Source organism: Pseudomonas sp. PS01300, from assembly GCF_029960155.1.
Classification (GTDB): Bacteria; Pseudomonadota; Gammaproteobacteria; order Pseudomonadales; family Pseudomonadaceae; genus Aquipseudomonas; species Aquipseudomonas palmensis.
In genome coordinates this window covers 1-52,355 of the sequence record NZ_JASCPN010000038.1, presented here as the reverse complement: position 1 = coordinate 52,355, position 52,355 = coordinate 1, and the positions used below count along the sequence as shown (strand labels likewise).

Here is a 52,355-nt window from a genome sequence, read left to right as displayed (position 1 = left end):
TGCCCATTGAGGTATGTGGGGCGCGTTTCGCCGGCAATGCCGGCTCCTACAGGGTTCGATGCAGGAGCCGGCATTGCCGGCGAAGGGCCGCTGCGGTCAACTGCGGCGTTCGACGATGTACCGCGCCAACGCGCGCAGCGGCTCGGCCTTGTCATCGAACCCAGCCAGCGCTGCCAGCGCCTGGTCGCGCAGTTCCAGCGCGTAGGCCTTGGCGGCTTCGAGCCCCAGCAATGCCGGGTAGGTCGGCTTGTCGCGGGCGATATCTGCGCCCTGGCGCTTGCCCAGGGTCGCGGTATCGCTCTCGACATCCAGGATGTCGTCCTGCACCTGGAACGCCAGGCCGATGGCCTGGGCATACTGCTGCAAGGCCGCAAGCGTCTGGGCATCGGCCCGCGCGCTGGCCAGGGCGCCGACCTTGACGCTGGTTTCGATCAGCGCGCCGGTCTTGTGCCGGTGCATGTATTCCAGCGCGGTCTGATCGAGCTTGAGCCCCACCGAGCCCAGGTCGATGGCCTGGCCACCGACCATGCCGGCGGGGCCGGCGCCCTGGGCCACGGCCTGCACCATGGCCAGGCGAATGGCATCGCCCTGCGGGCTCAGGCGCGGGTCGAGCAGGGCGCTGAAGGCCAGGCTCTGCAAGCCGTCGCCGGCCAGGATCGCGCAGGCCTCGTCGAATTTCTTGTGGGTGGTGGGCTGGCCGCGACGCAGGTCGTCGTCGTCCATTGCCGGCAGGTCGTCATGCACCAGCGAATAGGCGTGGATCAGCTCGACTGCGCAGGCGGCGCCGTCGGCATCGCTGCTGGCGCCACCCAGCGCCTCGCAGGCGGCATAGGCCAGCAGCGGGCGTACCCGCTTGCCGCCGTTCATCACGCTGTAGCGCATGGCGGCATACAGGCGCTCGAGTTCGCTCGAGGGGGCGTGGAACAGGGTTTCCAGCGCGGCATCCACCTGGGCCTGGCAACGGGCCTGGTAGGCGGCAATCATTCTGGCTGTTCCGCGTCGAACGGCTCGGCGCGCAACTCGCCGTCGCGCTCCAGCAGCACCTGGACCTTCTGCTCGGCCTGGGTCAGGGCGCTCTGGCAATCGCGGGTCAGGCCGATGCCTTGCTCGAAGGCGGTCAGCGAGTCTTCCAGCGACAGTTCGCCGTTCTCCAGGCGTTCGACCAGCGCTTGCAGGTCGGCAAGGGATTGCTCGAAGTCAATGGCAGCTTTTTTTCGGGCCATGGCGGCTGTCTCTGGTGGCGGTTTGAACGGCGCGACACTAGCAGAGCAGGGCAGGGGGAGCAAATCAGCGCCTGTGATCTTTCGTCGCATTCTGTTGCATAAATGCCGTGGGAACAGGCTTGATTTTCCTGCACCGCTTGCATTGTGGGGGCTCACTGCTGTCTGCCATAATCGCGCCCGCTCTGCGCCGCGGGTTGTATCCGGGTCAGGGTCCCCCCTTCCATGTCGCGTAATGGACTACGTTGTGAGCTTTCTTTCGATCGAGTTCGGCCTCTGCTTCACTCTGTTTTTCGCGGTCTACTGGAGCCTTTGCTGGAGCGTTCGCCTGCAGAACGTCCTGCTGCTGGCGGGCAGCTATGCGCTGGTCGCAAGCTTCAGCCTCGATTCGCTGTACATCCTGCTCGGCTACACCCTGTTGGTCTACCTGCTGGGGCTGTTCAGCGCGCGATATCCCGGACGGCGCTTCACCTACCTGATGGTGTTGCTGCTGGTGCTGGGCTGCTTCTATGTCTTCAAGTACCAGGAATTCTTCGTGGGGGGCGTGCAGGCCGCGCTGGCCGACCTGGGCCTGGACGTCTCGCTGCCGGTGCTGGAGGTGCTGCTGCCGATCGGGCTGTCGTTCTACACCTTCCATTCGGTCAGCTACCTGGTGTCGATCAACCGCGGTGAAATGGCCCCGGCCGCGCCGCTGGACCTGGCCCTGTACCTGGCCTTCTTCCCCAGCCTGGTGGCCGGTCCGGTCAACCGCGCCGCGCACATGCTGCCGCAGATTCGCCCGGCGCAGATCCGCCAGGTGCTGGAGCCGCAACGGGCGCTGGGGCTGATTGCGCTGGCGGTGGTCAAGCTGTTCTTCTTCAGTGCCTGGCTGGGCAGCGAGTGGGTCGACCCGGTGTTCGAGACCCCAAGCGGCTTCAGCGCCGAGCAACTGCTGCTGAGCGTGTACGGCTACAGCCTGCTGATCTACCTGAACTTCAGCGGCTACACCAACCTGGTGACCGGTGTGGCGCTGCTGCTGGGCTTTCGCCTGCCGGCCAACTTCAATGCGCCCTACGCGGCCCGCAACCTCAAGGAGTTCTGGGGGCGCTGGCACATCAGCCTGTCGACCTTCATTCGCGACTACGTGTACATCCCGCTGGGCGGCAACCGCCAGGGCGTATGGCGCGGCAACCTGAACATGCTGCTGGCGATGCTGGTTTCCGGGCTGTGGCACGGCGCGAGCCTCAACTTCATCATCTGGGGTGCGCTGCACGGCGTGGGGCTGGCGCTGTACAAGGCCTCAACCTATGTGCTGCCACAACCGATGCGCTGGCCGGGCGCGGATGTGCTGGCGCGCCTGCTGACCTTCCACTACGTCGCCTTCGCCTGGATCTTCTTTCGCTGCGCGAGCCTGGATGATGCGCTGGACATGCTCGGCGGCATCGCCGGCCTGAGCCTGGGCGGGCTGTTGAGCACCACCGGCCTGCTGTTGCTGGGCTGCGTGCTGTACATCGCGGTGTACCCGCAGGTGCTGGCGCTGCTGCGCCAGGGTTTTGCCGCCAGCAGCCGGCTGCCCTGGCAGCTCTACCCGATCCCGCTGGGGCTGTTCGTGTCGTTGGTCATCTTCGCTTCGCAATCGGGCGTGCCGGGGTTCATCTATGCAAGCTTCTAGTACCGGTCAGCTGTTCAAGACGCAAATGGGCGCGGCCAAGGTGCTGTACGCGATCCTGGTCACCACCTTGCTGCTGTTCTGGCTGAACCAGAACTCCATCAGCCTGTACTGCCAGCAGAAGTACCACCAGAGCTGCGAGCTGCCCTGGGTAGGGCAGAGCCAGGCGTGGCGCCTGGGCGGCAACCTGACCCAGGCCCTGGGGGATGCGCGCAGCAGCTTCATCGACAGCCTGGAGCGCCAGACCCTGCTGGCCCAGGCCGAGGGCATGCCGACGGTCGAGCTGCCGCCCAGTATGCCGGTGGTGCTGGTCGACCTGGCGCAGCCGCATGCCAAGGCGCCGGCGCCTGCCAAGGTACCGGTGGTGGCGCCGACACCTGCGGCCAGGCCCCCTGCAGTGCAGCCAGCGGCAGTGCAGCCGGTTGTGGCACAGGCGCCCGCCGCGCAACCGGTGGTGCCGGGGCAGCCGCCCAAGGCCGTGAGCCTGGCGGCTGGCGACGAAGTGTTCCTGGTGGGCGACTCGCTGATGCAGGGCGTGGCGCCGCACCTGGCCAACACCTTGCTCAAGCGCTACCAGATCAAGAGCGTCAACCTCAGCCGCCAGAGCACGGGCCTGGCGTACCCCGGTTTTTTCAACTGGCCGCAGACGGTGTCCGACACGCTGCAGAATCACCCCAACATCCGCCTGATGGTGGTGTTCCTGGGCCCGAACGACCCGTGGGACATGCCCGAGTCCAAGGGCAAGCCGTTCCTGCGCTTCAAATCGCCTGAGTGGGAGGCGCTGTACCGCAAGCGCATCGACCGGATCCTGGACGAGGCCCGCGCGCACAATGTGCAGGTGATCTGGGTCGGCCCGCCCAACATGCAAAAACCCAAGTTGTCGACGGCCATGGCCTATCTCAGCGGGCTGTATGAAAGCCAGGCGCAGCTGTACCAGCAGCATTACGTGTCGGCCAACGGCGTGCTCGGTTACCAGACCGACGAGTTCTCCTATACCCTGCAGAACAGCCAGGGCAAACGGGTCAAGACCCGTGTCGACGACGGCATCCACTTCACCACCACGGGCCAGAAGCTGATCGCCGAGCAGGTACTGTCGATGATCGCCTTCCCGGGCCTGACCGTAACGGGACACTGAGCATGCGCCGAGCGCACAACATCCTGGTGCTGGCGGCGCTTATCTGCGCGCTGCCGGGCTGCAGCCCGGTGGCGGCGCTTATCTGCGCGCTGCCGGGCTGCAGCCCGGTGGCGGCGGTCAACGCGCCGGCCGCGCGCCCCCTCGCCGTGCAGCAGAAGGCGACCGGCAGCCGTGACGGCAACCTTGCGGTGCTGGCCGGCAAGCTGCGCACCTCCAGTCGCACACCGGTCAATATCGTGCAATTCGGAGATTCGCACACTGCCGCCGACCTGTTCAGCGGCGAGATGCGTCGCCTGCTGCAGTCGCAGTACGGCGATGGCGGCATAGGCTTTGTGGCGGCGACACCGGTACCTGGCACGCGCTACGACAACCTGATCCTCAAGACGGCCAGGCGCCAGTGGGAGCTGGTGTCGGCGCGCAACCAGCAAAGCACCCAGTTCCCGCTGGGGGGCTACCTGTCGGTACCGCTGGCAGCAAACCCGAGCGTGCGCCTGGAGGCGCGCGAACCCAGTGCCCAGCGCTACCGTATCTCGGCCCTGTACCAGGCGCGGGAGAACAGCAGCCTTACCGCCCGTGGCGGGCAGAACGCGGCGCGCCGCGTGATGCTGGCCGCAAGCAACGGGCAGTGGCGCTTCAGCCCGCCGCTCAACAGCATCAGCCTGCCGGTGGACATGAGCCTGAATGCCCACCCGGGCACGGTGCTGGGTGGCTGGTACATCCAGGGCCAGAAGAACGCCGGGGTGACCTATTCGGCCCTGGGTATCAACGGTGCGCGGCTGGAGGTGCAGGACAAATGGCAGGCTGGCTGGCAGGAAAACCTCAAGGCCCTGCGCCCGGACCTGATCATTCTGGCCTATGGCACCAACGAGGCGTTCGACAACACCCTGGACATGGCCAAGTACCGTGACCAGTTGCGCCGTACCGTGGCCCAGCTCAAGCGGGTGCAGCCACGGGCAGTGATCCTGCTGGTGGGGCCTTCGGACTCGATCAAGCAGCGTGGTGCGCGCACCTGCGCGACGCGGCGCCCGCAGTCGTTGCCGCAGGTGGTGCAGATCCAGCGCCAGGTGGCACGCCAGGCCAACGTGCTGTTCTGGGACTGGCAGGCCTACATGGGCGGGGAGTGCTCGATTGCGCGGTGGCAGGCAGAGGGGCTGGCGCGAGGCGACCTGGTGCACCTGACGGCCGATGGCTATCGCAAGAGTGCGTCGGGGCTGTATGACTACCTGCGGGGGCAGTTGGGGCTGCGCTGAGGCAAAAAAAGAGGGGCTGTATCGGTGTCGGGATTGGCTTGCGGCGCCCCGGTGCATCGATAACAGCCCCCCAGCTTCGAGCCACAGGGGCGTCGAACTCAGGTGCAAGCATAGAATGGTTTTTTGGGGCCTGCTGTAGGACTTTTGGACAGATCTCGAAGGGTTCTTCGTCAGCAAGGCTGACTCCTGCCGTTTATCCCCACTCTGCAGGAGCCAGCCTTGCTGGCGAAAGCCGCGCTGTAGTCAGCCCGCCGGGGTCAGCCCCAACGCGTAATCGAGGTACCCGCGATACGCCGTTTCCCAGTCATCCTGGAAGGTGTGCCCGGCCGGGTGTTCGTGGCTTTGCACCGGGTTGCTGCCTTCGAATGCCTTCTGCGTGGTTGCGGTCAGTTCCAGGTTGCTCGAATGCTCCTTGGCGCCGTGCACGATCACGATGCGCTTGTCCTTGGCCTTCTGCACGGCGAATGGAATGCGAAAGCCGCCCGGCGACAGCAGTACCGCGCCGCTGTAATGCTGCGGGTATTCGGCGATCAGGTGCGCCGCATGTTCGGCGCCCTGGGAAAAGCCGATCAGCGCCACGTTCGAGCGGTCGATGCGGGTCTGCTTTTCCAGGGCCTTGAGCGCGGCCGCCACGGCTTTCTCGGTCGGCTCGACCGTGTGTTGCTGCCACATGAACTGGCCCTCGTCGCGCTTGAGCGTGCCGTTCACGCCCACCAGTACGGCGCGTTCGCCCACCAGTTCTTCACGCATGCGAATGCCCTTGCTGCCTTCGGTGCCGTAGCCGGACAGCCACACCACCACCGGCCAGCCGCCGGCCGGGGCCTTGCCTTCGGGGATGCTGAACGCCGCCGCACCGGCATCCTTGGCCTGTTTGGCGTAGTTGGCCTCGGCGCTCTGCAGTAGTTTCTTGTAGGCCGGTGCGTCCTTCATGCCCTCCAGCTCGTCGTCGTCACGCAGGATCACGGCCTGCCAGAAACCGCGCTCGCGGGCCTGGTCGAGCAGGTCGCCAGCCAGATCGAACTTCTCCATCGAGGCCAGGGCGGCGCCGGCCTGGTAGGACGCATAGGCGTTCTTCGGGTCCAGGCGTGCGGCCGTCAGGTAATAGGCCAGGGCGCCAGCCATGTTGTCGTGCTCGCTTTTCTCCTTGTCGCCGGCATCGATGAATTCCTGTGCGTCGGCATCGTTCAGGTAGAGGTTGGCCATGCCGGCCAGGCCCTGCCAGCGGCCCTTGGCAACGGCCTCGTCTTCGTCGGCGAAGCTGGCGGTGGCGGTAAGGCTCAGGGCGGTGAACAGGCTGAGGGTGGCAAAGTGCAGACGAGGAGATGTCATGAACGACAAGACCGAGAGTCCTTTTTCGGTGGAAGGGAAAGTGTGCCGGCCAATACGGCCGGGGCGCGGATTCTAGCATGGCAGCTCAGCTGCGCAGCTGGTTCCAGTCCAGTTCGAAGCGCGCCAGGTATTTGCGCAGGCGGTCGGCATCGTTGGGTTTTTCCTTGTCCTGGCGCGATACCGCAAACAGCTGGCGCCCTGCGTCGGACAGCGAGCGGGCATCGCGACACACCCGCAGCACGGCCTCCAGTTGCAGGCGGTCGAACAGGTCCAGCTCACGCCCTTCAAGCAACGGCTCGGTGGGCGCCGCAACCCCCCAGGCCCGTTGCAGCCGGGTGATCTCTTCGCTGACCAAGGGCTCGTCGATGCGTCCGCTGTCGGCCAGGGTCGCCATGCGCGTGATCGAGGCCGACAGCTCGCGAAAGTTGCCGGCCCAGCGTGCTTGCGGTGAATGGGCGAACGCCAGGTACTGGCGCTTGGCTTCAAGGTTGAAGCGCACGTTGCGGCCCTGTTCGCGGGCGTGGCGCTGCAGTTCGAAATCGATGTTCGGCTCGATGTCTTCGCGCCGCCCGGCCAACCCCGGCAGTTCGAAGGTCCACAGGTTGATGCGCGCATACAGGTCTTCGCGAAACAGCCCTTCGGCCACCTGCTTGCGCAGGTCACGGTGGGTGCCGGCGATCAACTGGAAGTCGCTTTGCACCTCGCTGTCTGCGCCCATCGGGAAGAAGCGCTTCTCTTCGATGGCCTTGAGCAGCATGGCCTGTTCGTCGGCGCCCAGTTCGCCGATTTCGTCGAGAAACAGCATGCCGCCGTCGGCGGCGCGCAGCAGGCCGTCGCGGGCGTTCTGTGCACCCGTGAAGGCGCCCTTGATATGCCCGAACAGGCTCGACATGGCGCCGTCGCCGCGCAGCGTGGCGCAGTTCACTTCGACGAAGCGGCCCTCCAGCTGGTGGCGCGTGCGCTTGAGTTCATGGATGCGCCGGGCCAGGAACGACTTGCCGGCACCGGTCGGCCCCACCAGCAGCATCGGGGCGGTTGAGCGCAGGGCGACGCGCTCGATCTGCTCGATGGAGTGGTTGAACGCCACGTTGCGCGTGGCGATGCCGGCCTTGAGAAACGCCAGGCTGTGCGCCTGCTCGCGCTGAAAGCGCGAAGCGATGTGGTCATAGCGCGACAGGTCGAGGTCGATCAGCGTGCTGGTGCCGGCCGGGTCACGCTCTTCTTCCTTGCCGCGCGCCGGCGAGGTCTGTACCAGTCGCGCCGGCAGGTAGCGCGCCTCGGTCAGCAGAAACCAGCAGATCTGCGCAACGTGGGTGCCGGTGGTGATGTGCACCAGGTAGTCCTCGTGCTCGGTGTCGAAGTGGTAGCTGCTGGCGAAGTCATGCAGCGCGCCGTACATCTCTTCGAAATCCCACGGGTTGTGCAGTGCCAAGCGGTGCAGGCGCACCTCGGTGTGGGGCGACACGCTGAGTACATCCTCGCGCAGGCGCTCGGCCAGGCCCAGATCACGTTCGCTCTTGCCGTGAATCAGCTCCAGGCGGTCGATCGAAAGATCAGGCTGCTGGCACAGCGCGACGGTGGGCCGCCACTTGTTCCAGCGCGCGGCACCCTTTCCGTTGCGGTCGAGGGTGGTACCGATGAAGCCGATGGCAACGCTGCGCTTGTGCATGCTGTTTATCTTTTTGGATAAATGAAGAGATAAAAGTATACATAAAAGCCCTCAAGCATTTGCCCGGTGCGCAGGTTGATTTAACGAAGATGAAAATAAAACACTTATAAATCAATTAGTTGAAAATAAATTCTAGCGCTTTTACGAAACCTGGCACGCCCCTCGCAATAACGCTTTCGACCGCATCGCCAAGCAGGCCAACGGGTCGGGGTTCACAACCCCACCGGTGCACGAGCCCACCCCTGGTGTTGGTGTCGTGCATGCCGCCGCCGCAACGACCGGTCGCTGGCGCAACCCCGGATGGGGCCGCCAACGAGCCTAGAACTCGTTACATACCCTCCACGGTAGCTGTACCCGTAACACCCGCCGGTGAGGCGAGGGCAACGCACTTGCAGCCAGGATGGCTGACTGTCGCGAAGGACGCCCCTGCCACCGCTGGTACGCCCGGCCTGCTGGCCGGGCCCGGGGCAAGGCGCAACGTCGGACCGAAGGACTCGGTCGGCAAAGGACTCTGATGTCCCGGCGCGTGCACCTCCCCCCGGGCCCCACCTGCAGCGCTCGGCGTACCGGCAGCACCGGCACCACGGAATTCATTGAAAGGGAAATACAGAATGAAACTGCTCAAGCGCTTCATCGTGAAAAAGAACGAACGCGGCCTGCTGTTCTGCGAGGGCGACTTCGTGTCGATCCTGGAACCGGGCGTGCATCAGCGCTTTGACCTGCATAACCGGCTGACGGTGGAAACCTTCAGTCTCAACACCCCGCGCTTCGAGCACCGCCTGGCCGGCTACCTGCGCCAGAGCGAGCCGGCGGTGGTGGATCAGTACTTCGAGCGCATGGACCTGGCCGAACACGAAGTGGGCCTGCGTTTCGAGGATGGCGCACTGGCGGAACTGCTGCCACCGGGCAGCCGCCAGTTGTACTGGAAGGGCCAGAGCGCGCAGACCCTGCAGCGCATCGACCTGACCCACAGCTATCGCCTGGAGCCGACCCTGCTCGGCCAGCTCGGCCAGCCCAAGCTGCGCGGTCGCACCCTGGCCGGGCTGGATGCGGTGCTGCTGGCGCCGGTGCCGGCCTTCCATGTGGGCGTGCTCAAGGTCGATGGCGCAGTTGTCGAGCTGCTGCCGGCCGGTCAGTACGGCTTCTGGCGCTTCAACCGCCAGGTGAGCGTCGACATGGTCGACATGCGCATCCAGTCGCTGGAGGTCAGCGGCCAGGAGATCCTCACCCGCGACAAGGTCAGCCTGCGCCTGAACCTGGCGGCCAACTGGCGCTACAGCGACGTGCTGATGGCTTTCGCCAGCCTCAGCAAACCGCTGGAGCACCTGTACCGCGAGGTGCAGTTCGGCCTGCGTGCGGCCGTGGGCACGCGTACCCTCGACGAGCTGCTGGAGAACAAGCAACTGATCGACGACACCGTCAGCCAGTACCTGGCCGAGAAACTGGTGGGCAGCGGCATCGAGGTCAGCGGCCTGGGCGTGCGCGACATCATTCTGCCGGGTGAAATGAAGACCCTGCTGGCGCAAGTGGTGGAGGCGGAGAAGGCGGCCCAGGCCAACGTGACCCGGCGCCGCGAGGAAACCTCGGCGACCCGTTCGCTGCTCAACACCGCCAAGGTCATGGAAGACAACCCGACGGCCCTGCGCCTGAAGGAGCTGGAAACCCTGGAGCGGGTGGCCGAGCGCATCGACCGGATTTCGGTATTCGGCGGGCTGGATCAGGTGTTGAATGGGCTGGTCAGCCTGAAAACCGCATGACACCTGCCAGGCCTTCGGGCCTGGCGGGCTACAAGGACAATTGAGATGAAACACATGAACATCCTCGAAGTGGCCAACGGCAAACCGATCAAGCTCTGGACACAGGGCGTGCCGGTGGACGAGGACGCACGCCAGCAACTGATGAACACCGCGCGCCTGCCGTTCATCTTCAAGCACCTGGCCGTGATGCCCGATGTGCACGTGGGCAAGGGCTCGACCATTGGCAGCGTGATCCCGACCCTGGGCGCGATCATCCCGGCGGCGGTGGGCGTGGACATCGGCTGCGGCATGATCGCGGCGCGCACCTCGCTGGTGGCGGCCGACCTGCCCGACAACCTGCAAGGGCTGCGCAGCGCCATCGAGAAGGCAGTGCCCCACGGCAAGACCTTCGGCCGGCGCGATCAGGGCGCGTGGAACCACGTACCGACCGTCGCCGATCAGGCGTGGTCGGCCCTGGCCGGGCGTTTCAAGGCGATCACCGACAAGTACCCGCAACTGCAGAAGACCAACAATCGCCAGCACCTGGGCACCCTGGGCGGCGGCAACCACTTCATCGAGGTGTGCCTGGATGAGGCCGACCGCGTGTGGTTCATGCTGCACAGCGGCTCGCGGGGCGTGGGCAATGCCATCGGCAACCTGTTCATCGAGCTGGCCAAGGCCGACATGCGCCAGCACATCGCCAACCTGCCGGACAAGGAACTGGCGTATTTCGAGGAAGGCAGCCGACATTTCGACGACTACGTCCAGGCGGTGGAGTGGGCCCAGGACTTTGCCCGGCAGAACCGTGCGCTGATGATGCACGCGGTGATCGAGGCCACGCGCCAGGTCATCCGCAAGCCGTTCGAGGCCAACCTGCAGGGGGTCAACTGCCACCACAACTACGTGCAGAAAGAGCAGCACTTCGGCCAGGAGATCCTGGTGACGCGCAAGGGCGCGGTGTCGGCGCAGAAGGGCCAGCTGGGGATCATTCCGGGCTCGATGGGCGCGAAGAGTTTCATCGTGCGCGGCCTGGGCAACAAGGAATCGTTCTGCTCCTGCAGCCACGGTGCCGGGCGGATCATGAGCCGTACCCGGGCCAAACAGGCCTTCACCCTTGAGGACCAGGTGCGCGCCACCGCGCATGTGGAGTGCCGCAAGGACAAGGACGTGATCGACGAGATCCCGATGGCCTACAAGGACATCGATGCGGTGATGGCGGCGCAGCGCGAGCTGGTGGAAGTGGTGCACACGTTGCGTCAGGTGGTGTGTGTGAAAGGCTGACGGCCTCTTCGCCGGCCTTGCCGGCGAAGGGGTACAACGAGGATTCGAACATGAACATGGAAGACCGTCACCCCCTGCCCAGTGCGATGCGCAGCTGGGTACTCGAAGAACTGCAACGCATCGAGCGCGAGCATGACGTGCGCGTGCTCTACGCCTGCGAATCCGGCAGCCGCGCCTGGGGTTTTGCCTCCACCGACAGCGACTTCGACGTGCGCTTCATCTACGTGCACCGCCAGGATTGGTACCTGCGCATCGACGAGCCACGCGACGTGATCGAGCGCCCGCTCACCGACGAACTCGACATCAGTGGCTGGGAGCTGCGCAAGACCCTGCGCCTGCTGCGCAATGCCAACCCGACCCTGCTCGAATGGCTCGACTCGCCGCTGGTGTACCGGGCCGAGCCGGGGGCGCTGCAAGCCTTGCGCGGCCTGGCCAGGCAGTTCCATTCGCCGCAGGCGGCGTTTCACCACTACCTGTCGATGGCCACCAAGAACTTTCGCATCTACCTGCAGGGCGAAGAGGTGCGCCTGAAGAAGTACCTCTACGTATTGCGCCCGTTGCTGGCGGTGCGCTGGATCGAACAGGGCCTGGGCATGCCGCCCACCGCGTTCGCCCAACTGGTGGAGGCGACCCTGCACGACCCGCTGCTGCTGGCCGACCTGGACGAGCTGCTTCGCGTCAAACGCATCGCCAGCGAAGCCGATTACGGGCCTCGCCGCGTACTGCTGCACCAGTTCATCGAGAGCGAGCTGGCACGAGGGGGAGCCGCCCCGGCACTGCCCAGGCCCCACGGCGATGTAAAACTGCTCGACGACTATTTGCGTGATACTGTGCGCCGTTTTTCATAGGAGCCTGTATGAACAAGGATGTCGACGCATGCTGAACCTGCGGCTGGCGCAACGCTGGGAGCGCCTGGGCAATCGCGATACCGAGGTGGGCCTGATGCTGCTGTTCGCCCTGCTGGCCGCGCTGTTTGCCTGGGGCGCCTATGTCATGGCCTATCCGGAGCATGGCTGTGTGCGCATGGGCAAGGGCAACAGCGGCCCCCTGGAGTGCAACCCGCGCCAGTTGCTCAACAATGCTGTCGGGCTGCTGTTGATCGGTGTCTGCTGCGCAAGCCCCATCTTCTACATCCTGTGGCACTGGATCAAAGACATGGCGCGGCCATTGACGCTGGAAGAGGAATAGCTCGATGACCGACAGCAAATACGAACGCCTGCCCCACGCCGGTGACTTCGAGCGGGTGGCCGGCACCGAGATCGTCTACCTCTCGCCCCTGCCGATCCCCACCGGCATGCCGGCCTACAGCAGCCGCAACCTGCACCGCGAATCCAACGAGGTGTACCTGGACTTTGCCATCGGCCAGGGCAACTTCGAGTTCATGGCGCGCTGCGGCATCGCCTCGGTGATGGGTGTGGTTACCTGTTTCATGCTCACTGCCTTGCTCGGCTCCTGGGCACGCCGCCATGTGGAGCCGTTCTGGAGCACCTTCGCCGACTTCATGGCCAACGGGTTCATCTGGGGCTTCATCGCCTGCCTGTCGTTGCTGTATGCGGGGATGTTCTGGCGGGTGATGCGCGAGGTGACGATTCACCCGCCGATACGCTTCAACCGCCAGCGCCGCGAGGTGGCGTTCGTGCCCACTCGGGGCGCGGCGCCGATCTTCGTGCCGTGGGAGTCGGTGATCGCCTGCGTCAGCGCGGGGCGCACCGTCACCGAGTACGCCGTGCTGCCCGCCTTCAACCTGATGTTCTGCCTGCGTCAGGCCGACACCGGCAATGTGCTGTGGATCAACGTGCCCAGCGGCCACCTGGGCGCGGCGATTGCCGAATGGGAAGCGATCCGGGTGTACATGGAAGAGGGCCCGGCGAGCCTGCCGCCAGCGCCCGATGAAGAGTTCGAGGAGGGCACCGTGGCGTTCTTCCACATGGCCCGCCAGGGCTATCGCGACAACTTCCCGTGGTGGCAGCACTGGTTTGGCTTTCTGTTTGTGCAGGCCTTCGGCGGCTGGACCTTGCCGTGCCATATCTCGCACTGGGTCAACAACCGGCCCAAGGCGGGCATACCTCCTGAAGTGAAGGCGTGGTCGACGCCGCTGCCGGCTGAACAGCATGCCAGGCCCAGCGCCGAACTGCTGGCGCAGAGCGAAGAGGTGCGCAGTACCTTGCGTCGTGGCCAGACCCTGCTCGACTACTTCAATGTGAAGTTTGGCGACCCGGCTGAACCGGCAGCCGAGGCGGCCTCAGGTTCAGCGCCAGCACGCTGATCAGCACCAACGGCCCGCCCAGCATCACCGAAGCCGAGGGCCGCTCGCCCAGCAGCGCTGCGGCGATCAGCATGGCGAAGGCGGGTATCAGGTACAGCGCCAGGGTCACCCGGGTGACCTCGCAGTGGCGCAGTACCCAGGCCCAGGCCAGGTAGGCCAGCGCGCTGGGGAATACCCCCAGCACCAGCACCGCAGTGTTGGCCTGGGACGGCGCGTGGCCCAGGTCGTCGAGCAGCCCCGGCAGGTACACCATCAGCAATGCAGTGCCCGACCATACGGTGTAGCAGGTGATGGTCAGCGCGTCGTAGCGGTGGCCGTGGTGTTTCTGCAGGGCGAAATAGATGCTCCACGACAATGCCGCCACCAGAATCAGCAACCCGTGCGGGTCGAACTGACCGAGCCCGCGATCGCCGGCCACCACGATCACCGCGCCGGCCATGCCCAGCAGCAGGCAGCCCCAATGCCAGGCCCCGGCCACCTGCTTGAACACCCAGTGCGCGATCAGCAGGCTGAACAGCGGCGTGGACTGCGCCAGCACACTGGCCGCCCCGGCGCTGACCCCGCGCTGGCCGTAGTTGATGGCCACATGGTGCAGGCTGACCGCGAACAGGCCAAGCAACAGCAGGGTGGGCACGTCCCTGAGCCGGGGCAGGGTGATGCCGCGCAGCAGCGCGATGACCGCCATGAACAGCGACGCCACGATAAAGCGCGCCAGCGCCAGGTGCGTGGGCGCATAGCCCTGCAAGCCCAGGCGGATGCCGGTGGGCGAGTAGGCCCAGCACAGCAGCACGAAGAGTACGGCGCAGGCGATTTTCAGTGAGCTGGGGCGGGTCATGGGGTGGACTTCCGATGGGCGGGTGCGCTCAGTATCGGAACGCCTACTGCTCACTACAATCGACTTATACTGAGCCAATCGTTCACTTTGGGTGATGTATGGAGCTGATGCAGATCCGCATGTTCAAGACCGTCCACGACACCGGCAGCATTGCCCGTGCGGCCGAGGTGCTGCACTACGTACCGTCCAACATCACGGCGCGGATCAAGGCGCTGGAGGCCGAGCTGGGCGTGCCGTTGTTCCATCGCCGCGGGCGCGGGCTGGTGATCAGTCCGGCGGGGGAAACCTTCTTGCCCTATGCCACGCAGATGCTGGCCCTGGCCGAGGCCTCCAGGCAGGCGCTGGCGCCGTCCGCCAAACCATCCGGACGCTTGCGCATCGGCGCCATCGAGTCCTCGGCCAGCGGGCGCCTGCCGCGGTTTCTGGCGCAGTACCATGCGCGCTATCCCGAGGTGACGCTGGAGCTGAGCACCGGCACCTGGTCGCAGATGCTCGACGATGTGCTCAACCACCGCCTCGATGGTGCGATCGTGGCGGTGGATGTCGAGCGCCCGCACCTGCGCCGCACCCTGATGTACCAGGAAGACCTGCTGCTGATCGGCGCACCGTCACTGGGGCCGCTGCGCAGCGCCGCGGACCTGGTGGGCAAGGCCGTGTTCATGTGGCCTGAAGGCTGTCCGTATCGGGCGGCACTGGAGCACTGGCTGCAGGCCCAGGGGCACAAGCTGCCCATCGTGGGCATCGGCAGCTACGGTGCGATAGTCAGCTGCGTCAGCGCCGGCACCGGGGTGTCACTGGTGCCGCGCGGCATCTACGAGCAGTACCGCCAGGGCGCAGGGTGGATCGGGCACGAGTTCGCCGACCTGAAGGCGGTCGACAACCTGTTCTACTGGCACGAGGGGGCGGGGCGACATCCGGCGCGGGAGGCATTCGTGCAGATGCTGCGCGATGGCCTGGCAGGGAATGTGCAAGTGGATTCGCTCAGCACCGCTGACGCCGCGGGTACGTAGAACCTGGCGTCGGATCATGGCATGATGCCATTACTTTTTATATTGATATTCACTCGATGAGCGCCCCGTCTGTGTCAACGATGTCCTTGCTGGTGTGCGATGACTCCATGGTGGCCCGCAAGCAGGTGCTGCGCGCGCTGCCCGCCAACTGGCCGGTAACGGTTACCGAGGCCAGCGACGGGCGCCAGGCCATGGACGCCATACGCCGCGGCCTGGGCCAGGTGGTGCTGCTGGACCTGACCATGCCCACCATGGATGGCTACCAGGTGCTGGCTGCGCTGCGTGACGAAGGCCTGAGCCCCAAGGTCATCGTGATCTCGGGCGATGTGCAGGAAGAGGCCGTGCGCCGGGTGCTGGACCTGGGCGCGCTGGCGTTTCTGAAAAAACCCTTCGACCAGGACGAGCTGCGCCGCCTGCTGGCCCAGTTGGGGCTGCTGGGTGAGCGCTCGGCGACACCGCTGGCCGGTGCGGCGACTGCCGTCATCGGCTTTCGCGAGGTGTTCAGCGAAACGGTCAACGTCGCCATCGGCCGCGCCGCGGCCCTGATCGCCAAGGTGCTGGGCGTGTTCGTGCAGTTGCCGGTGCCCAGCGTCAACCTCTTCGAGGTGGGCGAGTTGCACATGGCGCTGGCCGACGCGGGCAGCAGCCAGCGGCTCACGGCAATCTGCCAGGGCTTCATCGGCAGCGGCATCGCCGGCGAGGCCCTGCTGATGTTCCACGATTCGGAAATCGCCGACATGGCCAAGCTGATGCGCCACCAGAGCATCGAGTATTCCGACATGGAGCTGTTGCTGGACTTCTCCAGCGTATTGATCGGTGCGTGCCTGAGCAGCATTGCCGAGCAGATCGACGTGGTGTTCTCCCAGGGCCACCCGCAGATCCTCGGGCAGCACGGCACCATCGACGAGCTTATCCAGGTCAACGGCCAACGCTGGCAGAAAACCCTGGCGGTCGAGATCAGCTACAGCCTGGAAGGGCACGATATCCGTTTCGACCTGCTGTTGCTGTTCACCGAAGACTCCATCGAGCGCTTGACCCATAAACTTGCCTACCTGATGAACTGAGCCCATGCGCGATCCTATCGACCTGAAGGAATTTCACTGGCTGCTGAGCATCGTGCAGAGCATCGATGTGGGCGTGGTGGTGCTCGACCGCGAACATCGGGTGCAGGTGTGGAACACCTTCATGGAAAACCGCTCGGGGGTGCAGCCCAGGGATGCCTACAACCAGTGCTTCTTCAGCCTGTTCCCCGAGGTCGACCGGCAATGGTTCAGCCACAAGGTGGACAGCGTCGCGACCCTGGGCACCCCGGCTTTCACCATCTGGGAGCAGCGCCCGTACCTGGTGCGGTTCAAGAACTACCAGCCGATCACCGGCCAGGTGGACTTCATGTACCAGAACACCACGCTGCTGCCGTTGCGCTCCACCGACAGCGAGATCCGCCAGATCTGCCTGGTGATCTACGACGTGACCGATGTGGCCACCAACCGCCACCAGTTGCAGGCCGCCAACGCTCAGTTGCAGAAGCTGTCCAGCACCGATTGCCTGACCGGCCTGTACAACCGCGGGCATTGGGAGGAGTGCCTGCAACTGGCGCATGCGCGCAATCAGCGCTATGGCAACGCCACCAGCCTGGTGATGTTCGACATCGACCATTTCAAGCGGGTCAACGACACCTATGGCCACCCGGCGGGCGATGCCGTCATTCGCCAGGTGGCCAGGGTGGTTCGCGAGCAGATCCGCGACAGCGACGTGGCCGGCCGTTACGGTGGCGAAGAGTTCGGCGTGGTGCTGACGGACACCGACAAGGCCGGCGCGCTGATCTTTGCCGAGCGCCTGCGCAAGGCGGTCGAACGCCTGAGCGTCAGCCATGAGGGGCAGGACATCCGTTTCACCATCAGCCTGGGCGTGGCCGATCTGAGCCAGCCCTCCAGCAGCCACGCCGAACTGATCGCCTGGGCCGACCATGCGCTGTACCTGTCCAAGCACGGCGGGCGCAACCGGGTGACGGTGCATGAACCCGCGGTGGTGGACGGCTAGCTCAACTGCAGGGTGGCGTTGAACTGGCCGATGGCATCCACCATGTGCCGTGACCCCTGCTGGATTTCCACGATTCTCTCGCCGGCCTGGTTGGCCAACTGCACACCCTGCTCGGTACGGTTGAGGCTGGAGCGCATGCTGCTCACCGCTTCCAGCGATAGGGTCTGATTGCGGCGTACCACGTCGGTTATTTCAAGGGTGGCTTGGCTGGTACGCGAGGCGAGGTTGCGCACCTCATCGGCCACCACGGCGAACCCGCGCCCCAGGCTGCCGGCCCGGGCGGCCTCGATGGCGGCATTGAGGGCCAGCAGGTTGGTCTGGTCGGCAATTGCGTGAATGGTCTGCACGATGGCGGCGATCACATCCGACTGGTCGCTGACCGCATCGATGTTGCGCGCGGCTTCGTTGAGGTCGGTGGAGATGGTTTCAATGACCTGCACCGCTTGCTGCACCACCGCCGAGCCTTCGCGCGCGCAGACGTCGTTCTGCACCGAGGTCGCATGCGCCGCTTCGGCGGCATTGCGCATCGCCGTGACCTGCGGGGTGATGTCGCGGGCGAACTTGGCCACCTTGTAGAGGCGCCCCTTGGCATCGAAGATCGGGTTGTAGGAGGCCTCCAGAAACACCATGCGCCCTTGGCTGTCCACGCGCTCGAACCGGCGCGAGTGATAGTCGCCACGGTTGAGCGAGGCCCAGAACGCCCGGTACTCGGGGGATCGGGCTTCTGCAGGCAGGCAGAACAGGCTGTGGTGTCGACCCACGATGTCCGCCAGCGAGTAGTGCAGCGTGTCGAGGAAGTTGGCGTTGGCGGTCAGTACCGTGCCGTCGAGGGAAAACTCGATCACCGCCATCGAGCGGCCGAGCGCGTTGACCAGGCCCTGGACCTCATGTTCGCGCTCGACACGCCGGGTGATATCGGCGGCGATCTTGATCACCCGGACCACCTTGCCGCAGGCGTCGAGCACCGGCAGGTAGCTGGCTTCCAGCCACACGTCCCTGCCGCTGCGGTCTACACGCAGGAAGGTGCCACTGCAGGGCTTTCCCTGGCCCAGGGCGTGCCAGAACTGCTGGTAGTCCTTGCTGTGGGCGTGGTCCGCGGTGCACAGCATGCGATGGTGCTGTGCACGCAGTTCGTCGATGGGATAGCCCACTGCGGTGCAGAACTGTTCATTGGCCTGGAGGATGAGGCCCTGCGGGTCGAACTCGATCATGGCCATGGAGCGGTCGATCGCCGCCAGCCTGGTGCTTGCGTCATCGAGCAGGGTGCTCAGTCTGTGGATCTCGGACATCTCCGATTTGCGGCGTCGATCAAACATGGCAGGCATCACTTTTGAGCGTGTAACAGGCAGGTTGCGATTGCGCGGCGAGTCTAGGCAGCGGGGGCGTCCATGCATATAAACATTGGGTTGAGGTTTTGCCGCGGGGCAGTGTGTTTTGTTGTAGGAGCAAGCCTAGCAATCAAGTTGATAATCATTCGCAATTGAATTCAGAGTGGCGGCCCTCCCAAACTGCTCCTGCCTCCAATGGTCGTCGCCGTGTCTTGCCCCGGCGATGGCGTTGAGGGCATTTCTTGAGGCGCTGTGAGCGGGTGCTGCATTACGCGGTAGTATCACCGTCCTGGCCGGCAGGCACCGTTCGGTGCTGCGGCCGGATGACCGTTGCAATGGTGTTATTGGAGAGGCAATCAGCGTGAACGATTCACAGATGCTCGAGGACCTGGTGTCCCGCTACCTGGCCGGCGAAAGGCCCGAGTTCGTATGCTTCTGGGGCCATCAGGTGAGCCGCAAGGGTGTCACCGCCTCGTGTTTCAGCCAGTGGTACGTGGCGCCGTTCGAGGTGGACGGGCAGTCGTACCAGTCGGCCGAGCACTACATGATGGCCGAGAAGGCGGCGCTGTTTGGTGATGAACAGACGCGGGCACGGATCATCGAGGCGACCGATCCCAATGCGGCCAAGGCACTCGGACGCCAGGTGCGCGGGTTCGACGAGGCGCGGTGGGCACAGGAGCGTTTCGCGATCGTGGTGCGGGCCAACCAGGCCAAGTTTTCCCAGAACGCGGAACTGGGGGCCTTCCTGCAGGGCACCGGCACGCGGGTGATCGTGGAGGCCAGCCCGGTGGACCGGGTGTGGGGGATCGGCCTGGCGCAGGATGACCAGAACGCCCACCGGCCGGACCGCTGGCGCGGCCTGAACCTGCTGGGCTTCGCGCTGATGCAGGTGCGCGACGCGGCGCAGGCCTGACGGCCCGCCGGACCTGCGATCAGGGCTGGCTCGGCAAGCCGAGCCGCGCCTGGATGAACGCGACGAAGGCAGTGAGCTTGGGCAGTGACTTCTTCGAGCGTGGATACACCATCTGCACCGGTTTGTGGGCCGGCACATACGCCCCCAGAATGCTCACCAGCTCCTTGTTCGCCAGCGCGGCGGCCACCAGAAAGTCCGGCTGCATCAGGATCCCGCTGCCAGCAATGGCGGCCTGCAGCAGTACCTGGCCATCGTTGCTGCGAAGCACCGCCTGCTCGGGCCAGAACACCTCTTTGCCAGCCTGCTTGAGTGGCCAGGCAAAGCGGTTGTTCCAGGAGGTGTGGGTGAGAATTCGGTGGGCGTGGAGCGCCTCCGGTGTTGTCGGCTCGCCGGCCTTCTCGAGGTATTTCGGGGCGGCGCAGATCACCATCTGATAAGGCGGCAGGGGCTGCGAGACCAGGTTGGCGTCAACCAGCTCGGCGATCCTGAAGCCCAGGTCGAAGGCACTCTCGTAGAGGTCCACCACCTCGTTGCTCAGGATCAGCTCGACCTGAACCTGCGGGTAGCGCTGCATGAACTCGGTCACCAGCGGGCCGACCAGCGATACCCCCAGTGTCATCGGCGCGGTCACCCGCAGCAGGCCACTGGGTGCGTCGCTGGAGGCTTCTACCCGGTTGTAGGCGTAGGCGACCTGCTCCAGGGCGGTCCTGGCCTCGGCATAGAAGATGCGGCCTTCGCCGGTTATGGTCTGCCGGCGTGTGGTGCGTTGAACCAGCCGGGTGTTCAGGGTTTTCTCAAGGCTCTGGACATGCCGCCCCACCATCACCGCCGACATCCCCAGCGCGGCAGCCGCCCCGGCAAAGCTGCCGGCTTCGACCACGGCAACAAATACTTCCATCTGCCTGAGCTTGCTCATCGAGTGATCCGAGAGGTGATGATTACTAACGTTGAGTGAGCCAATTGCTAACCTGGCGTGCGTTTATTGCGCTTTAGTTTATCCCTATAGTCCGTGGCATTGAACCAGAGCACGAGGTGTCATCCCATGCGACATGTACTGAGCCAGGCGCTGGGCGCATTCGCGCGCGCCGATCTGCTGCAGGGCGCCACCGGCATACAACGCGCCGAGCGTATCGAGCACCATCTGGGCCTGCCGGCCATGGGTGTCGGCCTGTACCTCAAGCGCGATGACCACATGCTTGTCGGCGGTGGCGGCAACAAGCTGCGCAAACTGGAGTTCCACCTGGGCGAGGCGCTGAAGAACGGCGTCGACACCCTGATCACCGTGGGCGGCATTCAGTCCAACCACGCGCGGTTGACGGCCGCCGTGTGCGCCCGGCTGGGGCTTGAATGCGAACTGATCCTCAGCCGTGCGGTGCCCAGGGCCGATCGCGATTACGAGCTCAATGGCAATGTGCTGCTCGACCAGCTGTTCGGGGCCAGGGTGCAGGTGCTGGACAGGGGCGCCGATGCGCTGGCAGCGGCCGAGGCGCGCGCGCAGCAGTTGCGTGCGGCAGGTCGCAAGGTGCTGGTCATTCCCACCGGCGGTTCCACGCCGCTTGGCAGCCTGGGCTACGCCCGTTGCGCCGAAGAGATCGTGCAGCAGGAAACCGCGATGGGCGTGCAATTCGACGAGGTCGTGGTTCCCAATGGCAGCGCCGGCACCCATGCCGGGCTTGCGGCGGGGTTCGAGGTACTGGGGCGGGGTGCGGCGAGCGTCAGGTCCTGGTCGGTGCTGGCCGACCAGCAGACCGCGGCGGCCACGACCCTGCAGTTGGCTCGCCAGGCGCTGGCCTTGCTGGGCCATGCTGCAAGCCTCGATGCGAGTGCGATCAACATCGATGGCAGCCAGTTGGGCGAAGGCTACGGGCTGCCGACCCAGGCCATGCTCGAAGCGGTGCGCCTGATGGCGCGCTGCGAAGGTGTGCTGGTGGACCCGGTGTACTCGGGCAAGGCCTTCGCCGGGCTGCTGGCCGACCTGCGACAGGGCCGCTATCGCCGCGGCGAAAACGTGCTGTTCATCATGACCGGTGGCACCCCGGGGCTTTACGCCTACAGGGAAACCTTCGCCGAGCCGGTGCAAGGCGCCAGTTGCGTGGCGTCGAGATAGCCCTTGACCGCCCTTGCCACGCCAGGCGCCTGCAGGCCGATTTCGCGCAGTTGCCCGCTCAAGGGGTTGCGGTAACCGATGAAGAACAGGCCCCGCGCAACGCTCGACTGGCCGTCGTCATCCACGGTCGGCTTGCCGTCTGCCGTGAGCGCCTCGGGGTACTGGATCAGCGCCTCCAGGCCGGTGGTGTAGCCGGTGCCCGCAACGATCACGTCCATGCGCAGCGTGCAGCGCTCGGTGCGGTCGATGCCGGTGTGGGCCACGGCGCCTTGCTCGTTCAGTTCCAGCAGCGGGCCGACCACCTTGATGCGGCGCTGTTTCAGGTCGTCGATCACCGGCATGAACAGCGTCGGCGTGACACTGCCCAGCCTGGACACGCCCTGTGCCGGTGGTGGCAGGCCGTAGGCCGACAGGTCGCCGACCCAGCGCCGCGACAACCAGCTCAGCACCGCGTCGCTCGCGCGGGGCGGCAGCCGACGGATCAGCGTACCCAGTGCCGCCAGCGGCACGCCGAACAGGCTCTTGGGCAGAAAGTGCGGCGCGCGCCGCACCGACAGCGTGACCGACGCGGCATGGGGCACCAGGCGGCTGGCTATCTCGCAGGACGAATTGCCGCTGCCGACCACCACCACGTGCTTGCCGGCGTAGGCACGTGCATTGCCGAAGTGCGCGGCATGCACGATCTGCCCGGCAAAGCGCTGTGCCCCCGGCCACTGCGGGATCGACGGTACGCACGAGGTACCGGTGGCGACCACCAGCGCCGGTGCGCGCCACTCGCGGCCATCACGGCAGCGCACCTGCCACATCGATTGCGCCTGAAGGTAACCGACCGATTCCACGTCGCACCCGGTCAGCACCTCGAAGCCGCCCCGGGCCGGCAGTGACGCCAGCACCAGGGCCAGGTCATCGCGGCTCGGCCAGCGGCCTGCCGCCCATGGAAAGCGCCCGCCCGGCAACCCGGAAAACCAGCGCCCGGTGTTCAGGCGCAGGCCGTCATAGTGGTTGCGCCACACGTCGCCCACGGCCTGCGTGCGCTCCAGCACCAGCGGGCGCAGGCCGGCGCGTACCAGCTCGTAGGCACAGGACAGCCCCGCCGGCCCGCCCCCCACCACCAGCACCCTGTGCGCGTTGTCAGCCATGGGTGGCGCCGCCGGTGTGTTGCACCTCCACCGTCAGGGGCACGGGACGCATGATGGTGTCGGGGATCGGCGCGGTCGGCAGCAGCTTGGCCAGCAATGCGTCCACGCGCTCGGGTGATTCCTCGGTATCGATCGACACCTGCACCTGGATGCTTTCAAAGCCCGGGTTGCCGCTGGTCACGCCAAATGCGGCGCGGAAATCCACGCGGCCGCTCACGTCCAGCACCAGTCTGTTGACCTTGACTCCGGATGCCGACAGGCCGCCGATGTAGGTGGCCGCCAGGCAGTTGCCGATACCCGCCAGCAACAGTTCCTGGGGCGTGGCGCCCAGGCCGGCACCGCCATAGGCGCAGGGCTCGTCGCCGTGCAGCACGGCACCGGACTTGACCTTGGTGAGGGTCTGGTAGCCCTCGGTCCACTGCACACTGGTGTGGTAGAGCGGGCGTGCGATGTCACCCTCGCCATCGGCCCGGATGCGTTCGCGAACTGCTCGGCCGGCGTTGGCCTGGAGGCCGTTGATGGTGACGCGGTGGGTGGTTTCACTCATGGTCTGTGCTCTTCAAGGGGCGGCATGGCGGTCGAATGACCGTGTGCCAATCAGTTAATCGGGAGGTCCCGTGTCGACTAGAAATGCTCGGCCAGCCGGGTTTCGTGGGTCAGAAACGCGTCCAGCCGTTCTTGCAGGTCAAGCAGTTGCGCCGAGCGCACCTGGCGCGGGCGCGGCAGGTCGATTTCCAGGATCTGGGCGATGCGGCCGTGGGGCGTGCTGGCCATCAGCACGATACGGTCGGCCAGCAGCAGCGCCTCCTGCAGGTCGTGGGTCACCATCAGCACCGTGGCGCCGCTGGTGTTCCAGGCGCGCAGCAACTGGTCCTGCATCAGGCGCCGGGTTTGTGCGTCCAGCGCCGAAAACGGCTCGTCGAGCAGCAGCAGGCGTGGCTCCAGGGCCAGTGCCCTGGCCAGAGCGATGCGCTGGCACATGCCGCCGGACAATGCCGCCGGCCGGTGCCGGGCGAATTCGGCCAGGCCCACGTCGGCAAGCAACTGCTCGGCGCGCCGGGTGGCCGCTTCACGGTCCAGCCCGCGGTTGAGCAGGGCGATGGCAATGTTTTTCACCGCACTCATCCACGGGAACAGGTTGTTCTGCTGGAAGATCAGCGCACTGTCGGGCTGGTTGCCGCTCACTGCCTGGCCGTCGTACAGCAGGTGCCCGGTGCTGGGTTGCTGCAGGCCCGCAGCGATGTTGAGCAGGGTGCTCTTGCCGCACCCGCTGCGCCCCAGCAGCACGGTGAAACTGGCGGCCTTGATATCCAGGTCACCCACCTCGACCCGTGTGCCGCCTTCGAACTGCTTGCTCAGGCCACGAAAACTCAGCGTGGCGCCCCGGCTCATGACGCCCACCCGGTGAGGCGGCGTCCGAGCAACAGCATCAGGCGATCCACCACGAAACCCACGACACCAATGGTCATCACACCCACCATCACCAACGGCATGTTGTACATCTGCTGGGCCATGATGATCATGTAGCCCAACCCGGAATTGATTCCCGCCATCTCCCCGGCCAGCACCGCCATCCATGCGCCGAAGAACGCCATGCGCAGGCTGGTCATCGCGCTGGGGGCGATTGCCGGCAGTCGCACGCGCAGCCAGATCTGTTGGCGCGTGCACCTCAGGTTGCGGGCGATGTTCAGGTACTGCGGGTCGATGGCATCCAGCGCGGCGACCAGCGACAGCGTCATGGTGCCCAGCACGGCCAGGAACACCACGAACACCGCGGCCTGTCCGCCGATGCCGATCACCGCGATGGTGAAGGGGACCCAGGCCACCGGTGAGATCGGCGCCAGGGTCTGCACCAGCGGCAGGATCAGGCGGCGCAGCAGCTTCACCTCGGTGGTGATCACCGCCAGCAGCAGCGCCACCAGGCTGCCAGCCAGCAACCCGCCGCTGACCCGCAGCAGGGTCACCAGCAGGGCCTCCAGCAAGCCGCTGCGCTGCTGCCCGAAACCCACCACCGCTTCGCCGGAAAACGCATACGGCAGGGTCACGCTGGGAGGCGGGAGCACGCGGCCATCCAGCCAGCCAGACTGCACCGCCAGCTCCCATGCGCCGATCAGCAATGCCCACGCCAGCAGGAACCACAGCGTGTCGCGCAGCGCGTCCAGATAACGCGGGGCACGGCGTGCGTCGGGCTGCCGGCTCAGGGTCAGAACGGCCTGGTTCATCCCGTCACCTGGGCAGCAGGTTGATGACGCAGGTCGAGAACCGCATCGATCGGGTTGTCGGTGAAGTAGCCGAGTTCGACCAGGTAGCCGGCGCCGCGCTTGAGGCCGGCCACGCCTACCGGGCTGATGACCGGGTTGGGCGCCTGGCGTGCCAGGGCCACCTTGAGCACCTCGTTGGATACCCCGTAGATCGGCTGCAATTGCTGGATGGCGTTGTCGAAGTCGGCTTTCATCGCAGTGGCCGATGCCTGCAGCAGTTCCAGGTAGCGTTTGAGCAGCGGCCCTTGTTCCTGGCTGGTGCGCACCTGCGTGGTGATCACGCAGTCGGCGGCCTCCGGGCCCCACACCGCGTTGGAGTCGCTCAGGTAGCGTGCGCCGGTGGTGCTGACCACGTTCTGGGCATAGGGCTGTGCCAGGGTGCACACGTCGAGGCGGCCGTTGGCGATGGCTTCGCCCATCCCGGCCATGCTCGGGAAGAAAGTCATCTGATAGTCGTTGTAGGATTTGCCGTGGCGCGCCATCGAGCCATAGCCCACCAGTTCCAGGGTATCCAGGCGCAGGGTGCCGACGCGCAGGCCGCTGCCTGCGGCGGCGATGAATTCATCCAGGCTGGCCACCGAGCCGTTGCGCGCCACCAGTTCGATGCCGCCTTGCCCCGAGCCACCGATGATGCGCAGCTCCTGGGTGCCCTTGGCGTAGGCGGCTGCGGTCATGGTCCAGGGCCCGTGCATCAGTTCCAGGCGACCTGCCAACAAGGCCTGCAGGGCATCGCTTGGGCTGTTGAATTGCGTCAGCTCCACCTGCAGGCCGGCCGCCGCAAAATCACCGCGCAGCTTTGCCAGCAGCAGGTGCGACACGCAGCCGGCGGGCATGTGCCCCACACGCAGCAGCGGCCCGCCGGTGGCAGCTTCGACCTTGCTGGCCGCTGCCAGCAGCGCGGTGCCGGCGGCGCTCAGCGCCAGCATGCCGCAGCCACAGGCGCACATGAACGAGCGGCGGCTCAGGTTGGACTGGAGTGCGGGCGTCGCTTGCGCGCCACTGGTGGAGAACAATCGCTGGAAAAAATCTCTCATCACACGCATCCCAAAACAGGTAGACCGATCGTTCTCGGCAGGCGCGTGAAGTATGTGAGATCTGCGATATAAGCAGAACTAATATTTTAAGATTAGCTTATGCCTAATTAGCATATAGGCGCCGAGGCCTGCACCGGCAGCGGTGCAGGGGGCGGGCTAGGCGGCTTTCGCTTCGCGCAGCAGGGTCAGCAGGATCGAGCGTGCAACCTGTGCGCTTCTGGCGTTGCGCGAGACCATCGCGGTGGCGATGGCACCGTCGATCAGCAGCGAGATCTGCTGCGCGACCCAGGCCGGTTCCGGCAGCCCGCAGGCCGCGGCCAGTTGCTCGATGCGGTCATGCACCCGATCGAAGTGCGCCTGGGCCAGGTCACGTACCCAGCTGGAAGACTTGTCGTGTTCGGCGACGGCGTTGGTGAACAGGCAGCCGAAGAAGCGCCCGCTGGCGAACCATTCCTCGAGCAGGTCGAACAGAAAGATCAGGCGTTGCTCCGGGTCGTCGGTACGCTGAGGCAGTGACTGGTCAAACCAGCCAAACCACATCGCTGCCTCGCGATCGAACACGGCACGCAGCAGGTTCTCCTTGGAGCCATAGGTCTCGTACAGCGTGCGCCGCGCGACCTTGGCATCGCTGAGCAGGCGCGAAACGCCCGTTGCATGAATGCCTTCACGGCAGAACAGCCGTCGCGCGCTTTCCAGCAGGCGCTCGGCGGCAACGGTCGGGGGTGTGCTTTCCATCAAAATCGGTTCCGGCTGAATCAGTTTGGTGCAGAGTGCAACTTAATGGGTGGGGTGTCATCAGGGAAAGTGCTGGAGGTTGGGTTTTCGCGGGCAGGGGGAGGGGGCAGGTGCGTAGTTTGCCCTGGGCATCATCAGGCCAGATGCACACCTGGCGGGGGGATTGCCCCTTGCACGAACGGCGCTCGCCCTAAATAATGCGATCAATTACCATTTGCATATTTAATGGCCCCCTTATGTCCGCACTCGAGCCTTTGGCACTTCACCAGCTTTATTCCGAACACAACGGTTGGCTGAAAGGCTGGTTGCGCATGCGCCTGGGCAATTCGGCCGATGCGGCGGATCTGGCCCAGGACACCTTCGTGCGGGTCATGACGGCACGCAACGCCGCGCCGATCCGAGAGCCGCGGGGCTACCTGACTGCAATTGCGCGCTCGCTGTTGATCGACAAGTCGAGGCGACGGGCGATCGAGCAGGCATATCTGGTGGCCCTGGCGCAGAAGCCTGAACCGGTCGAGGTATCACCTGAGGTGCGCTTGTCCATTCTCGAGATGCTGGTGGCGGTCGACAGCCTGCTGGACGGGCTGGGCAAGCGTACCCGGGAGATCTTTCTGTCGGTGCAGCTGGAAGGGCAGACCTATGTGGCGGTGGCCGAACGCCTCGGGGTCTCGGTCACCACGGTGAAGAACCATCTGGTGCGAGCCATGACCGAGTGCCTGCTGCTGGCGGACAACTGATGAGCGCGGCGCTCGATCGTCGGACCCTCGAAGCTGCTGCGACCTGGTACGTGCAGCTCAACGATGCAGGGGTGGACGAGGCCTGCACCCGCGCCTGGCAGCAATGGTTGGGGGCAGATCCTTTGCACGCCGAGGCATGGGCGCGGGTCGAGGCGTTCCAGCGGCAATGGGCAACGGTACCCGCACATGCCGCCCGGTCAGGGCTGGATGCGGCCCAGGCGCAACGCCGCGAGGTATTGAAGATCCTCGGCGTGTTGCTGGCCGTCGGGGGCAGCAGCTGGATGATCGGCAAACCGCTGGCGAACCATGGCCTGTTCGCTCAGCAGAGCACGGGCGCGCGCGAGCGTCGCTCGCTGCGGCTGGACGACGGATCGCAGCTGGAACTCAACGCCAACACCGCGCTGGATGCGAGCTTCGACGGGCAACTTCGGCTTATCCGTCTTTACCGCGGGGAGATCCTCGTGCAAACCGCCAAGGACCCTGGGCAGCGGCCGTTTATCGTCGAGACCCAGGACGGGCGCATCCACGCGCTCGGGACGCGCTTCAGCGTGCGCCAGATGACGGACCGGACCCGCGTGGGTGTGCTGCAGTCGGCGGTCGAGCTCCGTCCTCGCCGTCACCCGGAGCGGGCAGTGCGTCTGGAGGCCGGTCAGCAGGCGGCGTTCGATCCTGATCGCGCCGATCCTGCCGGTGTCTTGGCACAGGGTTCGACCGCGTGGGTGCAGGGCATGCTGAGTGTCAACGAGTGGCGCCTCGGGGAGTTCATCGACGAGCTGGGGCGCTATCGCCCGGGCGTGCTGCGCTGCGCCGGGGCGGTTCGCGACCTGAGCATTTCCGGAGCGTTCCGTATCGACGATACAGATGCGGTCCTGGAAAACCTGACCCGGACCTTGCCGGTGAAGCTGCGTTACCTGACCCGCTACTGGGTCAGTGTCGAGGCTGTCTGAACCGTCACTGACAGAAAATACGCGGAGCACCTTGCTGATTATGATTCTCATCCGTCAATGACAGGAGCCGCGATGACAGCGGATTTCTGCCAAGACAACAGAAGGATCATTTCATGCCCCAGCTTTGCTTCTCCCCCTCGATCTCATTGCCCCGCGCAGTGCGCCTGGCGATGTTCAGCCTGACGATGGCGAGTGTGCCGGGGGTGGTGCTGATGCCTGCTGCGGCTCACGCCCAGAGCCGTATCGCCTACCACATCGGCGCAGGCCCGCTGGGTAGCGCGCTGACCCAGTTCGGCGTGCAGGCGGGTGTGACGATTTCCTTCGATCCGCGGCAGATCCACGCGCTGACCACCCCGGGCCTTGATGGTGCCTATGGGGTCGATGAGGGGCTGGCGCTGCTGCTGTCCAATAGCGGCTTGCGCGCTCAGCGCCAGGCCAATGGTGGGTATCTGCTGGTCCAGGACGGTTCCTCGGACGCGGTCGTGCTCGGCGCCACCACCGTCAACGGGCAGGGCCTGGGCGCCACGACCGAGGGCACCGGTTCGTACACCACGGGCTCGACCAATACGGCGACCAAGCTCGCCCTGAGCCTGCGGGAAACACCGCAGTCGGTGACGGTGATCACCCGCAAGAGGATGGACGACCAGAACATCCAGAGCCTGGACGACATCGCGCGCACGGCGACCGGTATCACCCTCACCAAGATCGGCACTGATCGCTCCACCTATTACTCGCGCGGCTTCGAGATCAGCGACCTGCAATATGACGGCATTCCGACCAACATCTCGGAAAACTACTCCATGGACGTCATGTCCACCTCGAACATGGCCATCTATGACCGCGTCGAGGTCGTACGCGGCGCCAACGGCTTGATGCAGGGCACGGGCAACCCGTCGGCGGCGATCAACCTGGTACGCAAACGGCCGACCCAGGACTTTCGTCTGGGCGCGGAGCTGGGGGCAGGCTCCTGGGACAACTACCGTGGCCAGGTGGATGTTTCCGGGCCACTGACCCCTACGGGCAATGTTCGCGGCCGTGCAGTGGCCTACTACAACAACGCCAACAGCTACCGCGACGGCTCCGAGCGTGACAACCAGTTGCTGTACCTGGTGGGGGAGGCGGATCTGAACGATTCCACCGTACTGACGGTGGGCGCCACTCTCCAGAAAGACAACCAGAACGGCTATGACTGGGGCGGCTTGAACACTCGTCGTGACGGCTCCTTCTATCCGCTTTCGCGTTCCACCAACCTCAACGGCAAGTGGGCCCATCTGGATCGCAACAACTACACGCTGTTCAGCGACCTCACGCACACCTTCGACAACGAGTGGAAGTTGACCCTGGCCATGAATGCGATCTGGTCGAACGCCGACTTTCTCTCCGCGTACCCGAACCGGGTAGCGGGCGACAACTATCGCATGACCGTCTCCCAGGCCGATTACGAAGACACCCAGTTCGCCCTGGACCTCTATGCTACCGGGCCCTTCGAGCTGTTCGGGCGCAAGCATCAGTTGATGCTCGGGGCCAACACGCGCAAGGACGAGTTCGACGCGGTGATCAAGAGCGCCACCAACAACCCGACGATCGACATCACCGACTTCGACTACAGTGCCCTGCCCAGCCCGATCCTCAATGCTATCGGCGCAGACTACAACTACACCCGCAAGGAGCGCGGCCTGTATGGTGCCTCGCGCTTCAGCCTGACCGATGACCTGAGCCTGATCGTCGGTACGCGGGTGAGCTGGTCGGACTACAAGGTGGCCAGCCCCTATACCAATGACCAATACCGGGAGAATGGCCGGCTGGTGCCCTATGCCGGGCTGGTGCTGGACCTGGACAAGCACCACACCTGGTATGCCAGCTACACCGAGATCTACAAGACACAGAGTTACTACGGTGTCGGCAATACCTTGCTTGACCCGATCGAAGGCGAGAATTACGAAACCGGCATCAAGGGTGAATACTTCGATGGTCGGCTGAACACCTCGCTGGCAATCTTCCAGACCAGCTTGGAGAACATGCCCGAGGCATTGCCGGTGTCACCCACCTGTGGTGTGACGGGGACGAGCAAGTGCTATGAAACAGGCGCAAAAGTGCGTAACCGTGGCTTCGAACTGGAAGTGTCCGGCGAGCCGTTGGAGAACTGGAATGTCAGCGCTGGCTATACCTATAGCGATCCCGAATATGTGGCGGGCGCCAGCAATGGTTCGGACTACTACCGCAAGATCCCGCGCCGCCTGCTCAAGGTGGCAACCGACTACCGCTTGCCCGGTGTCCTCGACCACTGGCGTGTGGGCGGCGATGTCTATGCACAGAGCCGCACTGCCGCCGACGTGACCGGGTACGACATCAAGCAGGGCGGCTACACCTTGCTCAACCTGCATGCGCACTATCAGATCAACCAACAGTTCAGCGTGCAGTACAACCTCAACAACGTTCTGGACAAGGTCTACTACCAGTCCTTGCCCACTTCGAACAACTTCGGCGGCCTGTACTACGGTGATCCGCGCAATTTTGCGGTGACGCTGCGCTACCAATACTGATGCAAGGCCTGGGCGTGGCTTTTCGGGCATGCCCGGTGGCGTGCCATGCCCAGGCGGCCTTTACCCGTCCCCCATGCAAGGTTTGGGAATGGCTTCAGGTGTTGGGACGGGTTTTTGTGGGCATTAAAAAGCCGGCTTGTGGTTAGCTTTTTGTTCGGTAACGGACTGAAATATATGATTTTATTATTCGTGAGATCGCTGATCCCCCATTTAATCCCCCACTTTTCGGCATCCTGTGACCGGCTTTTTCGCCCGGTTTTGCAGCCAATTTTATGACGTTGAGATAGTTGAGTTACGTTAATTCAGACTGTCAGATGGAGCGCGTCGACGGATAGCCGCTGTGATGGTCTGGCGTTACGAGGCTGGTCAATTTTATTTAAGCCGGCTCAGCGCTGTGAAATTTGTTGCTTCGGCGCGCCATGGCCAAGCAGGTCAGCGACATAATACCTGCGATCCCAGGCGTTGGTTGGCGAAGCACCAATCGAGACGGGTAGCGCCGTTCCAGCGGGGCCGTAAAGCAGCGCTGTCGGAGCTTCGTTCTCGCGAAATTCAGGGTTGGGGTTCACATGGCCACGGCTTCGACTACCAATTCCATTCTCATTTACCGTCAGGCTAGGGGCTGCTTCGCGTTGTCGCCGACCTCACAATTCCTGCCGCTGCTGCTGATATACCCAGTCGACAATGCCGCCCTCCGGCGCATAACCATTGACCAATTCGCGTAACAACAGTCGAATGCAGGCGAAGTCGTCGTCCTCCACGGCCCTGAACAATGACTCCAGGCGTTCGCGCAGCACCTCCCAGGTCAGAAAATCTTCATTGGCCATCATGATCATGGGGTGCGAAGTGGGTGATACTTCATCCCCGATCAACAGCTCCTCGTACAGTTTTTCACCCGGACGCAGACCGCTGAACTCGATGGCGATATCGCCATACGGATTGTTCGCGCTGCGCACGCTGAGACCAGAGAGGTGAATCATTTTTTCGGCCAGTTCGGCAATGCTCACCGGGGCCCCCATGTCTAGCACGAACACCTCACCGCCTTGCCCCATGGCACCGGCTTGCACCACCAGTTGGGCTGCTTCAGGTATGGTCATGAAGTAGCGGGTGATTTTCGGGTGAGTGACCGTCAGAGGGCCACCGTTTTTGATTTGTTGGCGGAACAGGGGGATCACCGAACCGGAGGAACCCAGCACGTTGCCGAAGCGCACCATGGTGAATCGGGTCTTGTTTAGCCGAGCCACCTTATCGCTGTCACCGTACATCACCGGCGCCGGTTCGCGGCTTAGAGCCTGCAAAATGAGCTCCGATATGCGCTTAGTGCTGCCCATCACATTAGTGGGGCGCACGGCCTTGTCGGTGGAAATCAGCACAAAGTTGGCCACCCCTGACTGCAATGCGGCCTGCGCAGTGCACAAAGTACCGAACACATTGTTGAGAATACCCTCTGCCATATTGTGTTCGACCATCGGCACATGTTTGTAGGCGGCCGCATGGTAGACAGTGTCGACCTTCCAGGTATTTATGATATCGACCAAGTGCTGCTGGTTGCGTACCGACCCAAGAATCGGGAGCACGCGTACTGATAGCGCGTCACGGGCAATGCGCTGCTCCAGTTCGCTAAGAATGCAGTACAGATTAAATTCGCTGTGGTCGAACAACAGTAAGGTTTGAGGTTGCAAACCGATGATCTGGCGACACAGCTCGGAACCGATCGAGCCCCCCGCTCCAGTGACTAAGACCGCCTGCTTTTTGATGCAGCGTTCAAGCAGGGCTTCTTGGGCCGGTACCGGGTCTCTTCCCAGCAAATCGGCGATTGCGACTTCCTGAATGTCATCGACCTTTACCCGGCCGCTAGCGAGGTCGGCGAAGGCCGGCACACTGCGCACATGCAATGGGTATTGTTCGAGGAAGGCGAGAATTTCCTTGCGCCGCGCACGCGAGGCTCTGGGTAGTGCCAGTAGGATTTCCTGGGCGCCGGTTTCCTTGATCATTTGCGACAGATGCTTGGCTTCATATACATGCAGACCGGAGATGATCCGATTGGCAAGCCCGCCGTCATCATCGATGAATGCTACTGGTTTCATGGCTCGTCCCATGCGCAGGGCCGCCAGCAACTGGTTACCAGCTGTCCCCGCGCCGTAAATGGCAACTTTGATCAGGCCGTCATCGCGACTAGCAAAAGGCAATTGGTTAGCCCCCATGAACCAGTCGCCAAGGAAATATTGGCGCATGAGCAGGCGCAGGCCACCGATGATGACCAGGCTTAGCCACCAGTAATTGAAGATGATTGACCGGGGTACAATCATCTGATGGTTGCTGTACCAGAAGACCACCACGGCAAGAATCAGCGATGACAGAGTCACGGCCTTGATGATGGCCACAAGGGCATCATTACCAAAATAACGCATCACGGCGCGGTACATGCCGAAGCGTATGAATAGTGGGATAGCGGTAAGGGGGGCCGCGGCGAACAGCCAGGGATGCTCGGTAACCGGGCGGTACGTCTCCTCAATGCCCAATCGCACAATGAAAGACAACCACAGCGCCACCCAAATCAGCACGATGTCCGCACACACCTGGATCAGGCGTTTCTGTTGCCGGGAAAGATTGACCAGGTACTGGCGAAACCGGTTTTTAGTCGTCTCACTCATCCGGCTGTCCTCTGCGCCAATGGTCTCTAAGCTTAATGTTACAAGAATCGGAGGAGTATTCCATGGCAGTGGTTGATCCTATTGCGATCATGACGCACCATCTGCCTATTCCCGTTTCCCAGCATGGTATTTGATCGCTAGTATTATCAGAGGCACGTAGGCCACGAAGACTCCCACTTCTGCCTCGACTTTCCCGCTCACCACGGCCATTGCCACCGGAAGCAACCAGCCAATATTGAGTGCGGCAACAGACAGGCTCACGAGGAGATGGCTGCCATGATGGCGCGTTGCATACTGATACGCATGACTGCGGTGCGCCTCATGGACGCGCTCCCCGCGCAGTAAACGGCGTCCGAGCGTGAACGTAGCGTCGGCAACGAATACGCCCAGCAGTATCAGCCACCCCCAGAATAGTAGCGGGTTTATCCAGGCTGCCTGCAGAGACAGCAGCCCTAACACCACTCCCAGAAATCCGCTTCCGGCATCGCCCATGAAAATTCGCGCGGGGGGAAAGTTCCAGAACAGGAAGCCGGCAACGGTCGCGGCCAGTAGCAGAGGCAGCCAAATGGCCTGGAGGTTGTCAGTTGTGCTGTAAAGCAGACAGGCCCCCAAGCAGACGGAAATGGCTTGGATGCTGGCGATGCCGTCAATGCCATCCATAAAGTTGTACAGGTTCAGTAGCCATACCAGGTAAAGCGCACCCAGGGGAGCGCTCAGCCAAATGCTGTCCAGCCGCAGGCCAACTAGGGTTAGGGGAGGCATTCCACCGAGCCATGTCAGACCCCAAGCGGCGGCCACGAAATGGCCGACCAAACGCCAGCGCGCGGGAATATGGCCATGATCATCCAGGAAACCGATCGCCGCGACCAGAGTGCCTGATCCAAGCAGTCCGATCAGCAAGCAGGGCGTTACGGCACCGCCCGAAGCGACCCCGAACAGGGCCAGCAGAAAGGTAACGACAAACGCCATACCTCCGCCGCGCGGGGTGGGCAGGGAGTGCGAGCTGCGGGCATTGGGGACATCCAACAGACCTCGGGCCACCGCATATCGGCGAAGGATAGCCGTTACCACCAGCGAGGCGGCACCGGAGGCCAAAATCAGCCAGATCATGAGCGATGGGTTTCCAGAAAATGTTGAGCGGTCACGATCAGTCCTTGCTCGAGAGTGAAAGGCGGGGTCCATTCCAGCATTTGTTTATTTTTGCTTATGTCCACCTGTAACGATCCCATCAGGCGCTGGGTCATGTCGCTGCGGCTGAGAAGACGCCCGCCGAGTCTAAGCAGCCCATTGGGAATGGCGACAAGTCGGGCAGGTCGCCCCAGCGCTTGACCCAAGGATCGTAGCAAATGGCTGATCGACACGTCGTCACCGTCACTGGCCAGGAAAGTCTGGTTCACCGCTTTGGGGTGATCGATGCAGGTAGCGATCAGGTCGATCAGGTTATCCAGAAAGATCAGGCTTCGTCGATTATCTACAGAAGCGAAAGGCAACGGCACGCCGTGATACACCCAGCGCATCATGCTGTGGAAGTTAGCCTTGACGCCTGGGCCATAGACCAGCACCGGGCGAATCACCACCAGCTCCAAACCGGTGTCTGCTGCCAATTGATACAAGGCTAGCTCTGCCTCGTACTTAGAGATGCCGTAGGCATCAACTGGTGCGGGCGTATCATCCGCGCGCAACGGTTGTCCAGGCTGGCTGGATTCCCCACAGACCTTGACTGAGCTGATGAAGATGAAGCGCCGCACCCCAGCTGCCACCGCTTGTCGGGCAAGGCTCAGCGAACCTTCGACATTGATCCGGCGGTATTCAGCGAGGCTATCAACCTCGTGCTCCTTCATCACATGTACACGGGCCGCTGCGTGAATCACTATATCGACGCCCGATAATGTGCTAGTCCAATCGCTCGAGGTGGCCAGGCCCCCAAAGGAGCAACGCTGAACGCCCGGTGGCAAATCCACCGATGCCGAACGCAGCGGGGCCTTGATGGAAAAAACGTCCTGCGCGGCCAATCTCCGACACAGAGCGCCGCCAACGAACCCGCTTGCACCCGTGATCAGAAGTGTGGTTTTACATGTAGAAGCTGGTTCGCGAATGCTGTTCCAAAGCGCCCGTAGGTCGCTCCCCTCCTTAATGGTAGGTCAAAAACACACGTCGTTCCGTGAGGGTGAGAGGCAGAGTATATCTCGACACCCACCTGATCAGCATGGGTAATCTGCAGACGAACCGCATCAACTGAAATCCGTCTTGATGCTGGCATTGCCGTCCGTGCTCTTCGAGGACCTGATTAGTAGGGGACGAGTTGGACTGGTTTTGAACAGAGGAGGAACCAGGAATAGGAGGGCCCGCAAGTGAATGGTTGAAGCGCTGCCCGACAAGGCCTAGCCTGTATCAGGAGGTCTGTGGCGGGAGGTTACCGAATCACCGTGGTGTTAGAGCTAGGGTGGGTCACCCTCCCCCGGCGCCAGGTTGCCTAAGAGCATTCTGCTAACTCATGGCAACCATAGCGTGGGCACTAGGATATGAGCATCTTCTCGATATCCGCCCCCTGGGCCTCCCGATCGTGACACCATTGAGTCGATGAGGATCGCGAGAATAGGGTGGGTGCTAGTGTGCTACTGGAAGACAATCTCGTTCATGGTTGCCTCCTTCATTTTGCGGACGGTCTGCTACGTTTACAATGTCATGATCGAAAGATTTGACCGGCCAGCTCCAGCTGTTTTTCCAGCAAGACGTTGCCGGTGCTGGGTTGGCCGTTGCATCACTGATCATCCCTATCCTTGGCAGATATCATGTTCGTATCTCAGGACTACGCGGAAGGAGGGGGCAGGCATCAATCCCGTGTCCACGTCTGCATAATTCGCTATCTTATCCTAATGATAGGCAGGACCGCGTCGCAGAGGACGCTTGCGGGAGAGGCCGAAGACTAGCCCTGATTACCCTTGATCGATTTGGTAATAACCGACACCCGAGCAGGCACCTGGGCCCCCTTCTGTCAAAGACCCCGGGCAGACCGTTAGTGGAACTCCTTGACGCCGGCCTCAATGCCCAAGCACAAAGACGAAGGCAAAATCTTGTCCTCAGGCGCCAGGGGTCTGCTAAAAAGGTAGCGGGTGAGGGCAGCAGGACGATTACATGAAGAGGAGGTTGTCTATTGGCGAATCGGCGAGAAGCAGCGTCAAGATCTCGGAGAACGGACTTACCATCACGCAGTTTTTCTTCGAGATCCAATCGAGCTGCTGCGAACCAGCGCCCTTTATTTGCGAATAGATCGTCAATATTGAATTGCTTCGTCGTTGAGGTTGACTCTCTGTACCTAATGCTCTCAGCGATGGGGCTTCCGGTGGCTAGGCGTGTGTCGCCTGCACGTGGTCCGGGGCCGACATAATTCGCTGGGCGCTTGTCACGCTTCAACGTATTCGCAGCTGTGTAATAAAGCTACAGGGCGTCGGTCAATTGGCCTCGAAAAGCGGGTCCATGCAGGCGCATTAAGTCAATAGCCTGAGCGTTTGGGAAAGGTTCCTGGCTTGGCGGCTCGAAGGGATTGACGCTGATGATGCAGATATCCACGACTTTCTGCTGGGCAAAACCTTTCTTTTTGGTACGCGACTCGTCAAAATTTTGACGATTTACTCCTGGGCTATGTGATACGCAAGAATGACGACAGGCTTTAGACGCTCCGGTCTTACTCCTTCCTTGTTACAGCTTTAGTTCAGAGAAAATGCCCCGCAAAATATCCTTCTTTCCGTGAAGGGTTTGTCTTGCTCGACTGCCCGAAACCTGTGTAGCATTGGGGGAGCTTTATGCCTGTGGGTCCATGTAACGAAAGCGCGGACAAGAGGGCGTAAGGTGTTTTCCCACACTGGCTGCTCCCTTGGATTGGAGTAGTCACAGGCTGGGCTGACGGGCCCGTAAAAAGAGCCTGACTGTCGAATCGACTTAATTCTTGGAGATGTATTGAACATGGCAACTCAAGCTCAACTCGCTGCAGTTCAACAGTTGTACGTCGGCTACCTGGGTCGCGCCGCTGATGCCGAAGGCCAGAAATTCTGGGCTGACGCTATTGCTAACGGCACTGCCACCATTGCTTCCGTCGCTACTGGCTTCACCTTGAGCGCCGAATACCAAGCTGCCTATGCTGGCCTGGACTCCGCTGCCCTCGTTGACAAGATTTACACCAACGTCCTGGGCCGGGCTGCTGATGCAGAAGGTAAAGCATTCTGGGTTGCCGCTTTGGCCAACGGCACTGTAGCCGCTGACACCCTGCTGGCCACTATGATCACCAACCTGGGTGCACTGGACCAGCAAACCATCAACAATAAAGTCTTCGTAGCTCAGACTTACACCGACACTGTTGGTGCGGACTACAACCCACAAGGCGGCGCCGAAGTCATTTCGAAAGTCACCAGCGATCCAGCTTCTGTTACTGAAGCTCTGCAGCAGATCTCTAACGGCTCCGTGAACGGCCAGGTTCCTGCCCTGGGCCTGATCAATGCCCTGGCAGCAGCCAATGCTTCTGAAGCAGCGTTTGCAGATGCCAACAAGGGTGCAGTCGCTTCGCTGGCCGAGACTCTGAAAGTCACTCTGAATCCTGCCGACTCGTTCGCTGACCAGCTGGATGACGTTTACGTTGCAGCTACCAAGGCTCGTGGCGAGATCAAAGATTCCACTTCCGTACTGACCGCTAAGGCAGGCGACGCTGCTAAGCTGACCGCCGACGACTACAAGGCTCTGGATGCCGCTGGCAAGAAAGCAGCTGATGCTTACGTTGCTGCCGTTAAGGCAAACGCCGCACTGAAAGGTGCAGCAGCTGCTGATGTTGCCGCAGCTAAGAGCGGCCTGGAGGCGGATGGTAAGTTCGACGCTGCTGTAGCTGATGCTGCTATCGTCAAGGTTGACACTGGCTACACTTCTGGCACCGTTACTGACGCCGCCACGCTGTATACCTACTACACCGCTGGCACTACCACAGCAGAACAGCGCGCTGCAATCGATACCGCTCTGAAGGACGTTCCTTTCTACGCCACCTTCAAAGCTACCGCTTCGGTTGATTCGATTAAGAATGTTGCTAAACAAGCTGAAACTGACGCAGAAAAAGCTGCCGACGGTACTTATGTACAAGACTACAAAGACCAGGCTATCGCAGAGAAAATTCTGGCTGACGCGAAAGCAGCTGATGTCAATGTCGATGCAGCCAAGGCTCTGGAAGATGCCTACAAGGTTCAAACCGATGCAGTCACCGCTGCTGAAAAAGCCATCAGCGACTTTAACACTGGCCACACCGACGTAGCCGCTCACGATTTCGCCGTGTCTCTGACTGGTTCGGACACTGTTAAAGACGTGTTCTACTTCGCCGACAAGGCAACCGATGCTAGCGACTATATTCTCGCCGCTAAGAATTTCGGCGCTGGTGACTCGATCGTTGTCGGTAACGGTGTTAGCTACAACAGTGGCGCTCTGTCCACCGGCGACAACAACAAGGCCGAATTCTTCCTGGTACAGAAAGGTTCGGATACTCTGGTTGTTATCGAAACCGCAGCCTACGGCAGCAGCACCACTACTCACACCGCTACCGGTGATGCAACTGCCGTCGATTCGCCAGATGCAGCCGTTATCACCCTGACCGGTGTCAACGTTGCTGACCTGACTGTTAACAACGGTGTTATCAGCCACGTAGCCTAATCGGCCAGCGTGACCTCGCTTTAGCGGCTTGCCGCTGAGTGAAGTGAAAAACCCGCATCGTAAGGTGCGGGTTTTTTTATGCCTCCACCACCGCGCCTCGCTTGGCCAACTCGTAAAGAGCACTGAACAACGGGCCTTCCTTGCACTCCGCAGGACGCTTACCTGACAGGCTCGCCGCGCTGCTTTCGTTCCCGCAGTCAAACGCGACTGCCTGGATGGCACGATCTTCATAGCTGGCATTCGCCCTCACTTCCCCGCGATGCATCGGATTGACCTCCAAAAGGTCACAGATCCCCTCAATCCCATTGAGCCGAGTCAACTCAACATCGTTTAAGTAAAGCCACTTGCCGATATCGGCCAGCGACTGCCTTAGAGCAAGCAATTTTTCCCGATGAACGGCGCGAGATCTGGCTGATCGCCTTGTCCCCGAACGCATCTTTTTCCGACGAGCGGCGGTGAAGCTAAAGGCATCCGTCCTGTCGGGCTGGCTCACAAATATCCCACTTATTTCCCCCTCAAGCACCGCTGCAAGGTGTCTAGCATAGCGCTTTGCGACAATCAGCTTGCTCCGAAGAGTTAGATCAGGCGAGCACAGGAGCTGACGCAGTCGTTCCGCGTATTCAGGCTTCAGTTTCATGCGCGAACTCCTTTCGCCGGAGGCAGGGCTGGCTTGGACTCGATGAACGAACTGGAGCTATTCTCCCCGCCGATATGGCGGAAATACTCGATCTCGACCTTGGCGCTGTCGATCAATACCCGACCGATATCCGAGACCGATTGGGCACGCTGGACTTCCTTCTGAAGGTTTTCGTCACTGGCTTCGCGGACCGCCTCGAGCTGGGCGAAAAGATGGTCACGCAGGTCGCTGAGCTTATTTTTCATCGGCCTTCTTCCGTATCGCTCGTTTGAGTTCGTGTTGGGCGAGGATCACTTCCTGCAAGTCAGCCGGGTACTTGCGCACCTGGTTGAAGCGGCAGTGCATGTCCTTCGTGACCAACATAAGATTGTCCAGGTCGGTGTTTTTGATGTTGCCGTCCCTGGCGACTATCACGCAGTCGTCGGGGATCGGGCCATTGGCTTCTTCCCAGACCCAGCGGTGCTCAAGCACCCAGCTGCCATCGGGTAGCTTCACTCTGATATAGCGCCCGTCATCTCGACGCTCGCCAGGCTGAATCCAGTTATGCGCCTTGGCCCCGCGAGGTAGCGCCTGAAAGCGGGTGGAGTGCTGAAACGATGGGTCTCTCCGCAACTTCAGCAGATTCGCCTTGTTCTTGATTTGCTCAGGTGTCTTCCCGAGCAACTTGGCCAACTCATTCATTGGGGTAAGCGTATAGTGCTTGATCAGCAGACTGGTCGCCTCATCACTCCAAACGGGACGAATGCGCTTTCCGGCCCTGCGAGCATGCTCCGCCGCCATTTCAGCGAGGCTGCCCATGGGTGGCGCCCTCCGTGTCGACTACCCGTAGGCGTAGCTTGATGCCGCATTCACGGGCTAGCTGGTTGAGATAACCAACGCTGCTGGTGGCATCCTGGAGAGCCTCCCCCGAAGCGCACCAGACGTTCGCCCAGGTCTTCGAACTCGTTGCGGGCTGGCTTGGCCTGGGTCATGGCTGCTGCTCCTGCTCCACCTGCTGATCCAGTGCTCCCAGGCGCAGGGCTGCGTCGTTCTCGCGGTCAAGCTCGGCACCGGTGATGAAGTAGGTGTCGCGGACAACCTTCATGTCATCCGCCTGCTCGATACCGTCCCGATCCCGCAGCCACCGGTACCGGCGAGCATCGGCCACCAGCTTGACGTGGTCGTCGATGTTGAATTCCTTGCAGAAGGCCGGCTGTCCCTTCTCGGCCATATACAGCATGGCGTCGTTGATGTCGCTGAACTGCAAGTCCCCCTCAACCACAACGTTACGGAGCGCAACCGAAAGGAAGTCGAGCACCTGCACATCGGTCCAGGGCGTGTAAATCGCGACCATCTGCGGCGCATCGCCAACACGGGCCAGCGCCTCCTCAAGTTCCAGCTGCAGGTCACCGTCGCTGGCGCCGGCGATCACGGCCAGGCCGCGACCGATCGAGACATGGGCCCCGAGCTTGGCGAAGTGCACGATCTGCTCCAGGCTGCCGCCCTCCGGGGCTTTCAAGACTAGGCTGATGCGATCAAGCTGCGTCATGGCTTACCCCCTTGGCCTCGGCGGCGAGCGTCAGCGCGTCCAGCAAAGCGTTGGCGCGAGAGGCGCGCTCCAGATGCTCGCGGATTGCGACGACGATCAAGCTGTTCATTGAGCGGTCATCTGCGTCGGCCGCCGCTGCCACCTGGTCGCGCATGCCGTCGGGGAGGCGAACCACAAATTTGTCGGCGGTACGGCTGTCGTATTCAAAGGCCATAGCGTGGCTCCTTTTGTTTACGTTGACGGATTTCTTCGCGGTCGACCGGCACGCCTGCTGGCGCCACGATACCGAGGCGTGCGATGCCGCCACGGATATCCAGTACCTGCACGCTGATGTCGTTTCCGATCTTGATCACTTCGCCTACGCGCCGAGTGAGACAGAGCATGTTCAAACTCCTGTAGCTGAGGGGGGCTGCTGTGATAGCAACCCCCTTTCTGGTCACTGCGCCGTGCGCAGTTCGGTACGTGGAACCCATCCGCCACCGGTCTTCACCATGCAGCCGACGAAGGCGGCGTAGCGGGTTTCACGCTCGGTTTGGTAGCTGTACCAAGCGCAATTAGCCCGGCTCAGAGCGGAAGTGACGACAATCAGAAGCAGCGTGAACGCCACCAGGAACAGGATCAGTGACGCCGCCATGTTGCGCTGAGCCCAGCCCCTCACAGGTAGTCCTTGAGGCTCAGACCCATCAGCTTCGCCGCCTTCTCAAGCACAGCCATTTCCTTGTCGTCGATGTCGCCCGAAGCTTCGGCGATGGTGAGCATGACGTTGATGACGATGGCCGCTTCCTCGGGCGAGTGGGCCAGGTCCTTCAGTTCCTTCTCAGCGTTCATGCGCAGAATGCGATGGCCGCCGTCGTGGAAGTCCTTCTCGGCGCGGTCCATGGTGTTGGACAGCTCCGGCCCGAAGCCTTTGAGCTGAGGCGTATTGGCGATCAGCTTCTCGGTCTTCTTGAGCTCGTCTTCGCCGATATCGCCATCGGCGGCCGCGACGTAGAAGGCGCCGTAGACGATTGCCTGCATCAGGTCGCGGTTCTGAACTACCTGCATTGCAGCACGGGCTTCACGACCTTTCTTACCGAACAATTTGCCAAACATGGGTGTTTCCTCTTGGGTTGGTGAAGCTTTCTCTGGGCAAGCCGAGGGCCTGCCGCGATTGATGGCTTTCGCAAAAATCAGGGTTGGCTCAGGTCAGGTGCGGTCGGCTAGGAGCTTCCAATGAGAAGCTTCCCGGCGTGCTTGACGAACTCGACGGCGGCATCCTTCGCTTTCTTGGCTGCCTCCTTGTGTCCCTCTCCCGCATCCAGGCTCGCCTTGAGCTGGTTGCGGAACACCGCCTGCAAGGTTGTGAGCAGGAGCTGCTGGTCAAGCGTCAGGCTGTCGCGCGCGCCACTGGCGATACCCATTGCAGAGTTGATCGCCTTGTTGGCGTTGATGTGAAAAATTCGCTCAGGGGTCGTACTCCCGCGCTCCTCTGCGCGAAGGGCCAAGGCTTTAGTCGGCTGGGCATTTTCGATGACTGCGGACGCCAGGCTGGCCTGTAACGCGCTACACATGGTGGCCGAGTCCCGTGGCAAACCGACGGGTGTGATGTTTCATTCCGACCAGGGATGTCAGTACACCAGCCACAAATTCAGGGCTGCGCTCGAGGAGTACGGCCTAAAGCAGAGCATGAGTCATCGCGGGCAATGCTGGGACAACACCGCCATGGAGCGTTTCTTCGGCGCCCTGAAATCAGAATGGATCCCTGCTGAGGGTTATGAAACCGAAGAGCAAGCTCGAGCGGACGTCCAGGCTTATTTGGTGCGCTACAACCTGAGGCGCCTCCACAGCTACAACAGCTATGAAACTCCGGTAGCCATGGAGAAAAAGCTCAAGGAAGCGGCATAAAACCTAAACCTGTGTCCAAAAATAGTTGACCAGTTCAAGGCGGCGCCTTCGATTCTATAGGTGCTATAGGCGGATCTGGAGGCGCTGCCTACGGAGGCCTGATCAACCTAACCGGGGCGAAAGGTGAGGACGGAATACGATCAGCGATTATCGGTTACGGCAAAAATGGTGGCGCCAGCGGCTCTGCTTCATTGCAAATGAACCTACTGGAAGGAGGCTCCTTAAATAGGTCGGGTCTTTTCTCTGGAGGCGTAGGCGGCAACCGTGGCTTTGTCGGTACCGACAAAGCTACAAATGGCGCTCCGGGCAATGCTGGGAGTGGCGGCGGTGGCGGATCTGGTACCAACGGTGGAGACACATCGGGAACTGGTGGTACTGGCAGTGCGGCGGGAGTGGCATATGTGAGGATCGAACTACGGTAAAGGTTGAGAACGGCATCGCCGCTCGCGAGCCAGTCCCTGACTTCCTCTATCAGTCGGACACGCCGAAGCAATAGCGGCTCTTGCGGACCTGTCATGAACCGATCCATCGCTGGGCGTGCAATCGGCAGCCTGGTGCCGGAAGAAGCCGGCGCCGGCGAACTGGCCGCCGGCATGAAGTGGGGCGCCGAGATCCGAACTCCAGACCTTGGGCGCAAGGTGGTCATCGTCACGCATGAGCAGGTGCCGCTGAGCGATGAGGAGAAATCCGCAATCGCAGAAGCCTGGGCACAGCGCATCACCGAGCGCCGGTTTCAGGGAGAAACCGGCGGCGCGGTCGTCGAGGGCCTGGCGGTCAACACCGAGTGCGACAGCCAGTCATTGCTGACTGGCGCTGCAGTCGCTGCCTCGCTCGATCCAGGGTACCGCATCAAGTGTAAGACGGCGTCCGGCTTCGTCGAGCTGACGGCTGATCAGGTCACTGCGCTGGCCTCGGCGGTGCGTGCCCACGTTCAGGCCTGCTTTGATCGTGAGGCTGAGTTGCTGGGTGCCGTGGCCAATGGCTCAATAAGTGCTGAGATGATTGAGGAGCGCTGGCCCTTACGCGGCCTCATCCCATTCATCATCTGAGTTGGCGATAGCCTCCGTGAGAACTTTGCGCGTAACTCGTCGATGATTGAGATGAATGGCTTGAGAGACGACGCTGTAGGTGCCGCCGCCATCCGCATCGAGTACGCAGTACTCATTTACCAGCATCTCGGCAATAAAATCGGCAATCACGCTTGGATGCAGGCTAGTTCTGCCTGAAATCGCTTTAATATCATCTCGGGTCATGGTGTAACGGCCTTTGTGCTTGCCGCGAAACTCTGTCTTATAGATGGCAATGGCAATTTCAGTCATCTGTGCCGCGCTGCGATGATTCTTCTTCATTTGATCTATAGCTCGAAATTGTGATCCTGAGATCGCCGTGGCGATCGTGGGGTCGGATCCTACGGCGCATTTTTTTGCGCGTCAAGCGCTACATCCATTGGCCCTCAAGGTTGAAGGCTCCCCAAGATCAAGACTGCAAATTTCAGCTACTCAGCTCGCCAAGAGCGGTTCTTTTCGCCTGGAGAAACCCATGCTGCAACAAATCCGCGTCTCGGCCATTGCCCCGGCGCTCAAACTGCTGCCTGCGAAAATGTCAGGCCGGCGCGCTGAACAGATGCTGCTGAGCATTGGGCTGCAGGCAAGCCGGTTGATCCATCGCCGGCAGATCGGCGGCCCGGCCCGAGGTCTCTGGCAGTTCGAGATGGGCGGTGGTGTCCGTGGCGTGCTCGAGCATCCCACCACCCAAGCCCTGGCACTCTTCGTGTGCCAGCCCAGGGGCGTGCCGGCGACCGACGCGGCTGTCTATGCCGCCCTGGAGCATGACGATGTGCTGGCTGCCGCGTTCGCCCCACTGATGCTGTGGACCGATCCGGCGCCGCTGCCTGCGGTGGGCGGGATTCAGCAGGCTTGGGACTTGTACCTGCGCACATGGCGCCCAGACAAGCCGCACCGGCAGACCTGGGATGATCTGTATGCCCAAGCAATGGGGGAAGTGGCATGAAGAAAGTCATTCTGCTGGCCGGCCTGCTTGCGCTCCAGGGTTGTGCCGTCCCGGCCCTGAGCTACGCCGCCAATGCCTACTGCGCTGCTCCAGCAGATGTGCGCACCGCCAACCGCATCCTGGTCAACGCCGCGATCGCGCCGGATCGCGTTGAAGTCACCTGCGGCGGTGCGGAATGACTGGCCGCTTCCTCGACCCGCTGCTGCTGCGGGCCTAGGACAAGGGCGAGTGGGTGCTGACCCACGACTTCCGTTACCAGGCGCTTGACGGTACCGTCTAAACACCTGTTTTTATGGCACGATGTCCGGCATGCGACGCAACGCGACACAGCCAAACCCAGGCCATTGCAGCCGGGGTTTTCGTTTAGACTTCAATAATTTCAACACGCAGGTCGGCTGTAGCGGCGTAGAAGCCCTTGGCCTGCAGGGCCTGCAACGCCTCTTGGGAGTTCAAGCCTGTTCGAGGTTCGCTCGGGTTAATCTCCCACTGATCTTGCAACGTCATGTCTGCCGCAAACTGTAGCGTCTTCTCCGGCAGGGACGCCAGATCGGTGTCAGGTTTCACGAGCAATATTTTCTTGAGTGGATCGCTCAGTTATACGTCTGCTTTCATGGACAGCTCCCTATGCTGTCAATGTGATGATAGACCTTCGTTCTTAACACGTAGGTATGCTCAATCATCATGAAATCGCGTGCGAAGCTGCGTTCAGCGACTCTGTGAGCTGTTTTATGGAAAGAAGAAGTGGCGATTATCCGCCGCAATCGTATTGACATGACCAACGGTTGAGGCGATGTTTAGGTCCGATGGTCAACTCTCAAGGATGTCTCCATGCTGAAGATGCTTGCTCTAGCCGCTGCACTATTCGCCACCGCTACTCTCGCCAGCGAGAAAGTGACTGTTTCCGATCTCCAAGTTACAAACAATGGAGCCTATCCTGCGGTTGAGGGGCTCGCGCTAAATAATACTCAGACCACGCTCCGTAATGTGTTTGTGAAGTTCAAGCTGTACAACGCTTCCGGCCAAGTCGTCGGTAACACCATCGCGCATGGGCAGGACATCGGCCCTGGCGAAACGTGGAAGTTTTCGGCCCCGGCGACTCAGGCGTTCACTGAGGCGCAGTTGTCCCAGGTTCAAGCGTTCTGACGCAAACCCCCGGAGATCGGCCGGGGTTTTGCTTTCCTACCTCCCAAGCTTTTCCATAGTCGCATCTGCAGGAAAGACGATCGGCTTTTCACGTTGTGATCGCGCACGTATCGGCCGATTTGCTGGATCACGAAGCGGGGAAGGGTGACGTTCACCTTCTCAGTCAGGTACGGCTTTATGTCGATCTCCAGCATGCCCCAGCCCATGTTGGCGAAGTCTGGGTTGTTACGGTGGGCCGTGGCGCTGGTGGGCATTGGAGTGGCCTGGCCGTTGCCTGCGATGAGTTTCGGTTGACGTAGGGTCCGTCAGTATAAGTTATGATAAATCTAATATATGGGTCCAAGTTGCTCGCCACCCGCGAACCCATCCCGGCCTTTCTCATCGGCTTGACACCCGAGTCCTTACTAGACCTGTCGTGGACCGACCCGCAACTGGGAGTGCAAGACTGCGCCTGGTGGCCGGAAGAAAACGGCGACGGCGAACTGGCCGCCTGCATGAAGGGGGCGCCGAGACGCTGATCCCGGACCTCGATCGACAAGTGGTCGTCGTCATGCATGAGCAGGTGCCACTGAGCGAAGAAGAAAAGGCAGCTCTCGACGAGACGTGGGCGCTGCGCATCGCGGATCGCCGATTCCAGGTCGAGACCGGTGTTGCATTCGTCGAGGGCCTAGCGGTCAACACCGAGCGCGACAGCCAATCGCTGCTGACCGGTGCTGCATTCGCTGCCTCGCTTGATCCCGAGTACCGCATCAAGTGGAAGACCGCGTCCGGCTTCGTCGAGTTGACGGCTGATCGGGTCATAGTCCTCGCCTCGGCGGTGCGTGCCCACGTTCAGGCCTGCGTCGACCGGGTGGGTGAACTGCTCGCCGCCGTGGTCGCCGGCTCGATTAGCGCTGAAATGCTCGAAGAGGGGTGGCCAACATGAGTCAGTTCCTGACCACGCTGAAAACAGAGTAGGTCGGCAAGTGGGCCCACGTGCTGCTTGCTGATCTGGTGCTGGAGGATGACGCGCATACGATCACTGTTCCAGCTGGACTCGCCACCGACTTTGCCAGCATCAAGGTGTTGCACAACGCCTTCTTGTTCGTGCTCTTCGCCCTGGTGGCTGGATACGGAAACTACGCGCCGACAGGTACATGACTGGTTGTATAGCACAGGCCAGGTGGCGCGCAAAGAAGCCGACGCTGTCTTGCATCGCGCGCTGCGTGCAGAAGGTGTTACACGATGGCGCGCCTGGCTGATGTGGGCCGGCGTAAGACTCGGCGGCGGCAAACACTACACAACCCCGACACGCTCGGGGTCTTCTTCGCCTGGACCCTGAAACTACGAAGCCCCGGTGGTTCGCAATCACCGGGGCCTCTATTTTCTCCAGCGCCCTTCATCGCATGGAGAACGTAATCGGAATGTTAACTCGCTGACCGCCGCCTGGCGGTATTTTTTTGTCTGGAGAAAACCCATGCGAACCTCGTAACGCGGCTTGAACCTGATCAAGTTGTTCGAAGGCCTGCGCCTGCAGGCGTACCAAGATGCTGTAGGCGCCTGGACTATCGGCTATGGCACCACTCGTGGCGTGAAGGCCGACATGATCATCACCAAGGAGCAGGCCGAGCGCATGCTGCTGAACGATGTGCAGCGCTTCGAGCCGGAGGCTGAGTGTTTGGTGAAGGTCCCGCTGAACTCCAACCAGTGGGATGCCCTGATGAGCTTCACCTACAACCTGGGTGCGGCCAATTCGCCTCGCGCGACAACCTGGCAGGCCTGGCCACGGAGCAGGAGAAGGCCCTCGGCGACCTGGTCCTCGCCGCGCGTGATCGCCAGGCTGCCGCCGAAAAAGCGGTCAGCGAGGCCAAAGCCATCGCGGATCTTGATTACGCCGCAGCCAATCGACTGCAGCCGGAGAGAACCGGTCGCAACCAGTGCGCGGCTGCAACCTCGATCATCGACACGGAGCTTGGACTATGAGGGTGCCGATCATCGTGTGCGCGATGGCGCCCGCTGGGCGTGGCGGCAGGGTCGATCCGCAGGTGCCCTGCCGGTCGCCGGAGGTGTCCGTGCGGCCATGGGCTGCTGCCAGCCTGCGCAGGAGCGACAGCCTGGAGGTGAAGGTACGGGCGCTGCTGGCCGAAAGGAGGCCGCGGATCGGGTACGAAAAGGAACTGGTAGCGGCGAACTCGGGTTGTCGCTGATCCGCAGTTTGCGGCACCCTACATGCCAAGCGGCCTATAATGCTCTGTTTGGGTAAAAGGAGCGGCTTGTGAAACGTACCCTGGAAGACATGACCAAAGCCGGCGAGCCGCTGATGCGCGAAGCCCTGGAAGCAATAAGGGCGCACCGCGACGCTATGGCTGGCGGTGCCCCCCGTGAAGAGGTGGAGCGCTTACGGCTGCTGGCGGATTCGCTGTACCACGCGTTAATGGATTTCCAGCTACTCGAAGCCGGCCAGTTGCCGGAACCGATTCACTGACCCGCGAGGCCTGTATGTCCAAGCCCCCTGAAGTACTTCCTCACGATCACCTAGTCTATGCGCAAGCTGTTGAAGCTATGCGCAAATATCACGATGCTAAGGATATGGGAGCGCGGCCGGAGGCGGTTGAGTGCCTACGCTTGATTGCCGAGGCCAGATTCCAGGCCGTGACCGAGTGCCAGATGCGGGCGCTCGGCAAAGATAGCCGCAAGCCCCACTGAAAACTCGTCCATTCCGCGTCCCGGCGCATGCTCAACGAATCGTCGCATTCATCGAGGAAGGCGACCGAGGATTGATAGGGCTGCAGGCCTGCCAGCCATACGTGCGCTAATCATTAAGTAATAGCGGCGAGCCGGCGGATGTGTCAAGCCCAGCTCCGCCCACAGTCATGCAGGCCCGTGAGGCCCAATCGCGGCGTCAATCTAGGCGGACAGTGCGGCGAGCCTAGCGCTTGTTCATCTGCATCAGATGATCGAGGGAAACGCAGCCCTAGCTCGGTCTGGGCGCGAGCAAGGGCGGGCTGGCCTGATATATACCGGGCCTCGATCGGTGGTGGCTCGCGCTATTCGGCGTGCAGGGGCGGGGTCAAGGATGAGCATATGGCGTGGGAGCTGATGGGTTCGGGCTGGCGTTTCGAGCAACTCGGCTTGGGGCATGCGACCCGAGATTAGGGCCGGTTCGGACCAGTTTTGGACGGTGTCGAGCAAAATCTGGTGGTTGTGACTTATTGCTTCCTTGATTGAGAGGCGAGGCACGTAGATTGATGTTCAGTCGGCAGAGCGCCAGAGGAAGGGGGGAAGCTGCTTAAAACTACCTCGGACTTCCCCCTGCCTTATTGGCTGAAAACCGGACAATCTGGCAGCTCTGAATCAGACAGTTATCGGGCTAAAGCCTTGCGCCATCGACGCTATATCCCGACTTGCCACCCTACTTCTGCAGTACTGGAGGTGGGGAAAAGGGCAGAAAATCAGTTCCAAAGCTTTTGAGGCGACCCTTGTAGAATAAGAGTTACAGGCGTGAAAATCCCGCTTCGTTTTGGTACTGATTTCTACCGCTAGCAGGCATGAGGCGGCGATTTTTGTCCCGGTTTGCTAATCCGTCTACGCCGGCTCGATTCCGATCTCGGCCTCCTTATTCGAAAGCCCCGCAGATCTAGGCCTGCGGGTTTTTTTATTTATTAGTCAAAACATGCAAGAGTTCCGAAACAAAAGGCATCCGAAACTTGGGGCTTTCGTGCGCTTGGCGATGGCGCCGATGCGGCGGTAAACGCGCTCGGTAAATCTCTTTCTTTCGAGTGGCCCAGCAGACCGACGGTCACGAGGCGAAGGCGAGGGCGCTCATCGCTGAACGGCGACAGCGCATTGGGTATAAGAAAGAGCTTGAGGTGGCGGCCAGCGCTTGGCGCTGATCCTGCGCGACAGCGCTTGAGCGAAGCCGAATAGCGGACCTGGCATGTGAGACGTCCTATATGTCCTGATCAACTGATCGGAGCAGGGCGATGGCGCGCAGTTTGGAAGGAATGATCATGCCTTACGGCCCGGAGATGCAGCAGGCAATCGAGGTCATGAAGCGCTATCACGAAGCGAGGGACGCAGGTGCACCTGCCGTCGAAGTGGAGCGCCTGCGGGTCCTGGCTGAGTCGCTGTTCCAGTGGATTATTGACTATCAACTCAAGATCCTCGGCAGCCACGGCTACGAAGTGCAGTGACTCTGTCTAACCCATCGGCGAAGGTGATAAAAAGTGACCGCCGTTAAGATGGGCCTCCTAAGGCGGTCGTAAAGGCGTTTTGCAGTTGGTGCACGTCATGTGCAGGGCTGAAGATAGCCATTCTAGATAGCTAGCCACCTATCAAATAGTCTAGCTCGGTGTTGTAGCGATCCAAGCGCGGGCTCGGTAGCGGTCGATTGCTGACTGCCCAAGAGAGCTCTGTCGGAGAAGCAAGCCACCCATCCCCATCCCCTTCCTCTACTCCTGCGCGCTGGGCGTAACAAGAGCCCCGCCAAGTGCCTCGGCTGCAGTGATGGCGGCTGCGAGCAGCGTCTCATCAGCAATGTGGCTGTATCGTTGGATTCTCTCGATCGGCGTCTGCCCGAGCATTTTCTGCACTTCATAGAGCGACCGCCCGGCGTTTATCAGAAGGCTTGCAAACGAGTTGCGAAGATCGTGTACGCGGAAACCGGCCAGGCCTGCATGCCTTCTTGCAGCGTTCCACGCGTAATAGGTTTCCACATACGGCTTGCCGGTCTCTGGATTAGCAAACACGGGCCATGGTGGCGCCTCTCCATTAGCTGTCGAGATGAACACTATTTTGTCCATGAGTATATGGCAAGATCTCGGGAGTCAAAGGTACTCTTATGGCCCGTATCAAGAGATCGAAGGCGTCCAGGCGTAATAATTGGCGGGCGCGGACAAGCCTCCTCGGCGCGCGACAGTTATTCTTTACCGATGGCGTATGGCTGCCAATGAGCAATGGAGGCGTTATAGCAATGGAGAGCCCGCGTGAACTCTACAAACTTTAGATCAGAGGCTTTTATCAGCTGGAAGTCGAGGCACATGAAGGGCACAGCCTTTGAGGAGGCCGAGTATTACCAGGCGATCTTAGAGGCTGAGCGCCTTGAGTATTGCGACGAGGTCACGACCAACGAATGGCTGGAGATGGTGCGAATGGCCAACGAGGCTTTAATCCGCTGCTCCTGAAGCGCTTCGTTTCTGTTAGATAGGGTCTCCCTGCTTCGCTCAGGCGCTCCGCTATCCGCATAGCTCGATCGCTGACCATTTGAGGTCAGAGACCAGCCCATGCAGATCTCGGCGCAGCTGCCGGTTGGGCTTGGTGAGGGCATTGCCCTATAGCGAGGATCTACGCAGCTTGGCATTGACAATCCTGCCAACCAAAGTCCATTCGCCATTTCAACGGTAGGAAAAGATGGGTGCAGCGGCTGCAGAAAGGCCCTGCCGGCATCCCATATAAACTGCGTGAAGGTGGCCTCATTGGTATCAACCATTTTGGCCACGACGAACTGGCTGCTCTCAACATCGAATCCAGGAGCCCGCAAGATCACCATCCCTGAATCGCCCCGGGTTTCGTAGACACCTCTTTGCCTTAAACTGAGGCCAATTAGGAGGTGCCATGAGCAACCCGCGTTACCCCGAAGAATTCAAAATCCAAGCAGTCAATCAAGTGACCGAAAAGAA

At 62.0% G+C, this 52,355-nt stretch carries 55 protein-coding genes and 4 pseudogenes; 30 read left to right on the top strand and 29 right to left on the bottom strand.

What is annotated here, in order from left to right:
- Positions 1 to 96: 96 nt before the first annotated feature.
- Entirely contained in the window at positions 97 to 984 is an 888-nt protein-coding gene (locus tag QMX96_RS18050) for a farnesyl diphosphate synthase (protein WP_210014646.1), read from the bottom strand.
- Positions 981 to 1,223, bottom strand: a complete 243-nt coding sequence (locus tag QMX96_RS18045) for an exodeoxyribonuclease VII small subunit (RefSeq protein WP_043861884.1) — start codon at positions 1,221 to 1,223, stop codon at positions 981 to 983. Before QMX96_RS18045 ends, QMX96_RS18050 begins: the two co-directional genes overlap by 4 nt.
- Positions 1,224 to 1,467: 244 nt before the next feature.
- Between QMX96_RS18045 and QMX96_RS18040 the strand changes: the two genes are divergently transcribed.
- Genes QMX96_RS18040 through QMX96_RS18030 form a run of 3 tightly spaced genes read left to right on the top strand, consistent with a single transcriptional unit; the run spans position 1,468 to position 5,253 of the window.
- The gene (locus tag QMX96_RS18040; RefSeq protein ID WP_240619922.1) at positions 1,468 to 2,871 is read left to right on the top strand and encodes an MBOAT family O-acyltransferase; all 1,404 of its coding nucleotides are present in this window, start codon (positions 1,468 to 1,470) and stop codon (positions 2,869 to 2,871) included.
- Complete coding sequence (locus QMX96_RS18035; protein WP_282362160.1) at positions 2,858 to 4,003, top strand: SGNH family hydrolase; 1,146 nt, start codon at positions 2,858 to 2,860, stop codon at positions 4,001 to 4,003. The genes QMX96_RS18040 and QMX96_RS18035 overlap by 14 nt, the downstream gene beginning before the upstream one ends.
- A 2-nt stretch (positions 4,004 to 4,005) precedes the next feature.
- Entirely contained in the window at positions 4,006 to 5,253 is a 1,248-nt protein-coding gene (locus tag QMX96_RS18030) for an SGNH/GDSL hydrolase family protein (protein ID WP_282362159.1), read from the top strand.
- A gap of 243 nt (positions 5,254 to 5,496) precedes the next feature.
- Here the strand turns inward: QMX96_RS18030 and QMX96_RS18025 are convergent, their stop codons facing one another.
- Positions 5,497 to 6,582 (bottom strand): dienelactone hydrolase family protein, encoded by a 1,086-nt coding sequence (locus tag QMX96_RS18025; RefSeq protein WP_177346343.1) that lies wholly within the window; start codon positions 6,580 to 6,582, stop codon positions 5,497 to 5,499.
- 85 nt (positions 6,583 to 6,667) lie between these two features.
- A complete protein-coding gene (gene rtcR, locus QMX96_RS18020; protein WP_123753517.1) occupies positions 6,668 to 8,251 on the bottom strand; it encodes an RNA repair transcriptional activator RtcR in 1,584 nt (527 codons plus the stop codon).
- 611 nt (positions 8,252 to 8,862) lie between these two features.
- On the opposite strand from rtcR, the gene QMX96_RS18015 reads away from it, so the two are divergent.
- From QMX96_RS18015 to QMX96_RS17995, 5 genes are read left to right on the top strand one after another with little or no spacing between them, the layout of a single operon-like run.
- Complete coding sequence (locus QMX96_RS18015; RefSeq protein WP_282362158.1) at positions 8,863 to 10,008, top strand: slipin family protein; 1,146 nt, start codon at positions 8,863 to 8,865, stop codon at positions 10,006 to 10,008.
- A 45-nt stretch (positions 10,009 to 10,053) separates the two neighbouring features.
- The gene (locus QMX96_RS18010) at positions 10,054 to 11,268 is read left to right on the top strand and encodes an RtcB family protein (RefSeq protein ID WP_213606389.1); all 1,215 of its coding nucleotides are present in this window, start codon (positions 10,054 to 10,056) and stop codon (positions 11,266 to 11,268) included.
- 50 nt (positions 11,269 to 11,318) lie between these two features.
- The gene (locus QMX96_RS18005) at positions 11,319 to 12,116 is read left to right on the top strand and encodes a nucleotidyltransferase domain-containing protein (protein ID WP_043861877.1); all 798 of its coding nucleotides are present in this window, start codon (positions 11,319 to 11,321) and stop codon (positions 12,114 to 12,116) included.
- Between the two features lie 28 nt (positions 12,117 to 12,144).
- Positions 12,145 to 12,456: a hypothetical protein gene (locus QMX96_RS18000; RefSeq protein ID WP_043861876.1), complete on the top strand. Its 312-nt coding sequence runs from the start codon at positions 12,145 to 12,147 to the stop codon at positions 12,454 to 12,456.
- Positions 12,457 to 12,460: 4 nt separating this feature from the next.
- Positions 12,461 to 13,534 carry a DUF6708 domain-containing protein gene (locus QMX96_RS17995; protein WP_052504270.1) on the top strand — a complete coding sequence of 358 codons (1,074 nt, stop codon included), beginning with the start codon at positions 12,461 to 12,463 and terminating at the stop codon, positions 13,532 to 13,534.
- Here QMX96_RS17995 and QMX96_RS17990 read toward each other — a convergent pair.
- Positions 13,464 to 14,369 carry a DMT family transporter gene (locus QMX96_RS17990; RefSeq protein ID WP_054916415.1) on the bottom strand — a complete coding sequence of 302 codons (906 nt, stop codon included), beginning with the start codon at positions 14,367 to 14,369 and terminating at the stop codon, positions 13,464 to 13,466. The two genes, QMX96_RS17995 and QMX96_RS17990, sit on opposite strands and share 71 nt — an antisense overlap.
- Before the next feature lie 98 nt (positions 14,370 to 14,467).
- Between QMX96_RS17990 and QMX96_RS17985 the strand changes: the two genes are divergently transcribed.
- From QMX96_RS17985 to QMX96_RS17975, 3 genes are read left to right on the top strand one after another with little or no spacing between them, the layout of a single operon-like run.
- A complete protein-coding gene (locus tag QMX96_RS17985; RefSeq protein WP_054916414.1) occupies positions 14,468 to 15,379 on the top strand; it encodes a LysR substrate-binding domain-containing protein in 912 nt (303 codons plus the stop codon).
- Between the two features lie 56 nt (positions 15,380 to 15,435).
- Positions 15,436 to 16,443, top strand: coding sequence for a response regulator (locus QMX96_RS17980; protein ID WP_043861873.1), 1,008 nt, complete (start codon positions 15,436 to 15,438; stop codon positions 16,441 to 16,443).
- 4 nt (positions 16,444 to 16,447) lie between these two features.
- Entirely contained in the window at positions 16,448 to 17,419 is a 972-nt protein-coding gene (locus QMX96_RS17975; protein ID WP_282362156.1) for a sensor domain-containing diguanylate cyclase, read from the top strand.
- Here the strand turns inward: QMX96_RS17975 and QMX96_RS17970 are convergent.
- Positions 17,416 to 18,735: a PAS domain-containing methyl-accepting chemotaxis protein gene (locus tag QMX96_RS17970; RefSeq protein ID WP_282362155.1), complete on the bottom strand. Its 1,320-nt coding sequence runs from the start codon at positions 18,733 to 18,735 to the stop codon at positions 17,416 to 17,418. The two genes, QMX96_RS17975 and QMX96_RS17970, sit on opposite strands and share 4 nt — an antisense overlap.
- 373 nt (positions 18,736 to 19,108) lie before the next feature.
- On the opposite strand from QMX96_RS17970, the gene QMX96_RS17965 reads away from it, so the two are divergent.
- The gene (locus tag QMX96_RS17965) at positions 19,109 to 19,660 is read left to right on the top strand and encodes an NADAR family protein (protein ID WP_282362154.1); all 552 of its coding nucleotides are present in this window, start codon (positions 19,109 to 19,111) and stop codon (positions 19,658 to 19,660) included.
- Positions 19,661 to 19,679: 19 nt separating this feature from the next.
- Here QMX96_RS17965 and QMX96_RS17960 read toward each other — a convergent pair whose 3' ends face one another.
- Positions 19,680 to 20,576, bottom strand: coding sequence for a LysR substrate-binding domain-containing protein (locus QMX96_RS17960; protein WP_054916410.1), 897 nt, complete (start codon positions 20,574 to 20,576; stop codon positions 19,680 to 19,682).
- A gap of 126 nt (positions 20,577 to 20,702) precedes the next feature.
- Between QMX96_RS17960 and QMX96_RS17955 the strand changes: the two genes are divergently transcribed.
- On the top strand, positions 20,703 to 21,767 hold the full coding sequence (locus QMX96_RS17955; protein ID WP_282362153.1) for a D-cysteine desulfhydrase family protein: 1,065 nt from the start codon (positions 20,703 to 20,705) through the stop codon (positions 21,765 to 21,767).
- Here QMX96_RS17955 and QMX96_RS17950 read toward each other — a convergent pair.
- The 6 genes from QMX96_RS17950 to QMX96_RS17925 all read right to left on the bottom strand — a co-directional run bounded on the left by QMX96_RS17950 (position 21,710) and on the right by QMX96_RS17925 (position 26,936).
- Positions 21,710 to 22,906, bottom strand: coding sequence for an NAD(P)/FAD-dependent oxidoreductase (locus QMX96_RS17950; RefSeq protein WP_282362152.1), 1,197 nt, complete (start codon positions 22,904 to 22,906; stop codon positions 21,710 to 21,712). The two genes, QMX96_RS17955 and QMX96_RS17950, sit on opposite strands and share 58 nt — an antisense overlap.
- Positions 22,899 to 23,453 carry an OsmC family protein gene (locus tag QMX96_RS17945; protein ID WP_100634133.1) on the bottom strand — a complete coding sequence of 185 codons (555 nt, stop codon included), beginning with the start codon at positions 23,451 to 23,453 and terminating at the stop codon, positions 22,899 to 22,901. The genes QMX96_RS17950 and QMX96_RS17945 overlap by 8 nt, the downstream gene beginning before the upstream one ends.
- A 77-nt stretch (positions 23,454 to 23,530) precedes the next feature.
- Positions 23,531 to 24,298: an ABC transporter ATP-binding protein gene (locus QMX96_RS17940; RefSeq protein ID WP_282362151.1), complete on the bottom strand. Its 768-nt coding sequence runs from the start codon at positions 24,296 to 24,298 to the stop codon at positions 23,531 to 23,533.
- On the bottom strand, positions 24,295 to 25,128 hold the full coding sequence (locus tag QMX96_RS17935; RefSeq protein ID WP_078481402.1) for an ABC transporter permease: 834 nt from the start codon (positions 25,126 to 25,128) through the stop codon (positions 24,295 to 24,297). The genes QMX96_RS17940 and QMX96_RS17935 overlap by 4 nt, the downstream gene beginning before the upstream one ends.
- On the bottom strand, positions 25,125 to 26,201 hold the full coding sequence (locus tag QMX96_RS17930) for an ABC transporter substrate-binding protein (protein ID WP_052504310.1): 1,077 nt from the start codon (positions 26,199 to 26,201) through the stop codon (positions 25,125 to 25,127). The genes QMX96_RS17935 and QMX96_RS17930 overlap by 4 nt, the downstream gene beginning before the upstream one ends.
- Before the next feature lie 156 nt (positions 26,202 to 26,357).
- Positions 26,358 to 26,936 (bottom strand): TetR/AcrR family transcriptional regulator, encoded by a 579-nt coding sequence (locus QMX96_RS17925; RefSeq protein WP_282362150.1) that lies wholly within the window; start codon positions 26,934 to 26,936, stop codon positions 26,358 to 26,360.
- Between the two features lie 236 nt (positions 26,937 to 27,172).
- On the opposite strand from QMX96_RS17925, the gene QMX96_RS17920 reads away from it, so the two are divergent.
- The 3 genes from QMX96_RS17920 (at position 27,173) to QMX96_RS17910 (ending at position 31,163) form a co-directional block, all read left to right on the top strand.
- On the top strand, positions 27,173 to 27,673 hold the full coding sequence (locus QMX96_RS17920) for a sigma-70 family RNA polymerase sigma factor (protein ID WP_043863930.1): 501 nt from the start codon (positions 27,173 to 27,175) through the stop codon (positions 27,671 to 27,673).
- Entirely contained in the window at positions 27,673 to 28,620 is a 948-nt protein-coding gene (locus tag QMX96_RS17915) for a FecR domain-containing protein (protein ID WP_088514350.1), read from the top strand. Before QMX96_RS17920 ends, QMX96_RS17915 begins: the two co-directional genes overlap by 1 nt.
- 113 nt (positions 28,621 to 28,733) lie before the next feature.
- On the top strand, positions 28,734 to 31,163 hold the full coding sequence (locus QMX96_RS17910; RefSeq protein WP_282362149.1) for a TonB-dependent receptor: 2,430 nt from the start codon (positions 28,734 to 28,736) through the stop codon (positions 31,161 to 31,163).
- A gap of 641 nt (positions 31,164 to 31,804) precedes the next feature.
- On the opposite strand, the gene QMX96_RS17905 is transcribed toward QMX96_RS17910, so the two are convergent.
- From QMX96_RS17905 to QMX96_RS17895, 3 genes are all read right to left on the bottom strand, one after another.
- Positions 31,805 to 33,814 (bottom strand): nucleoside-diphosphate sugar epimerase/dehydratase, encoded by a 2,010-nt coding sequence (locus QMX96_RS17905; RefSeq protein WP_282362148.1) that lies wholly within the window; start codon positions 33,812 to 33,814, stop codon positions 31,805 to 31,807.
- A gap of 105 nt (positions 33,815 to 33,919) precedes the next feature.
- Positions 33,920 to 34,924 carry a glycosyltransferase family 4 protein gene (locus tag QMX96_RS17900; RefSeq protein ID WP_282362147.1) on the bottom strand — a complete coding sequence of 335 codons (1,005 nt, stop codon included), beginning with the start codon at positions 34,922 to 34,924 and terminating at the stop codon, positions 33,920 to 33,922.
- Entirely contained in the window at positions 34,921 to 35,910 is a 990-nt protein-coding gene (locus QMX96_RS17895) for an SDR family oxidoreductase (protein ID WP_282362162.1), read from the bottom strand. Before QMX96_RS17895 ends, QMX96_RS17900 begins: the two co-directional genes overlap by 4 nt.
- A gap of 1,867 nt (positions 35,911 to 37,777) precedes the next feature.
- Here QMX96_RS17895 and QMX96_RS17890 point away from each other — a divergent pair.
- The gene (locus tag QMX96_RS17890; protein ID WP_282362146.1) at positions 37,778 to 39,496 is read left to right on the top strand and encodes a DUF4214 domain-containing protein; all 1,719 of its coding nucleotides are present in this window, start codon (positions 37,778 to 37,780) and stop codon (positions 39,494 to 39,496) included.
- A gap of 76 nt (positions 39,497 to 39,572) precedes the next feature.
- On the opposite strand, the gene QMX96_RS17885 is transcribed toward QMX96_RS17890, so the two are convergent.
- From QMX96_RS17885 to QMX96_RS17845, 9 genes are all read right to left on the bottom strand, one after another.
- On the bottom strand, positions 39,573 to 40,133 hold the full coding sequence (locus tag QMX96_RS17885) for a hypothetical protein (RefSeq protein WP_282362145.1): 561 nt from the start codon (positions 40,131 to 40,133) through the stop codon (positions 39,573 to 39,575).
- Complete coding sequence (locus QMX96_RS17880) at positions 40,130 to 40,378, bottom strand: hypothetical protein (protein ID WP_282362144.1); 249 nt, start codon at positions 40,376 to 40,378, stop codon at positions 40,130 to 40,132. Before QMX96_RS17880 ends, QMX96_RS17885 begins: the two co-directional genes overlap by 4 nt.
- Positions 40,368 to 40,931, bottom strand: coding sequence for an HNH endonuclease signature motif containing protein (locus QMX96_RS17875; RefSeq protein ID WP_282362143.1), 564 nt, complete (start codon positions 40,929 to 40,931; stop codon positions 40,368 to 40,370). Before QMX96_RS17875 ends, QMX96_RS17880 begins: the two co-directional genes overlap by 11 nt.
- Before the next feature lie 169 nt (positions 40,932 to 41,100).
- Entirely contained in the window at positions 41,101 to 41,661 is a 561-nt protein-coding gene (locus QMX96_RS17870; RefSeq protein WP_282362142.1) for a hypothetical protein, read from the bottom strand.
- Positions 41,648 to 41,875 (bottom strand): Arc family DNA-binding protein, encoded by a 228-nt coding sequence (locus QMX96_RS17865; RefSeq protein ID WP_282362141.1) that lies wholly within the window; start codon positions 41,873 to 41,875, stop codon positions 41,648 to 41,650. Before QMX96_RS17865 ends, QMX96_RS17870 begins: the two co-directional genes overlap by 14 nt.
- Complete coding sequence (locus QMX96_RS17860) at positions 41,865 to 42,044, bottom strand: carbon storage regulator (RefSeq protein WP_282362140.1); 180 nt, start codon at positions 42,042 to 42,044, stop codon at positions 41,865 to 41,867. Before QMX96_RS17860 ends, QMX96_RS17865 begins: the two co-directional genes overlap by 11 nt.
- A 53-nt stretch (positions 42,045 to 42,097) precedes the next feature.
- Positions 42,098 to 42,295: a hypothetical protein gene (locus QMX96_RS17855; protein WP_282362139.1), complete on the bottom strand. Its 198-nt coding sequence runs from the start codon at positions 42,293 to 42,295 to the stop codon at positions 42,098 to 42,100.
- 20 nt (positions 42,296 to 42,315) lie between these two features.
- A complete protein-coding gene (locus tag QMX96_RS17850; RefSeq protein WP_282362138.1) occupies positions 42,316 to 42,753 on the bottom strand; it encodes a tellurite resistance TerB family protein in 438 nt (145 codons plus the stop codon).
- Between the two features lie 107 nt (positions 42,754 to 42,860).
- The gene (locus tag QMX96_RS17845) at positions 42,861 to 43,211 is read right to left on the bottom strand and encodes a hypothetical protein (protein ID WP_282362163.1); all 351 of its coding nucleotides are present in this window, start codon (positions 43,209 to 43,211) and stop codon (positions 42,861 to 42,863) included.
- Here QMX96_RS17845 and QMX96_RS17840 point away from each other — a divergent pair.
- Both QMX96_RS17840 and QMX96_RS17835 read left to right on the top strand, forming a co-directional pair.
- Positions 43,171 to 43,545: an integrase core domain-containing protein gene (locus QMX96_RS17840; protein WP_282362137.1), complete on the top strand. Its 375-nt coding sequence runs from the start codon at positions 43,171 to 43,173 to the stop codon at positions 43,543 to 43,545. The genes QMX96_RS17845 and QMX96_RS17840 overlap by 41 nt on opposite strands.
- A 515-nt stretch (positions 43,546 to 44,060) precedes the next feature.
- Positions 44,061 to 44,594, top strand: coding sequence for a DUF4376 domain-containing protein (locus QMX96_RS17835; protein WP_282362136.1), 534 nt, complete (start codon positions 44,061 to 44,063; stop codon positions 44,592 to 44,594).
- Here QMX96_RS17835 and QMX96_RS17830 read toward each other — a convergent pair.
- Positions 44,565 to 44,894, bottom strand: coding sequence for a hypothetical protein (locus tag QMX96_RS17830; RefSeq protein ID WP_282362134.1), 330 nt, complete (start codon positions 44,892 to 44,894; stop codon positions 44,565 to 44,567). The two genes, QMX96_RS17835 and QMX96_RS17830, sit on opposite strands and share 30 nt — an antisense overlap.
- Positions 44,895 to 45,084: 190 nt before the next feature.
- Here QMX96_RS17830 and QMX96_RS17825 point away from each other — a divergent pair, with 190 nt between their 5' ends.
- Together QMX96_RS17825 and QMX96_RS17820 are read left to right on the top strand one after the other, a co-directional pair.
- Positions 45,085 to 45,555, top strand: coding sequence for a hypothetical protein (locus QMX96_RS17825; protein WP_282362133.1), 471 nt, complete (start codon positions 45,085 to 45,087; stop codon positions 45,553 to 45,555).
- Positions 45,552 to 45,734, top strand: a complete 183-nt coding sequence (locus QMX96_RS17820) for a hypothetical protein (protein ID WP_282362132.1) — start codon at positions 45,552 to 45,554, stop codon at positions 45,732 to 45,734. The genes QMX96_RS17825 and QMX96_RS17820 overlap by 4 nt, the downstream gene beginning before the upstream one ends.
- Positions 45,735 to 45,918: 184 nt before the next feature.
- Here QMX96_RS17820 and QMX96_RS17815 read toward each other — a convergent pair whose 3' ends face one another.
- Positions 45,919 to 46,119: a hypothetical protein gene (locus QMX96_RS17815; protein ID WP_282362131.1), complete on the bottom strand. Its 201-nt coding sequence runs from the start codon at positions 46,117 to 46,119 to the stop codon at positions 45,919 to 45,921.
- 264 nt (positions 46,120 to 46,383) lie between these two features.
- Here QMX96_RS17815 and QMX96_RS17810 point away from each other — a divergent pair, with 264 nt between their 5' ends.
- Positions 46,384 to 46,698 carry an FxLYD domain-containing protein gene (locus QMX96_RS17810; RefSeq protein WP_282362130.1) on the top strand — a complete coding sequence of 105 codons (315 nt, stop codon included), beginning with the start codon at positions 46,384 to 46,386 and terminating at the stop codon, positions 46,696 to 46,698.
- Between the two features lie 36 nt (positions 46,699 to 46,734).
- On the opposite strand, the pseudogene QMX96_RS17805 reads toward QMX96_RS17810, so the two are convergent.
- Positions 46,735 to 46,979 (bottom strand): annotated as a pseudogene (locus QMX96_RS17805) (type II toxin-antitoxin system HicB family antitoxin); the annotation flags it as partial.
- A 173-nt stretch (positions 46,980 to 47,152) separates the two neighbouring features.
- Here QMX96_RS17805 and QMX96_RS17800 point away from each other — a divergent pair.
- The 7 genes and pseudogenes from QMX96_RS17800 (at position 47,153) to QMX96_RS17755 (ending at position 50,870) form a co-directional block, all read left to right on the top strand.
- Positions 47,153 to 47,623: a DUF4376 domain-containing protein gene (locus QMX96_RS17800; RefSeq protein WP_282362129.1), complete on the top strand. Its 471-nt coding sequence runs from the start codon at positions 47,153 to 47,155 to the stop codon at positions 47,621 to 47,623.
- 50 nt (positions 47,624 to 47,673) lie between these two features.
- Complete coding sequence (locus QMX96_RS17795) at positions 47,674 to 47,838, top strand: hypothetical protein (RefSeq protein ID WP_282362128.1); 165 nt, start codon at positions 47,674 to 47,676, stop codon at positions 47,836 to 47,838.
- Positions 47,839 to 48,280: 442 nt separating this feature from the next.
- A pseudogene (locus tag QMX96_RS17785) lies at positions 48,281 to 48,388 on the top strand (lysozyme); the annotation flags it as partial.
- A 44-nt stretch (positions 48,389 to 48,432) separates the two neighbouring features.
- Positions 48,433 to 48,660 (top strand): annotated as a pseudogene (locus QMX96_RS17780) (hypothetical protein); the annotation flags it as partial.
- Between the two features lie 292 nt (positions 48,661 to 48,952).
- On the top strand, positions 48,953 to 49,162 hold the full coding sequence (locus QMX96_RS17770) for a hypothetical protein (protein ID WP_282362126.1): 210 nt from the start codon (positions 48,953 to 48,955) through the stop codon (positions 49,160 to 49,162).
- 241 nt (positions 49,163 to 49,403) lie between these two features.
- Positions 49,404 to 49,493 (top strand): annotated as a pseudogene (locus QMX96_RS17760) (lysis protein); the annotation flags it as partial.
- 1,167 nt (positions 49,494 to 50,660) lie between these two features.
- Positions 50,661 to 50,870 (top strand): hypothetical protein, encoded by a 210-nt coding sequence (locus tag QMX96_RS17755; protein WP_282362124.1) that lies wholly within the window; start codon positions 50,661 to 50,663, stop codon positions 50,868 to 50,870.
- Positions 50,871 to 51,128: 258 nt separating this feature from the next.
- Here the strand turns inward: QMX96_RS17755 and QMX96_RS17750 are convergent, their stop codons facing one another.
- Positions 51,129 to 51,467, bottom strand: a complete 339-nt coding sequence (locus QMX96_RS17750) for a tyrosine-type recombinase/integrase (protein ID WP_282362123.1) — start codon at positions 51,465 to 51,467, stop codon at positions 51,129 to 51,131.
- A gap of 249 nt (positions 51,468 to 51,716) precedes the next feature.
- Here QMX96_RS17750 and QMX96_RS17745 point away from each other — a divergent pair, with 249 nt between their 5' ends.
- Entirely contained in the window at positions 51,717 to 51,860 is a 144-nt protein-coding gene (locus tag QMX96_RS17745) for a hypothetical protein (RefSeq protein WP_282362122.1), read from the top strand.
- The last annotated feature ends 495 nt before the right edge of the window (positions 51,861 to 52,355 follow it).

Bases quoted from the DNA above. Each gene is read 5' to 3' on its own strand.
- QMX96_RS18050 (WP_210014646.1), bottom strand. From the start codon at position 984: ATGATTGCCGCCTACCAGGCCCGTTGCCAGGCCCAGGTGGATGCCGCG.
- QMX96_RS18045 (WP_043861884.1), bottom strand. From the start codon at position 1,223: ATGGCCCGAAAAAAAGCTGCCATTGACTTCGAGCAATCCCTTGCCGAC.
- QMX96_RS18035 (WP_282362160.1), top strand. From the start codon at position 2,858: ATGCAAGCTTCTAGTACCGGTCAGCTGTTCAAGACGCAAATGGGCGCG.
- QMX96_RS18030 (WP_282362159.1), top strand. From the start codon at position 4,006: ATGCGCCGAGCGCACAACATCCTGGTGCTGGCGGCGCTTATCTGCGCG.
- QMX96_RS18025 (WP_177346343.1), bottom strand. From the start codon at position 6,582: ATGACATCTCCTCGTCTGCACTTTGCCACCCTCAGCCTGTTCACCGCC.
- rtcR (WP_123753517.1), bottom strand. From the start codon at position 8,251: ATGCACAAGCGCAGCGTTGCCATCGGCTTCATCGGTACCACCCTCGAC.
- QMX96_RS18015 (WP_282362158.1), top strand. From the start codon at position 8,863: ATGAAACTGCTCAAGCGCTTCATCGTGAAAAAGAACGAACGCGGCCTG.
- QMX96_RS18010 (WP_213606389.1), top strand. From the start codon at position 10,054: ATGAAACACATGAACATCCTCGAAGTGGCCAACGGCAAACCGATCAAG.
- QMX96_RS18005 (WP_043861877.1), top strand. From the start codon at position 11,319: ATGAACATGGAAGACCGTCACCCCCTGCCCAGTGCGATGCGCAGCTGG.
- QMX96_RS18000 (WP_043861876.1), top strand. From the start codon at position 12,145: ATGCTGAACCTGCGGCTGGCGCAACGCTGGGAGCGCCTGGGCAATCGC.
- QMX96_RS17995 (WP_052504270.1), top strand. From the start codon at position 12,461: ATGACCGACAGCAAATACGAACGCCTGCCCCACGCCGGTGACTTCGAG.
- QMX96_RS17990 (WP_054916415.1), bottom strand. From the start codon at position 14,369: ATGACCCGCCCCAGCTCACTGAAAATCGCCTGCGCCGTACTCTTCGTG.
- QMX96_RS17985 (WP_054916414.1), top strand. From the start codon at position 14,468: ATGGAGCTGATGCAGATCCGCATGTTCAAGACCGTCCACGACACCGGC.
- QMX96_RS17980 (WP_043861873.1), top strand. From the start codon at position 15,436: ATGAGCGCCCCGTCTGTGTCAACGATGTCCTTGCTGGTGTGCGATGAC.
- QMX96_RS17975 (WP_282362156.1), top strand. From the start codon at position 16,448: ATGCGCGATCCTATCGACCTGAAGGAATTTCACTGGCTGCTGAGCATC.
- QMX96_RS17970 (WP_282362155.1), bottom strand. From the start codon at position 18,735: ATGTTTGATCGACGCCGCAAATCGGAGATGTCCGAGATCCACAGACTG.
- QMX96_RS17960 (WP_054916410.1), bottom strand. From the start codon at position 20,576: ATGAGCAAGCTCAGGCAGATGGAAGTATTTGTTGCCGTGGTCGAAGCC.
- QMX96_RS17955 (WP_282362153.1), top strand. From the start codon at position 20,703: ATGCGACATGTACTGAGCCAGGCGCTGGGCGCATTCGCGCGCGCCGAT.
- QMX96_RS17950 (WP_282362152.1), bottom strand. From the start codon at position 22,906: ATGGCTGACAACGCGCACAGGGTGCTGGTGGTGGGGGGCGGGCCGGCG.
- QMX96_RS17945 (WP_100634133.1), bottom strand. From the start codon at position 23,453: ATGAGTGAAACCACCCACCGCGTCACCATCAACGGCCTCCAGGCCAAC.
- QMX96_RS17940 (WP_282362151.1), bottom strand. From the start codon at position 24,298: ATGAGCCGGGGCGCCACGCTGAGTTTTCGTGGCCTGAGCAAGCAGTTC.
- QMX96_RS17935 (WP_078481402.1), bottom strand. From the start codon at position 25,128: ATGAACCAGGCCGTTCTGACCCTGAGCCGGCAGCCCGACGCACGCCGT.
- QMX96_RS17930 (WP_052504310.1), bottom strand. From the start codon at position 26,201: ATGAGAGATTTTTTCCAGCGATTGTTCTCCACCAGTGGCGCGCAAGCG.
- QMX96_RS17925 (WP_282362150.1), bottom strand. From the start codon at position 26,936: ATGGAAAGCACACCCCCGACCGTTGCCGCCGAGCGCCTGCTGGAAAGC.
- QMX96_RS17920 (WP_043863930.1), top strand. From the start codon at position 27,173: ATGTCCGCACTCGAGCCTTTGGCACTTCACCAGCTTTATTCCGAACAC.
- QMX96_RS17915 (WP_088514350.1), top strand. From the start codon at position 27,673: ATGAGCGCGGCGCTCGATCGTCGGACCCTCGAAGCTGCTGCGACCTGG.
- QMX96_RS17910 (WP_282362149.1), top strand. From the start codon at position 28,734: ATGCCCCAGCTTTGCTTCTCCCCCTCGATCTCATTGCCCCGCGCAGTG.
- QMX96_RS17905 (WP_282362148.1), bottom strand. From the start codon at position 33,814: ATGAGTGAGACGACTAAAAACCGGTTTCGCCAGTACCTGGTCAATCTT.
- QMX96_RS17900 (WP_282362147.1), bottom strand. From the start codon at position 34,924: ATGATCTGGCTGATTTTGGCCTCCGGTGCCGCCTCGCTGGTGGTAACG.
- QMX96_RS17890 (WP_282362146.1), top strand. From the start codon at position 37,778: ATGGCAACTCAAGCTCAACTCGCTGCAGTTCAACAGTTGTACGTCGGC.
- QMX96_RS17885 (WP_282362145.1), bottom strand. From the start codon at position 40,133: ATGAAACTGAAGCCTGAATACGCGGAACGACTGCGTCAGCTCCTGTGC.
- QMX96_RS17880 (WP_282362144.1), bottom strand. From the start codon at position 40,378: ATGAAAAATAAGCTCAGCGACCTGCGTGACCATCTTTTCGCCCAGCTC.
- QMX96_RS17875 (WP_282362143.1), bottom strand. From the start codon at position 40,931: ATGGGCAGCCTCGCTGAAATGGCGGCGGAGCATGCTCGCAGGGCCGGA.
- QMX96_RS17870 (WP_282362142.1), bottom strand. From the start codon at position 41,661: ATGACGCAGCTTGATCGCATCAGCCTAGTCTTGAAAGCCCCGGAGGGC.
- QMX96_RS17865 (WP_282362141.1), bottom strand. From the start codon at position 41,875: ATGGCCTTTGAATACGACAGCCGTACCGCCGACAAATTTGTGGTTCGC.
- QMX96_RS17860 (WP_282362140.1), bottom strand. From the start codon at position 42,044: ATGCTCTGTCTCACTCGGCGCGTAGGCGAAGTGATCAAGATCGGAAAC.
- QMX96_RS17855 (WP_282362139.1), bottom strand. From the start codon at position 42,295: ATGGCGGCGTCACTGATCCTGTTCCTGGTGGCGTTCACGCTGCTTCTG.
- QMX96_RS17850 (WP_282362138.1), bottom strand. From the start codon at position 42,753: ATGTTTGGCAAATTGTTCGGTAAGAAAGGTCGTGAAGCCCGTGCTGCA.
- QMX96_RS17840 (WP_282362137.1), top strand. From the start codon at position 43,171: ATGACTGCGGACGCCAGGCTGGCCTGTAACGCGCTACACATGGTGGCC.
- QMX96_RS17845 (WP_282362163.1), bottom strand. From the start codon at position 43,211: ATGTGTAGCGCGTTACAGGCCAGCCTGGCGTCCGCAGTCATCGAAAAT.
- QMX96_RS17835 (WP_282362136.1), top strand. From the start codon at position 44,061: ATGAACCGATCCATCGCTGGGCGTGCAATCGGCAGCCTGGTGCCGGAA.
- QMX96_RS17830 (WP_282362134.1), bottom strand. From the start codon at position 44,894: ATGAAGAAGAATCATCGCAGCGCGGCACAGATGACTGAAATTGCCATT.
- QMX96_RS17825 (WP_282362133.1), top strand. From the start codon at position 45,085: ATGCTGCAACAAATCCGCGTCTCGGCCATTGCCCCGGCGCTCAAACTG.
- QMX96_RS17820 (WP_282362132.1), top strand. From the start codon at position 45,552: ATGAAGAAAGTCATTCTGCTGGCCGGCCTGCTTGCGCTCCAGGGTTGT.
- QMX96_RS17810 (WP_282362130.1), top strand. From the start codon at position 46,384: ATGCTGAAGATGCTTGCTCTAGCCGCTGCACTATTCGCCACCGCTACT.
- QMX96_RS17755 (WP_282362124.1), top strand. From the start codon at position 50,661: ATGGCGCGCAGTTTGGAAGGAATGATCATGCCTTACGGCCCGGAGATG.
- QMX96_RS17745 (WP_282362122.1), top strand. From the start codon at position 51,717: ATGAAGGGCACAGCCTTTGAGGAGGCCGAGTATTACCAGGCGATCTTA.